Raw genomic sequence first — 57,671 nt, 5'->3', positions numbered from 1 at the left:
GCGCCGCAATTAAAGCTGGGCGTTGATAACTATTGGATGAAGCTCAAAGGAAACGGCTATCAGGATTTTACGAAAACCTACGGCATGACATTCGGCGGCACGTATCCGATGCAGATCGGCCTTGTGTACGACGCGGTGAAAAGCGGAAAAATGGACATTGTGCTTGCGTATTCAACCGATGGAAGAATCAAGTCCTATGGTCTCAAAATGCTAAAGGATGATAAACAATTTTTCCCGCCGTACGACTGCTCTCCGGTTGTTCCGGAAAAGGTGCTCAAAGAACATCCTGAGCTTGAAGGCATAATCAAGAAAATGCTCGGAAAAATCGACACAGCCACGATGCAGGAGCTTAACTATGAAGTCGACGGCAATCTCAAAGAACCGTCTGTCGTTGCCAAGGAATATTTAGAAAAACATCGCTATTTCGAATCGTGAAAGGGGGAAGAGGTCAATGAACGTGCTTGAACAGTTAATGACGTATTACGCGCAGAATGGCAGTTACGTCATGGATGAATTCGGCCGCCACTTTCTCATGTCGGCTTACGGCGTATTGTGTGCCGCTGTCGTCGGGGTTCCGGCCGGAATCCTCATCGCGCATTTTCGCCGTTTGTCAGCCTGGGTGTTTGCCGTAACAAACGTTATTCAAACAATCCCGGCGCTCGCTATGCTGGCCGTCTTAATGCTTGTTATGGGGCTCGGCGCAAATACCGTGATTCTATCATTATTTCTGTATTCCCTGCTGCCGATTATTCGAAACACGTACACAGGCATTATCAGTATTGAACATGCCTACTTAGAATCGGGAAAAGCAATGGGCATGACGAAATTCCAAGTACTCAGAATGGTTGAGCTCCCGCTCGCACTTTCTGTCATTATGGCGGGCCTTCGCACGGCTCTCGTCATTGCCATCGGAATTACAGCGATCGGCACATTTGTCGGTGCCGGAGGCCTTGGGGACATGATTGTCCGCGGCTCAAACGCAACAAACGGAACTGCGATTATTCTAGCCGGAGCGATACCAACTGCGGTGATGGCGGTAGGGGCGGATTTGCTCATGGCTTGGCTGGAGCGGGCATTAAGTCCGGTGAAGAAAAAAAGAACCGGGGCGAAACATGTTCAATCAGCTGCATAGAATAGAAAAAGAGGCTGGAGTCCAGCCTCTTTTTTCTATTTAAATCGTAAACTGACCCATCTTCTCATTAAGCTCATTGGCCAGCTGCTCAAGCTCTTCAGCATTTAGAAGCACTTGATCCATCGAATGGGCGGATTGCTCAGTTATTGAAAATGTTTCTTCAATGCCGGCGGCCGACTCTTCGGATACAGAAGCGATATTTTCAATCGATTGATTGATAGTAATCGATTGGTTTGTTAACTGCTTCAGGCCATCCGTTACTTCCTTAATGCTGTCTGCAACATGAGTGACGGATTGCTTGATATGCCGCATAGCCTGCCCGGTGTCTGTCAGGTTTTCCGTTCCTTTTTCGACTTCTGTAAAGCTGCTTTCCAAGTACGTAATGACAGTGTGGATCTCCTCCTGTGTCCCGCCTACAATCCGGGTAATATCCTGCACGGAATCAGAAACGCCGTCAGCCAGCTTTCTGACCTCCTCTGCCACAACGGCGAAGCCTTTGCCGCTTTCTCCTGCGCGGGCAGCTTCAATCGCGGCGTTAAGGGACAGCAAATTCGTTTGCTCGGCAATTCCGTTGATGACTTGAACGAGCTTGTTGATATCCTGAGAATGCTGTTCCAGTGATCTCACTTTATGCACGGCTTCTTCAACAATATGATGGATGGTTTTCATTTGCTGTAATGACGTAGCCATATTTTCGTTTCCGCTTACCGCGAGTTCGAGAACGTTTTGAGACGTATCGCTGATGGTGATGCCGTGATTATAGGCTTTATCAATGCTTTCAGTGAACTCATTCATCGATTCGGCAATCGTCACGGCGTCTTGGGCCTGCTGTTCAGAGCCCTCAGCCATTTCGTTCATCGTCTCGGTAATATGTTTGCTGCCGGATCTTGTTTCATTCGTTGCGGTTGCAAGCACCTGTGAAGAAGAAAGAACCCGGCTTGATATGTCTTTAGAATATCCGACAATATCTCTCAGATTCCCTACCATTTTTTGCAGCGCTTCATTCAGATCACCCAGCTCGTCTTTTGAGTTGAGCGGCTCCATATCGTTCGACAGATCGCCTTCGGCAATATGATTGGCAGATTCCTTCATGCGAATGATAGGCTTTACAATGTTTCGCGTGATATAAAGCCAGATGAAAATGCTGATGAGGATCGAAGCTGCCACAAGCAAAGCAGTGTAAATGAGCCCTTTATGATAGACGGCCTTCGTTTCTTTTACCGCTGTGTTGCTGCCTTCTTGATTTAAGTCAACAAGCTGAGTGATTGTTTTTTTCATATCCTCAAAGCTGGCCTCAGTCTGAACCAATAAACCTCTTGCTTTGTCCATGTCATTCGTGCGGCCGCTTTCGATAATTTGCGCATGAATATCCATATAGGTATTCACTTCAGTTTGAAGCTGCTCGAACAGTTTCTGCTCTTTATCAGTGGAGATCGTTTTTTCGTAGTTATCGAGCTTTTGGTTAATGTCTTCCATGATTTGATTCATTTCTTGATCAAGTGTATCCATTTTGCTTTTGTCTGTATAAATCAGAAAGTCCTTTTCTTTAGAAGACAGGTGCTCGGTTACATAATTAATTGAAGTGATTCCTTTGATGCCGTCAATCCATTTTGTGTTGATTTCATCTGTTTTTTGAATGATATGCTGCATATTAAGAACGCCTATTCCGCCTACAAGTAAATTGATCAGGATCAGTGTCAAAAATACCAGGCTGAATTTGCGGGAAATCGTCAGTCGCATATAGTGGTCTCCTTTAAAAACGTAATGTGTGGATGTACTATATATCGGCTGAGAAATCGTTTTTTCACCTGGGAAAAAATAAAAAACGGCTCTTTTCTCATCTTTGAGATCAGAGCCGTTTTAGCAATTAGTCAAGAAAGGAAGGGTCAATCCATTCAGTCGCCCATTTAGAAATTTCACCTAAAATGGGGGCCAGTGCCTTTCCTTTATCAGTCAATGAATATTCGATGCGAACCGGAGTTTCCGGGATGACATCCCGCTTCACTACTCCTTCAAGCTCAAGTTCTTTCAGCCGTTCTGACAGAACTCTGCCGCTTAGATTTGGAAGTGCTGCTTCAATTTCGCTAAATCGCTGAGACCCGTTCAAGAGCTGAAATACGATTAAAGCGACCCAGCGTTTACTTAAGATGTCGACTGCTTTTTCAAATCTAGGACACATTTCTGATTGGTTCATACTTTTCACCTCGTCTGTCACTATTATAACGCAAATAACGAGGGAGGGTATGCAAGCGTGATTGATAAAATATAGAAAGAGAAACAGGGGATTATGAGGAAGAGGCGCGTTTTTTTGCTTCTGAAGACAAAAAATCGAAGTATTTGCTGAGATTTTCAATATCCTGCTTTGAGAGATGTTCCCATTTTTGACTATTGAAAATCGGGAGGTGCTCCGCTCCGCGAGTGACAGCCGTCTGGTAAATTTCATAAACGGATTGATAGCTTTCAGATGCTTCGCGGATTTCTTCAGGAAAGGCCTGAATATGGCCTGCGGCGGCCATTAGGTTTTCGTACGGCACTTTCAGGACGGCTGCCAGTTTTTTAATCGTGGCGGGTTTTGGCGTCCCGCGTTTGCCGTTTTCAATTTTTGAAATGGTGGCCGAGCTGATGCCTGAGTATACCGCAAGCTGATTCACTGTCAGTTTGCGGGCGCGGCGCAGCTCCCGTAATTGCTGTCCGAACGGTGACATGGTCTATCGCCTCACATTTCCATCAAGAGTCAGTCATCAGCAGACCGTTTTTTGGCTTCGTCTGAAATAAACGAAAAATAATGATCCAGCATGAGCAAATCTTCTTTATTGAGATATTGCCACTTTTCGTTCTCAAGAAGCGCAAGGTTTTTCAGGTCATAGGCCTCCGCTTTTTCAAGCAGCTTGCACTTCGTTTCGTAAGGGGCCCTGGCTTCATGCACTTCTTCGATGTAACCAGCCTTGTACATAAGCCCCTCATAAGGAATTTTTAAGGCCTCTGCCAGTTTTTTGATGGTGGCAGGTTTGGGAACGCCCCGTTTTCCGTTTTCGATTCTGGAGATGCCGGCCGCGCTTACGCCTGAATAAGTCGCCAGCTGGTTGACTGTTAACTTTCTCTCTTCACGCAATGCCCGTAATTGTTCGCCAAAGCTTTCCATATATCTCACCCCGTCCCTCACTGTTACTCATATTTTAGTATGTTTATTGACTAAAGGGAATAGGTAGACTGGAAATGTATTGACAAAAGTTAACATAAGCCGTAATGTAAAAGTATAGAAAAAAGTTTTTCAGGAATGGAAGGTGAGGAAAGTGCCAGTAGAAAAGATACAGATTAGACGTGATTATGTCTTGCAGTATATGGTTAATAACGATTATTCCCTTAATCAGCTTGCGCTGGAAATCGGAGTCTCACCCGCCACACTGAGCCGCGTGCTGAATGGAGAAAGACGGCCGGGGCAGCTTGTGATCGGTAAAATGCTTCACTATTTTAATTTGAAATTTGAGGATCTTTTTTACTATGATTTTGTTGACAAAAGTCAATAAAATATAGAAAACGCAAGGAGATCCAAGCGTTTTCTATATTGAATGATGTGTCAGCACAAACCCTGTCACCAGCTCATTGCACGTTTTCCATTGTTTTGTCGGCAATTGATGTCCCTGATATTCCAATCTGAAAAATTCGGCATGTCTGCACGATCTTCGGTAATAGCCTGCGTTTGTAAAGGTCCAGTCCCGCAGGCCGCCATACATAAACAGCATTGGCATGTCTAGGCGGGGCAGCTGTTCAATGCAGTTGTAGCCAAGCGAATCCAGATAATACTGATGCCAATGGGCCAGGTCTGCTTTTTTCATATGGTCTGTTAATATGCTGCGAAGCTGTCTGTCTTTTGTGTGGCTGCCAGCGAGGATTTTCATGAGCAAACCGGGGTTTTTTTCAAGCAGATACATTCCCAGTTTGTGCAGCTTCTGGCCGATTACGTTATGAACAGCGGGGTAGGCGCCGGACAGAATAAGGTGTGACACTTTGTCCGGGCGGGTGAAGCCGATATGCTGCGCGATTAAGCCTCCGGCAGAATACCCGAATAACACAGCTTTATCAATGTGCAAAGCGTCCATGAATTGCGCGATCTCGTTTGCGTAATAGGAAATAGACGCTGGCTGATCGATATGATCACTATCACCGTGGCCGCTTAAATCGAGAAAAATCACCCTGAAATGCTTGGATAGAAGGCGCTGATAATAAAAAACCTTGCGTCCCATGCCCGGCGGGTGGATAAAAATGATAGGGATTCCCTGTCCATATTCTTCATAAAAAAGATGTTTCCTGCTGTCTATGCTGATAAGCGGCATCGCTTTTCTCCTTTGACCTTTTCATATGAATAGGGTAACCAAGATAAAACGTCTTATCCGGCCTTTTGGCGTCTGATACAGCGTGACATGCCAACCCTTTTCATGTAAAATAGAAGTAATGTAGCCAGTGAGTCTGGAGGTGTATGGGATGCACGCAGTTTTGATTACCTTGTTGGTTATCGTCAGCATTGCACTTATTATTGTCGTTTTGCTTCAATCCAGTAAAAGCGCCGGATTATCTGGTGCGATTTCAGGCGGAGCGGAGCAGCTCTTCGGGAAACAAAAAGCAAGAGGTCTTGATTTAATTTTGCACCGCATTACGGTAGTGCTGGCAGTCTTGTTTTTCGTGTTAACGATTGCGCTTGCTTATATCCTATAGGGCAATGTTTGTATAAGGTCTGATGTGAAGTCAGGCCTTTTTCACGTTTCTGGATGATATTCAAAACGTTTTTTTCTGATTAAACTGTGGAAAACTAAAATGATCGTGCAGATAGAAAGGGAGACATGAGCATGAAAGTTGTGACACCAAAACCATTTACATTTAAAGGCGGAGACAAAGCGGTGCTTTTGCTGCACGGCTTTACAGGCAATACAGCGGATGTAAGGATGCTGGGACGATATTTGAATGAACGCGGCTATACGTGCCACGCGCCTCAATATGAAGGACATGGCGTCCCGCCTGAAGAACTTGTACATACGGGGCCCGAAGACTGGTGGAAAAACGTAATGGATGGCTATGAATACTTAAAATCTGAAGGCTATGAGAGCATTGCTGCCTGCGGACTGTCGCTTGGCGGGGTTTTTTCGCTGAAATTGGGTTACACTGTACCCATAAAGGGAATTGTCCCAATGTGCGCACCGATGCATATTAAGAGTGAAGAGGTCATGTATCAAGGCGTTCTTTCATACGCTCGCAATTACAAAAAGTTTGAGGGGAAAAGCCCGGAGCAAATTGAAGAGGAAATGAAGGAATTCGAAAAAACGCCGATGAATACCCTCAAGGCGCTGCAAGACTTAATTGCTGATGTGCGGAATAATGTCGATATGATTTATTCACCGACATTTGTGGTGCAGGCCCGTCATGACCACATGATAAATACCGAAAGCGCCAATATTATTTACAACGAAGTGGAAACTGATGATAAACAGCTGAAATGGTACGAGGAATCAGGGCATGTCATTACACTCGACAAAGAACGTGATCTCGTCCATCAGGATGTGTATGAATTTTTAGAGAAGCTCGATTGGTAATCAACAGGAGGTCGGATAATGGAAAAAGAAGCATTTATGGAAAAGCTTCTCTCGTTTATGAAGGAAGAGGCGTACAAACCTCTGACCGTTCAGGAACTTGAGGAGATGTTAAATATTACGGAAGCCGAGGAGTTTAAAGAGCTCGTCAAAGCGTTAGTCGCCTTGGAAGAAAAAGGGCTTATCGTACGGACGAGAAGCGACCGCTACGGCATTCCGGAGAAGATGAACTTAATAAAAGGAAAGATTTCAGCCCATGCGAAAGGATTCGCCTTTTTGCTGCCTGAGGATACGTCGTTAAGTGATGTGTTTATTCCGCCTAATGAGCTAAATACGGCAATGAACGGCGATATCGTCATGGTGCGTCTGAATTCACAGTCAAGCGGCTCCAGGCAGGAAGGAACCGTCATACGGATTTTAGAAAGAGCGATTCAGCGGGTTGTCGGCACGTATACAGAAACGAGAAACTTCGGCTTTGTCATTCCGGACGACAAAAAAATCACGAGTGACATCTTCATTCCGAAAAATGGGAAAAATGGAGCTGCGGAAGGGCATAAGGTTGTTGTCAAGCTGACGAGCTATCCTGAAGGCCGCATGAACGCAGAGGGTGAGGTTGAAACCATTCTCGGCCACAAAAACGACCCGGGCATTGATATTTTATCGGTCATTCATAAGCACGGCCTGCCGGGAGAATTTCCAGCTGACGCGATGGAACAGGCATCAAGTACGCCTGACACGATTGATGAAAAAGATCTAAAAGACCGCCGTGATCTCCGTGACCAGGTGATTGTCACCATTGATGGTGCGGATGCGAAGGATTTGGATGATGCAGTTACCGTGACGAAACTTGATGATGGAAGCTACAAGCTTGGCGTTCACATAGCTGATGTCAGCCATTACGTAACCGAAAACTCGCCGATTGACAAAGAAGCGCTTGAAAGAGGGACAAGTGTGTATCTGGTTGACCGTGTCATCCCGATGATTCCGCACAGATTGTCAAACGGCATCTGCTCCTTAAATCCAAAGGTTGACCGCCTGACGCTTTCTTGTGAAATGACAATTAACAGTCAGGGACAGGTGACAGAGCACGAGATCTTCCAAAGTGTCATCAAAACAACGGAAAGAATGACATATTCAGATGTGAATAAAATTCTTGTTGACGATGATGAAGAGCTGAAGCAAAAATACGAGCCTCTTGTTCCGATGTTCAAAGACATGGAGCGCCTGGCTCAAATTCTTCGCGATAAGCGGATGGACCGCGGCGCCGTTGACTTTGATTTCAAAGAAGCAAAGGTGCTTGTTGATGACGAAGGAGCGGTTAAAGACGTTGTGATCAGAGAACGCTCTGTCGCCGAGAAGCTGATTGAAGAATTTATGCTTGTAGCAAACGAAACAGTGGCAGAGCATTTCCATTGGATGAACGTCCCGTTTATATACCGGATTCACGAAGAGCCGAATGCTGAAAAGCTGCAAAAGTTTTTAGAATTTGTGACGACATTTGGCTATGTGGTGAAAGGAACGGCGGGGAATATTCATCCGCGCGCGCTGCAAAGCATTCTGGACGCTGTGCGTGACAGACCAGAGGAAACGGTTATATCTACTGTTATGCTCCGTTCGATGAAACAGGCGAAATACGACCCGCAAAGCTTGGGGCATTTCGGTCTGTCAACGGAATTCTATACGCATTTCACATCGCCGATCCGCCGTTACCCGGACTTAATCGTTCACCGTCTGATCCGAACGTATTTGATCAACGGCAAAGTCGATGAAGCGACACAGGAAAAGTGGGCTGAACGCCTGCCGGATATCGCCGAACATACATCATCTATGGAGCGCCGTGCAGTTGACGCCGAGCGTGAGACGGATGATCTGAAAAAAGCGGAATACATGCTTGATAAAATCGGTGAAGAGTTTGACGGCATGATCAGCTCTGTGACAAACTTCGGAATGTTCGTCGAGCTGCCGAATACAATTGAAGGACTCGTCCATGTCAGCTTTATGACAGATGACTACTACCGCTTTGACGAACAGCATTTCGCAATGATTGGCGAGCGGACAGGCAACGTCTTCCGCATCGGGGATGAAATCACAGTCAAGGTTGTCGATGTCAATAAAGATGAGCGCAATATCGACTTTGAAATTGTCGGCATGAAGGGCACTCCGCGGCGTCCGAGAGAATTGGACAGCAGCCGGAGCAGAAAACGCGGAAAGCCTGCCAGAAAACGTGTTCAAAGCACCAATACGCCTGTTTCTCCAGCTCCGTCTGAGGAAAAAGGGGAGTGGTTCACTAAGCCGAAGAAGAAAAAGAAAAAACGCGGCTTCCAGAATGCTCCGAAACAGAAACGGAAAAAGAAGAAATAGCAGCTCAACCAGCAAATAGGGCCGCAGCGCTCTATTTGCTTTCTTTCGGAAACAGCTTTTCATTGTAGCGGTACGTGACATTTGGTAAAATAGAGCGTATCGCAAAAGGTGGACAGTTTTTCCTTAGAGAGAGGAGGTTCTGGCATGCCAAAAGGGTCAGGAAAAGTATTATCTCAAAATAAGAAAGCCAACCACGATTATTTTATAGAAGAAACCTATGAAACAGGCATCGTTCTGCAAGGAACCGAAATCAAATCGATTCGCGCCGGCCGCGTAAACCTTAAGGATTCCTTCGCCAAAATCGAACGGGGAGAAGTGTTTCTCCACAATATGCACGTCAGCCCATATGAGCAGGGAAACCGCTATAACCACGATCCGCTCCGGACAAGAAAGCTGTTAATGCACCGCAAGGAGATTAATAAGCTGATCGGGTTAACAAAGGAAAAAGGCTATTCTCTCGTTCCGCTGAAGCTGTATTTAAAAAACGGCTTTGCCAAAGTGCTTCTCGGCCTTGGAAAAGGGAAGAAGAACTATGACAAACGGGAAGATCTGAAGCGCAAGGACGCGAAGCGGGAAATCGAAAGAGCGTTCAGAGACAGTCAAAAAGGCTTCTAAAGGCATAGTGCTTGATTCGAAAATCAGGCCTGTGCTATACTGTGTTCACGATCAGATCACGACGCCATTCATTTGAAGGATTTGACAATTGAAAAGAGCCGTGATCATGTTATAATAAGACTATAGCCAGTTTGAGTGAGAGCTTGATATTTTCTCCCGTATTTCCCTTATACCAAGGGGACGTTACGGATTCGACAGGGATGGATCGAGCTTGAGCTGCGAGCCGAGAGGCGATCTCGTAAACACGCACTTAAATATAACTGGCAAAACTAACAGTTTTAACCAAAACGTAGCATTAGCTGCCTAATAAGCGCAGCGAGCTCTTCCTGACATTGCCTATGTGTCTGTGAAGAGCACATCCAAGTAGGCTACGCTTGCGTTCCCGTCTGAGAACGTAAGAAGAGATGAACAGACTAGCTCTCGGAAGGCCCGCCCGCAGGCAAGAAGATGAGTGAAACCATAAATATGCAGGCTACGCTCGTAGACGCTTAAGTAATCGATGTTTCTGGACGTGGGTTCGACTCCCACCGTCTCCATACATACTGACAATAAAGCAGAACCTCTTAAGAGGTTCTGCTTTATTTTTTCTCCAAACCACAGGCACCAAAAAGTGCGTACTTCCATTTCAATCCCAGCTGTTTCATACTGATTGCAGAGCAGATGTTTCACCAATCAGATTTCTGTCAATAAATAAGAGGAATCAAAAACGGAGGGATGAATAATGAAGCTGAATTTACAAGGAAAAACCGCATTGGTGACCGGTTCGACATCAGGGATCGGAAAAGCTATTGCCTCTTCATTAGCTGAAGAAGGTGCGGCAGTGATCATTAACGGACGCCGGGAAGAGAAAGTGAATCAGACGATAGATGAACTGAAAACACAACATGCTGAAGCGGTTCTTTATCCGGCCGCATTTGATTTGGGAACTGAAGAAGGCTGCAATAAGCTGTTTCAGGCATATCCAGAGGTTGATATTTTGGTCAACAATTTAGGGATTTTTGAACCGGCGGAGTACTTTGATATTCCCGATAATGAATGGTTTCGTTTTTTTGAAGTGAATATTATGAGCGGTGTAAGGCTGACACGCAGGTATTTGCATAACATGATAGAGAAAAAAGAAGGGCGTGTGATTTTCATTGCCAGTGAAGCGGCGATTATGCCGTCACAGGAAATGGCCCATTACAGTGCGACAAAAACGATGCAGCTGTCCATTTCCCGCAGTTTGGCGGAGCTGGCAACCGGCACGAATGTCACAGTCAACACCGTCATGCCGGGCTCTACCTTAACAGAGGGTGTGGAAACTATGCTGAACTCGCTGTATCCTGGTGAAAACCTGACTGTTCAAGAAGCTGAGGCACGTTTTATGAAAGAAAACCGGCCGACATCTATTATTCAAAGACTGATCCGTCCGGAAGAAATCGCCCACTTCGTTACATTTTTAAGCAGCCCGCTTTCCTCTGCGATCAATGGCGCGGCACTTCGGGCAGACGGCGGTTTGGTCCGCAGTGTCTTTTAAACCTCTCCCAACAGGAGAGGTTTTTTATATATTGTTGATTTCCATAAATTTCTGACGTATAATATTGGTACTGAAATAGTTTTCTTGGTACCGAAAGCGGGGGATTAATATGGATAAAAGAATTCTGGCGGAAACCTTCCGGCTGATCAAGCAGAAAGGATTTTCATTTACGATGAATGATTTGGCGGCAGCGCTGGGAACGAGCAAGCGGACGCTCTATGCATATTATTCATCTAAAGATCAGCTTGTTGAGGCGGTTGTCGAACAATTTATAGCTGAAATGAAGCAAATAGAAAGAGACATCTATGAAAATGAACGTTTAAATGTGCTCGAAAAGGTGAAACAAATGCTGATCAGCCTTCCGCAGGGGATGGAACTGCTGAACATGGGATTATTAAATGAACTAAAGAAATACCATTACGATGCGTGGCTTACATTAGACGCGTTTATTAAGGAAGAATGGGCGATTGTCCTAGCATTATTAAACGAGTGCAAACAGCAAAAGAGAATCAGAAACATCAATCCGGACCTGTTTGTTCACATGTATATAGGGAGCATCAATCAAGTGTATGACCCTGAATATCCGCTGAAACATCAGTTCACGACAGGAGAGGTGCTTGAATCAATTGTAGATGTTTTGTTTAACGGTATAACAGCTGATGAGGAGGCTGATGCGACATGAATTGGGTGTTTCTATGCTCGGCGATTTTGTTTGAGGTTGCGGGAACGGTCAGCATGAAGCTATCGTCCGGTTTTACAAAGCTTATTCCCAGTTTGCTGTTGATTTTCTTTTATGGAGGGAGTCTTTTCTTTCTGACGCTTACGCTTAAATCCATTGATGTATCTGTTGCTTATGCTGTATGGTCAGGGATGGGAATTGTCCTGATTACAGTCGTTGGTTTTTTGTTTTTTCAAGAACATGTGAGTGTCATGAAAGTCATTTCAATTGGATTGATTATTGCCGGTGTTGTGTCTTTAAACCTGATCGAGCATGCTGCGGTGTCTGAGCCGGTACATAAAAGCGGGCAGTACAAATGAGATATATGAAGCTGTTTTTTCTCGTGACTGATATCGGTTTTATCTTGTACTGGCTGTCAGCCGGATTTTCGCTCATACCGGAAAGCTGGGCTTTTAAACATCATGACCATCCGTTTATGATCGCTTGGAACTGGTCTTTTTTTCCGCTGGATATCCTGATTTCTGTCACAGGGTTGTACAGCTTGTACCTACAGCGGGTGAATCGTGCTGACTGGAAGCTGATGGCGCTGATTTCTCTTGTGCTGACCTGTTGTTCAGGTCTGCAGGCGCTATCATTCTGGACATTCAGCAGTGACTTTGATCTTGTGTGGTGGCTGTTTAATGGGTATCTATTGATTTATCCTTTATTTTTTATTCACCTGCTCTTGAAGGAAGGCAGAAGGACAAAACAGTCCTGACAGGTGCCGCTTTTATAATAAACTGATGTAATGAAGCAGAGACGGTATAAGTCTCTGTTTTTTTATCGGGCGCACCAATTGAGAAGCTAACCGCGTTTTTGGGCATACTAAAGCGAAGAAACGGGAAAAGTTCTACACATTCATTGAAAAGGATTTTGTCAAATGAACAAAACTGCTGCGAACAATCAAAGAATCATGCCTATCGTGAAGGATGCCTTTCGCATTCATGCAAATCCATTTCCTTGGAAAAAGGCTATCGGATCAGGTTTCGCTTCAGGGTTTCCTGTGCTGGTCGGTGCATTGGCAGGTCACACGGATTACGGATTAACTGCAAGTATCGGAGGCTTTGTTTATTTATATGCGGGCGGTGAATCGTACAAAAAGCGCGCCTTGAAGCTGCTCTTGGTTTCTATTGGGATCGCCCTCTCATTTGGTTTAGGGACGCTTTTGTCCGGGATGCTTTGGATGATGGCGGCTGTTTTGGGGCTGATCGGTGCAGCGGCGATGTTTATTTTTAGCGCGCTCGGCATTCAAGGCCCTGCGCCGATGTTTTTTGTCCTTGCCTTTTTAGTCAGTTCCGGGCTGCCGGCCGATCCTTCACAAGCGCTGTTCAGAGCGGGACTGACGTTTCTCGGCGGCATTTTCGCCATGGGTATCGCTTTAATCGGCTGGTTATGGAACAAACATGGACCGGAGGGAGCGGTGCTGCAAAAAACATATCATCAGCTGGCTGCATGTCTTTCAGCCGTCGGAACGCCAGGTTTTCATAACGCACAGCATCAGACGGTGCTCATGCTTAGAACAGCCCGCCAAACGGTTCTTGGGAAAGGGAACAGACGGAAAAAATCGCGGCATGATGAACGATTTTTTCGCCTCCTTGAGAAAGCTGACGACATATTTATTGCCATTATTCATTTTTCAGCTGAAACGCCGGACAGAGAGACCGCGCAGATTGAAAAGGCACTTCGCCAAACCGGAGATATGCTTGCGAATGCACGGGTTTTCAATACGTTTCAGATTAATGAAAATGAATCTGAGCCTAGGCGGAAGCTGTTTGAAGAAATCAATGAGGTTTTGTATATCGCTTCAGGACGTTTTGATAAGCAGCTTGACGGGGAACCAAGCCGCCTGCCATCCTCTTTTTACTTTTTGAGAAATGCCTTTGACTGGAAGTCTCCAGTTTTGATTAGAGCGTTAAAGTACGGAATTGTTCTGTTTGCCGCCGATATGTTTGCCCTCGCATTCGGCTTTGCACGCTCCTATTGGATTCCGCTTTCGGCAGCAGCGGTCATGCTTGGCACTACTGTTGTTTTTACGCTTCACAGGGCTATTCAGCGTTCGGCCGGAACGGTGATCGGTGTTATACTGGCAGGCGCAATCCTGTTTTTTAAGCCGGGCGGTGTTTATATTGCGTTTTGTATTGCAGCGCTGCAATGTCTTCTTGAGATGCTGATCGTCCGCAATTATGCGCTGGCTGTTCCCTTTTTAACCGCAAATGCGCTTGTTATCACAGAAAGTATGCATGGCGGGGCGGGCGCCGGTTATTTTATGAAAGCGAGGCTGACTGATGTAGCTGTCGGCAGCGTGATCGGGCTGTTGGGAACAATACTTTTGTGGCGGCGGTTTTCAACGAAGCGACTGCCTGAACTGATGGGGAACGTCATCCGGCTGGAAGGGCAGTTTATGGAGAAACTGTTAACCGGGCAGAATGCCGACGAACACAAGTTAAGGGTGAGTCTTGTCAGGCTTCGGGATGCGTATGACAAGGCCCTTGGAGAGTTTCCTCATGCGAATGCGGAGGCGCTCTGGCCTGCCATTTCCGGTGCTCAGCACTTAGGGTACTATTTGCTCTCGGCGCAAGCTCACCGCCGTCCGCCTGCTCCGTTTTCTGATGAAGAGATCAACCAGCTGCGGGCGTTTTTTGAACGGGCTGAGCAATCCTTTATCATGAAAAGGATGCCTGCGGATATTCAAGTGCCGCATGTCCCTCATTATCCTCGAATCAGTAAAGAATTGTCTGCGCTGTATTCCGGCTTGAGAACAGCTTTTGAAAAGTAAGCTGTTTGGGAAAGTTAAATAATCTTTAATTCGAGATGTTTTACTTGAAAGTAAATTTCTTTGTCTCTATAATAAAGTCTAAGAGAGACAGAATAATCATTATGCATCTGTATGATAATAATTGATGTGTGATTTTTAAAAACGAAAGGGCTGGTAAAAATGGCAAAAGTATTATATATCACTGCTCATCCGCATGACGAAGCAACTTCGTACAGTATGGCAACAGGTAAAGCATTTATCGAATCTTACAAAGAAGCGAATCCAAATGATGAAGTTGTACATATCGATTTGTACAAAGAAAACATCCCGCATATTGACGCAGATGTATTTAGCGGATGGGGAAAGCTTCAGTCAGGTACAGGCTTTGAAGAGCTTTCTGAAAGCGAAAAAGCGAAAGTAGGCCGTTTGGGAGAGCTTAGCGATCAATTTGCATCAGCTGATAAGTACGTATTTGTTACTCCTTTATGGAACTTCTCATTCCCGCCAGTGATGAAAGCGTATCTCGATTCTGTTGCTGTTGCAGGAAAATCATTCAAATACACAGAACAAGGCCCTATTGGCTTGTTGACTGATAAAAAAGCAATTCATATCCAAGCGCGCGGCGGCTACTATTCAGAAGGCCCTGCGGCTGAGATGGAAATGGGGCACCGCTACATCGGCATCATGATGAACTTCTTCGGGGTACCATCATTCGATGGCATTTTCGTAGAGGGACATAATGCGGAGCCTGATAAAGCACAGCAAATCAAAGAAGACGCGATTGCGCGTGCGAAAGAAGCAGGAAAAACATTCTAATGAAAAAGCCTCCCCTTATTTGGGGAGGCTTTTGTTTTAGTGCTCCAGCATAATGGTTCGTTTCTCTTTACTGCTTTCCATCGCGGCTTCAATGATGCGGATGACATTAATACCTTCCTCAGCAGTGACTGGCAACGCAGCACCTTCCCATATGCTTTCCGCTATTTTACGGTAATAAGTAAGGTAGGAGCCATTTACTGATGGAATCGTTTCTGTTTTTTTGCCGGAGCCACGAATGGTTGTAAGCTGTCCGTAAAACTCCGGATCATCTGCACCCCAGCTGTCATCCTCTGGTTTTCTTCCCGCTCTGAGTGCGTCTTCCTGTCCGTCAATTCCGTATTTGATAAAGCTGGAATCTTTTCCATGGATTTGATAACGAGGTCCGTTTGCCGGAACGATTGATCCTCCGTATAGAATGGCTTGAAGCTTGCCATAATCCAGGGTTAAATGAAAATAGTCAACCGTTTCGGCATTTTCCCGCTGGGCCATCACGTTTGCAGTCACGGCTTTAGGCATCCCAAACAAATGCAGGGTTTGGTCTATGATGTGGGAGCCGAGATCATACAGCGTACCAGTGGCAATGCCTTCTTTTTCCCGCCACCGCGCTTGAACTTCAGGTCTGTAGCGGTCATAGGAAACTTGATATGTATTGATATCTTCAAGGGATCCCTCAGAGATCAGCTTTTTAATCGTTAAAAAATCGTTATCCCAGCGTCGGTTATGATATACGCTTAATAATACGCCTTTTTCATCGGCAGCCCTTTTTAATGTTTCCCCCTCTTCGGCCGTTGCTGTCATTGGTTTTTCCATCACAACATGTTTTCCGGCCTGTATGCATGCCATAGCATGCTCGTAATGAAGGCCGCTCGGGGTGGTGACAATGACAAGCTCAATGGCAGGGTCATTTGTGATTTCCTCAAGCTCATGTACAACCTCAGCATCTGGAAAATCCCGTTTCACTTCTTCTGTCCGAGATGTCATGATTTTGCTGATTTGATATTCATCCAGAACATCCAGCAGCGGCCCGTGAAAAACAGAACCGGACAATCCGTATCCTAATATTCCAACCTTGATCGTATCCACTTTTCTTCTCCCCTTTAAAAGCGTTATCAACAGAAGTATATACCCTCCTGATCAAATGGTAAAACCTAACTGATTCATTTTTTGGATCGGCATGCTTAGACAACCGTTTGGACAATCAGTATAATGGGAATTAATATCATTAAACAGAGGTGTACGCATGGAAAAGCATAACGAACATAAAACATTAAACCATAAAAGCTCGAAAGAAAAGGATCAGATTACAAACCGGCTTAAGCGGATTGAGGGTCAAGTCAGAGGCATTCAAAACATGGTGGAAAACGACAGATATTGTGTAGATATTCTTGTGCAAATTTCAGCTGTTCAGGCGGCAATGAAAAATGTGGCGCTTCATTTGCTTGAGGATCATGCCCATCATTGTGTAGCAGATGCCATCAAAAGCGGAGACGGGGAACAGGCCATTTCTGAGCTTTTGGACGTATTTAAAAAGTTCACAAAATCATAAAGCGTTTTTTATTGTTATACCCTACGGGGGTATGGTAGGATAAAAATACAAAGAATAAACAGGAGGAATTGATATGGAACAAAAAACATTGCAAGTTGAAGGAATGTCCTGTCAGCACTGTGTCAAAGCAGTAGAAACAAGCGTAGGAGAACTGGACGGCGTCAGTGCCGTTCATGTCAATCTGGAAGCGGGTAAAGTCGATGTTTCGTTTGATGCTGACAAAGTATCAGTCAAAGATATTGCGGATGCGATAGAAGATCAGGGCTATGACGTAGCTGAGTGATTCAAGGTATCGCGCCTTTAGGGAGGCGCGATATTTCTTTCATTTTTATATACCCCCCAGGTGTATATAAAGGAGTGAGTATGTTGAGTGAACAAAAGGAAATCGCGATGCAGGTCTCTGGTATGACCTGTGCGGCATGTGCTGCCAGAATTGAAAAAGGACTGAAGCGGATGCCCGGTGTCACGGATGCAAATGTTAATCTGGCGACGGAAACATCAAATGTAATCTACGATCCTGCTGAAACAGGGACTGCAGCGATTCAAGAAAAAATAGAAAAGCTGGGCTATCACGTCGTTACAGAAAAAGCTGAATTCGATATTGAAGGCATGACCTGTGCGGCTTGCGCCAATCGGATAGAAAAACGGCTTAACAAAATAGAAGGCGTCGCAAACGCTCCAGTAAACTTCGCTTTAGAAACGGTTACGGTCGAGTACAATCCGAAAGAAGCGTCTGTCGGCGATTTAAAAGAAGCGGTAGATAAGCTTGGATATAAGCTAAAGTTGAAGGGTGAACAGGACAGTGAGGCTGCTGCTGCTAAAAAGAAAGAAGAACGGAAGCAAACGGCGAGACTGATTTTTTCAGCTGTCCTGTCATTTCCATTGCTTTGGGCGATGGTGAGCCATTTTACATTTACATCATTCATTTGGGTACCGGATATATTTCTCAATCCGTGGATGCAATTTGCGCTGGCGACACCAGTCCAGTTTCTGATCGGCTGGCCGTTTTATGTGGGTGCGTATAAGGCGCTCAGAAATAAAAGCGCCAATATGGATGTATTGGTCGCCCTCGGTACGACGGCTGCTTACGCTTATAGTCTTTATCTTACTTTTCAAAGCCTTGGCTCTCACGGGCATACAGACGGCCTTTACTATGAAACAAGCGCGATTTTGCTGACGCTGATTTTATTAGGCAAGTTGTTTGAAACAAAAGCAAAAGGCCGTTCCTCTGATGCGATTAAAAAGCTGATGAAGCTTCAAGCGAAAACAGCTACTGTTGTAAGAGACGGACAGGAGCAAATCATCCCGATCGACGAAGTGCTTGTTAATGACATTGTTTACGTCAAACCTGGCGAACGAATTCCTGTCGACGGAGAAGTGGTTGAAGGCCGTTCAGCGGTTGACGAATCGATGATTACAGGAGAAAGTCTTCCTGTTGACAAAAATCCTGGTGACAGCGTGACAGGTTCAACCGTTAACGCAAACGGTTTCCTGAAAATTAAAGCTGTCAACGTCGGAAAGGATACTGCGCTTTCTCATATCATCAAAATTGTTGAGGAAGCACAAGGGTCAAAAGCGCCGATCCAGCGTCTCGCTGACCAGATTTCAGGCATTTTTGTGCCCATTGTATTGGGGATTGCCGTTCTCACTTTTCTCATTTGGTACCTTTGGGCGGCTCCTGGCGATTTTGCCGAAGCGATCAGCAAGTTCATTGCGGTTCTTGTCATTGCCTGCCCTTGCGCCCTCGGTCTTGCCACTCCGACGAGCATAATGGCTGGATCTGGACGCGCTGCTGAATTCGGGATTTTATTTAAAGGCGGCGAGCATTTAGAAAAAACACATCGTCTCGATACCATTGTTCTTGATAAAACCGGAACCGTGACAAACGGGAAGCCGCGTCTGACGGATGCCATTCCATTCGGCCGTTTTGAAGAAAAAGATTTGCTTCAATTTGCAGCGGCAGCCGAAACGGGATCAGAGCATCCGCTTGGCGAAGCGATTATTGCTGGCGTGAAAGATAAAGGGCTTGAGATACCGAAGCTTACCCGCTTTGAAGCAAAAGTCGGCGCAGGCATTTTGGCTGAAGCCGGAGGAAAAAGCATTCTCGTCGGCACAAGAAAATTAATGGAGAGCGAACAGGTTGAGCATGGGGCTCTTCTCGCCAAAATGGAAGAGCTAGAGGCCGAAGGGAAAACAGTTATGCTTGTATCCATTGATGGAGAAGCAGCGGGGCTAGTAGCGGTTGCAGATACGATTAAGGATACGTCACGGAAGGCTGTTGCCCGTCTGAAAGAGTTGGGCCTTGATGTCATCATGATGACAGGAGACAATCGCAGAACCGCAGAAGCTATCGCGAAGGAAGCGGGAATTACGAATATCATTGCGGAAGTCCTTCCAGAACAAAAGGCAGCAGAAATTGCCCGCCTACAAAAAGAGGGCCGCCAGACGGCAATGGTAGGCGACGGAATTAACGATGCGCCGGCGCTTGCCACAGCTGACATCGGCATGGCGATTGGAACTGGCACGGACATTGCCATGGAAACAGCAGACATTACACTGATTCGCGGCGATCTGAACAGTATTGCCGACGCAATCCGCATGAGCAGATTGACAATGAAAAACATTAAACAAAATTTATTCTGGGCGCTTGGCTATAACAGCCTCGGCATCCCAATCGCAGCACTTGGATTTTTAGCACCGTGGATAGCAGGAGCAGCAATGGCATTCAGCTCCGTTTCCGTTGTTCTGAATGCTCTTCGTCTGCAAAAAGTAAAATGAAAAACCGGCTATATGCCGGTTTTTGTTTTTCATTGACACTTTCTTGGAAAACAACATATAATAGGTGTAACTTATATATGAGTATATGCTCATATATATTAAAATGAATGCAATACTCATTGATACGCTTTGAAAAGGGAACCCTAAATCGGAAGGTAAGGTGAGACTAGTGAAACAGGAATACGTTCTGGACGGTTTGGATTGCAGCAATTGTGCCCAAAAAATCGAAAATGGAGTCAAAGGCATAAAAGGCATTGACGGATGCGCGGTAAATTTTGCGGCAAGCACCTTAACTGTCTCAGCCGATGGGAAAGAAGAGCAATGGGTCACGAATAAAGTAGAGAAAAAAGTGAAATCAATTGATCCGCATGTAACGGTTCGCCAAAAGCATATAAAGAAATCAGCTGATGATGGCTATCGTAATCGAATGGTCAATATGCTGATCAGAATGGCGGCGGCTGTCATTCTCGGCGCAGCGGCATATTTGGTTCATTCGGGAACCATTGAACTTTTCCTTTTCCTCGCTGCTTATTTGATCATCGGCGGTGACATTATGATCCGCGCAGTCAAAAACATCATCCGCGGTCAGGTGTTTGATGAGCATTTCTTAATGGCTCTTGCTACAATCGGCGCCTTTCTGATTCAGCAATACCCTGAGGGCGTCGCCGTTATGCTGTTTTATCAAATCGGTGAGCTTTTTCAAGGTGCCGCGGTCAGCCGTTCCAGAAAATCAATTAGTGCGTTAATGGACATACGGCCTGATTACGCCAATCTCAAAACAAAGAACGGCATCGAACAGGTTTCCCCGGAGGATGTTCAGACAGGAGACATCATTGTGGTTAATCCGGGAGAAAGCATACCCCTGGACGGTAAGGTCGTGCAAGGGTCAGCGATGGTTGATACATCTGCTTTAACAGGTGAGTCCGTTCCGAGAAAAGCTGCGGAAGGACAAGATGTAATGTCAGGCTTTATCAATCAAAACGGCGTTCTGCATATTGAAGTCACAAAGGGCTATCAGGAATCAGCAGTATCAAAAATATTAGACTTGGTTCAGAATGCGAGCAGCCGTAAAGCCCGGACAGAAAACTTTATCACGAAGTTTGCCAAGTATTATACACCTGCTGTTGTGATCATCGCGGTATTGCTGGCCTTTGTTCCGCCGCTTGTTCTTTCTGGCGCCGCGCTTTCCGATTGGGTGTACCGCGCGCTTATCTTTTTAGTGATTTCTTGTCCTTGTGCGCTTGTTGTCTCCATTCCGCTCGGTTTCTTCGGCGGAATCGGAGCGTCCTCAAAGGCCGGAGTGCTTGTAAAGGGAAGCAATTATTTAGAAGCCTTGAATCAAGTCAAATACGCGGTGTTTGATAAAACGGGAACACTAACAAAAGGCAGCTTTGAAGTGACAGAAATCAAACCCGCGGAAGGTTTTACAAAGGATAGATTACTTGAAGCGGCGGCATACGCTGAGCTTCATTCACAGCATCCAATTGCTGAATCTGTGCGTAAAGCTTACGGGAAAATGCTTTCCTCCGATGAGATTGAGTCATACGAAGAAATCTCCGGTCACGGCATTTTTGCAAAGGTAAATGGAACTGAGATCCTTGCCGGGAATAAAAAGCTCATGGAAAGAGAACAAATTGAGGATGTCCCGGATGAAAATGCTGGAACAATCGTACACGTTGCTGTTGATCACCGCTATGCCGGAGCAATCATCATAGCGGATGAGATAAAGGAAGACGCAGCACAGGCGGTTGCTGATCTGAAGTCGCTTGGGATCAAACAGACAGCTATGCTGACGGGTGATTCGAAACAAACGGGAGAAGCCGTCGGAAAACAGCTTGGGATTGGTGAGGTATATGCAGAGCTGCTGCCGCAAGATAAAGTCGCGCAGGTCGAGGCATTAGAAGCTAAGCTTTTGCCTAATGAAAAACTCATTTTTGTCGGTGACGGTATCAATGATACACCAGTGCTTGCCCGCGCAGATATAGGGATCGCGATGGGAGGCCTTGGCTCAGATGCCGCGGTAGAAGCCGCAGACATCGTGCTAATGACAGATCAGCCGTCAAAAATTGCGGAAGCGATTCGGATTGCGAAACGGACACGGCGTATCGTGTGGCAAAACATCGGATTTGCTTTAGGTGTGAAAGCGATCTTTCTCATTCTTGGTGCATTTGGAATTGCGACCATGTGGGAAGCGGTTTTCTCAGATGTCGGCGTTACACTGCTTGCTGTGGCGAACGCCATGCGCGTCATGCGTCTCAAAAACAAATAAATTGTCGGAGAGAATTCATTTTTTCGGGGTTTTCTTATCGGCGCTTGTCTTGTTAAAATAAAGAAGTGGGTCAATTGCGATCCGCTTCTTTTTTAATTTTAAAACGATGAGGTGTCGGAGTGAAAAAGAAACAGCAGTCTTCTGCGAAATTCGCGGTCATCCTTACGGTTGTGGTTGTTGTATTGCTAGCAGCCATTGTCATCATTAATAACAAAACGGAACAAGGCAATGATGCGGTTTCCGGACAGCCGTCTATCAAAGGGCAGCCTGTGCTTGGCAAGGACGATGCACCGGTAACTGTAGTAGAATTCGGAGATTACAAATGTCCGTCTTGCAAGGTGTTTAACAGTGACATCTTTCCAAAAATACAAAAAGACTTTATTGATAAGGGCGATGTGAAATTTTCTTTCGTGAACGTCATGTTCCATGGAAAAGGTTCAAGGTTAGCGGCTCTTGCATCTGAAGAAGTATGGAAGGAAGACCCTGACTCTTTCTGGGATTTCCATGAAAAGCTGTTCGAAAAACAGCCGGATACGGAACAGGAATGGGTAACCCCAGGCCTCCTTGGTGATCTTGCAAAAAGCACCACAAAGATAAAACCTGAGACGCTCAAGGAAAATCTTGATAAGGAAACATTCGCTTCTCAAGTGGAAAAGGATTCTGACCTTAATCAAAAAATGAACATACAGGCAACACCGACGATTTATGTCAATGATAAAGTGATCAAAAATTTTGCGGATTATGATGAAATCAAAGAGACAATAGAAAAAGAGCTGAAAGGGAAGTAACAATATGAAAAATAGAATCGTATTTTTATATGCTTCCTGGGTTGTGGCTCTTATCGCTATGCTGGGCAGCCTGTATTTCAGTGAAATCAGAAAGTTTATTCCATGTGAACTGTGCTGGTACCAGCGTATCCTCATGTATCCGCTCGTCCTGATTTTAGGCATCGCCACCTTTCAAGGGGACACACGAGTGAAAAAATATGTGCTCCCGATGGCGATTATTGGGGCATTCATTTCGATCATGCATTACTTAGAGCAAAAAGTGCCCGGCTTTAGCGGCATTAAGCCATGTGTCAGCGGCGTGCCGTGCTCGGGCCAATATATTAACTGGTTTGGTTTTATTACGATTCCATTCCTGGCCCTGATTGCTTTTATCCTGATTATCATTTTTATGTGCCTGCTGAAAGGCGAAAAATCTGAATAACAAAAAAAGCGCCCGCGTATGCCGGGCGCTTTTTTAATTTCGCAAACTCATGTCCATCAGCAATAGCCGTATTCCCTCTAAATTTATCTTTTTTTCTCATAAAAATGTTATTGATTTTACGCTTGAGCGATTATAAAATCTAGAGGTCGTCAGAAAATTTAACAAACATAAAAGGGAGTCATCAGAATGGCTTGGGAGCTGCTCAGTGTGATTGGCATCATTGCGTTTGCAGTCAGCGGCGCAATTGTTGCGATGGAAGAGGAATATGATATTTTAGGAGTTTATATATTAGGGATTGTCACCGCTTTTGGAGGAGGAGCGATCCGCAATTTGCTGATCGGTGTTCCGGTGTCAGCGCTATGGGAGCAGGGAGCGTACTTTCAAATCGCGCTTTTATCTATTACAATTGTGTTTCTGTTTCCGAAGCTGCTGCTGAAGCATTGGAATAAGTGGGGCAATTTATCAGATGCGATCGGCCTCGCTGCCTTTGCTATCCAAGGCGCACTGTATGCCGTCAAAATGGGCCATCCGCTTAGTGCCGTGATCGTGGCTGCGGTGCTGACGGGAAGCGGGGGCGGGATCATCCGCGACCTTCTTGCCGGGCGCAAACCGCTTGTGCTGAAGGCAGAAATTTATGCAGTCTGGGCGGCTCTCGGCGGTTTAATCGTCGGCTTGGGCTGGCTGGGGAACTCGTTCGGCTTATACGTTCTGTTTTTCGTGCTCGTTGTTTGCCGGGTTTGTTCCTATATGTTTAATTGGAAGCTGCCAAACCGTTCTTTTCGCTTAGATAGTCAGTAAAATAAAAGAAACCTCTCCATGACGGAGAGGTTTCTTTTATGGTAGCCTGCCGGGATCAAATAAAAAGTCCTTTTCGAATGCTGACCGCGCAGAGCAAAGCTATTTGAAATTAATAGGTAGCCCAAAAGGTATAGCTGATGGTTTTTTTAGTTCCTGTGTTAGTGAATTTGAATCTGTATTTTGTTTTGTAGCTTTTAGAAGCTTGTTTGTAACTTAAATTTGTAGAGCCTTTTTTCGTTGCGTAAAAAGTTTTAACATTTTTCCAGCCTTTATTTGTCTTTTGTTGCAGAGTTGCTGTAATTTTCCCGCTGCCTGATCCATTTGATGTCATGTTGGCCCAAGTTCCTCGTCCTGGATAATAAATATGAAAAGTTGGCGAGTAAGTATAGTTTTTAAATGAGCCCGAATGGTAATGAGTACTCCATATTTGACCTTTTTTAACCCAATCTTTAGCTTCCGCTTTGTTGTTTACTAGGTCAATTGACGTAAAACTTGTTACGGCTACGACGAATGCCAGCAACAACATAGATAGCTTTTTCTTCACTGAGTATTTCCTCCTAACTAATTCTGGTTCTTTCTTCATGTTCATATCATAAACCGAGAGAAATAATGTAACATCGTCCTATTCTCCCAAATGAAAAACTTTAATTTGTTGAAATGTGTCGAAAATGGGTGAAAAATGACTATTTTACTGCGACTATAGATACGATAGCAGAGATGTAGTTGCTTTATGGAAGATGACAATAACAGCCAGTTTAGTCATTCTTCACGTTAGATGAACAGACAAATACGGTAAAGCTCTGCGGTGTTTTTAAAATGAAAAAGATATATTATATCGAAGATTGAAAGGAATAAGGAATCGATACTGATGAAAGAGAAGATTCGCAACCTAAGAAAAGCACGTCCAACAGTGATCAATGTGAAATCATAAGAGAAAAAACCCAAACCTTGATTGGTATTGGGTGAATGTGCTATTATAAATTGTATTTGCCAGTTTACATCATATATTTAATATATGTATCCAATTATATTTTACAGTATTTCATCTATGTTTGTCAACTATTTTCTGGAGGTGCCGTTCATGAATCAGCAGGATAAGGAATGGAAGGAAGAGCAGTCGAGAATAGATGAGGTGCTGAAGGAGCTCGAAAAAAAAGAGCGGTTTCTGGAAACGTCTGCGGGCGGGTTGAAGCATGATATCATCGGATTAAGAAAAAGCTTTTGGGAGGATGTTAAGGTTAATTTTGATGATGCCCATGAAGCGATTGAAACGATGGCAAGCATTAAGCAGCAGGCAGAGCTGCTGTCTGATCGGGAACAGAATCATCGGCGCATGGATCAGCAGCTCAAACGAATTCATCGATTGAAAAAATCGCCTTATTTCGGCCGGATTGATTTTATTGAAAACGGCGAGGCGGAGGCAGAGCGAATTTATATCGGTTTAGCTTCCTGTTTGGATGAGAAGGAGGAACACTTTCTAATCTATGACTGGAGGGCGCCGATATCAAGTTTGTACTACAATTATTCTCCAGGAAAAGCGGAGTACGAGGTGCCCGGTGAAACGATAGAAGGGGAAATGGTGCTGAAACGCCAGTTTATGATCAAAAACGGCGATCTCAAGGCGATGTTTAATACCGATATGACGATTGGCGATGAAATGCTGCAAGAGGTATTAAGCCATCACTCCGATACCCAAATGAAAAACATCGTGTCTACGATTCAGAAAGAACAAAATCAGATTATCCGTAATGAAAAAAGCAAGATCCTGATCGTGCAGGGAGCGGCTGGCAGCGGGAAAACATCGGCTGCGCTTCAGCGTGTCGCTTATTTGTTATACAGGCACCGCGGCGTCATTGATGCCGGACAAATCGTTTTGTTTTCTCCCAACTTCTTATTTAACAGCTATGTCTCCTCTGTTTTGCCGGAGTTAGGAGAAGAGAATATGGAGCAGGCGACGTTTCAGGAATATATCGAGCATCGTCTTGGCCGCAAGTTCAAATGTGAAAGCCCCTTTGATCAGCTCGAATATTGCCTGACCGAAACAAAGGGAGGCGATTTTCCAACAAGGCTTGCGGGAATCATATGGAAGGCGGGTTTATCCTTTCAGCAATTCATTAATGAATACGTCACACGGCTTTCCTCTGAAGGGATGATTTTTAAAAATATTATATTCCGCGGACAAAAGCTGATCACAAAGGAGCAAATTCAATCCTATTTTTACTCATTGGATCAAAATCACTCCATTCCGAATCGGATGGAGCAAACCGCGAAGTGGCTGCTGAGTGAGCTTAACAAGCTTGAGAAAAAGGAACGGCGAAAGGATTGGGTTGTTCATGAAGCTGAGCTGCTTGACAAAGAGGACTACCTGGACGTGTACAAAAAACTGCAGGAAAGGAAACGGTTCAGCGAGAGTACGTTTAACGATTATCAAAGAGAGCAGCAGCTGCTTGCCGCCATCATTGTGAAAAAAGCTTTCAAACCGCTCAAGCAGGCGGTCAGACTCCTTGCATTTCTTGATGTTACACAGCTGTATTTGCAATTGTTTTCTGGCTGGGGAGGAAAATTTCAGCATGAGAAGATGGATGCGATAGGTCAGCTGACCCGTTCGGCATTTACGGATAATAAATTGCTCTATGAGGACGCGGCACCGTTTCTTTATATGCAGGATCTGATTGAGAGCAGAAAGAAAAATACGAAGATCAAACATCTATTTATTGACGAAGCACAGGACTATTCACCGTTTCAGATGGCTTACATGAGAAGCATTTTTCCGGCTGCCAGCATGACAGTGCTCGGTGATATCAATCAGTCCATCTACGCGCATACCATACACGGGGATCAGCGTATGGATGCGTGCTTTGAGGATGAGCCTGCTGAGTATGTTCGTTTAAAGAGAACATACAGATCAACAAGGCAGATTGTCGAGTTTACCAAAGCGATGCTTCAAGATGGAGCGGATATTGAGCCGTTTAATAGAAGCGGGGAAATGCCGCTCGTTGTCAAAACTGAAGGACATGAGAGCCTTTGCCAAAAGCTCGCGCAAGAAATTGGACGGCTCAAGAAAAAAGGGCACGAAACAATAGCCGTCATCTGCAAGACTGCGCAGCAATGCATACAGGCGCACGCCCACATGAGTGAATATACAGATGTTCGCCTGATTCATAAAGAAAATCAACCATTCCAAAAGGGTGTTTGCGTGATTCCGGTGTATTTAGCAAAGGGAATTGAATTTGACGCAGTGCTTGTCTATGATGCATCTGAAGAACACTATCATACAGAGCACGACCGCAGGCTTTTATATACTGCGTGCACCCGTGCGATGCACATGCTGGCGGTATTTTATACAGGTGAAGCCAGTCCGTTTGTAACCGCTGTGCCGCCTCGCTTATATCAGATTGCTGAATGAAGAGAAGGGAGTCCTTCTCTTTTTTCTATTTACATGAAGCATAGCCGTTTTATCATTAGGATTCTTAATAGTTATCATCATGTAAATATATTTTACTTAAGCCTAGTATTCCGGTAAAGTTCAATTAGATGCAATTTTCGATCAGTTTATAACTTTGTGAGGTGGATACGTTGCAACTTCAGGTAATGAACAGTCCGTTTAATCAGGAGCAGGCAGAGCTCCTTAACCGCCTTCTGCCGACCTTGACCGAATCCCAGAAAATCTGGCTGAGCGGATATTTATCCGCTCAATCTGTTTCCGCCCAAGAAGCTGCGGGTGCGCCGGCGGCAGCTGTGTCTGCGGAAGCGGCGGCACCAGCCGTTTCAAAAGAAGTGACCGTTCTTTATGGTTCACAGACGGGAAACGCACAGGGGCTTGCAGAAAATGCCGGCAAGCAGCTTGAACAGAGCGGTTTTCAAGTGACCGTCTCATCCATGAGCGATTTTAAGCCGAATCAGCTGAAGAAGGTAAACAATCTTTTAATCGTCGTCAGTACGCATGGAGAAGGTGAGCCGCCTGATAACGCGCTTTCGTTTCACGAATTTCTGCACGGAAGACGGGCGCCTAAGCTTGAAGACCTGCGCTTTTCTGTTTTGGCGCTTGGTGACAGTTCGTACGAATTTTTCTGCCAGACAGGGAAAGAATTTGATCAGCGCTTAGAAGAACTCGGCGGAAAACGGATTTCTCCGCGCGTTGATTGCGATCTTGACTATGATGAACCGGCAGCCGAATGGCTTGAGGGTGTATTGAAGGGATTAAATGAAGCTGGGGGCGGAACCGCCGCACCTGCGCCGGCGGCTGCGTCTCAAACCGGTGAGTCTTCGTATTCCAGAACAAACCCGTTTCGGGCTGAAGTGTTAGAAAATTTAAATTTAAACGGCAGAGGATCAAATAAAGAAACACGCCATGTGGAGCTGTCTCTTGAAGGATCAGGCCTGACTTACGAGCCTGGTGACAGCCTCGGCGTCTATCCAGAAAATGATCCGGAACTTGTCGAGCTGCTCCTTAAGGAAATGAATTGGGACCCGGAAGAAATTGTGACGCTTAATAAGCAAGGTGATGTCCGTCCGCTGAAAGAAGCGCTGATTTCTCACTATGAGATTACCGTTCTCACAAAACCGCTTCTTGAACAGGCAGCCCAGCTGACAGGGAACGATGAGCTTAGAGAGCTTTTAGCCCCGGGAAATGAGGAGAATGTAAAAGCCTATATTGAAGGGCGCGATTTGCTTGATCTCGTCCGTGACTATGGCCCATTTAGTGTATCTGCGCAGGAGTTTGTCTCGATTTTGCGAAAAATGCCTGCCCGCCTTTATTCGATTGCAAGCAGTTTATCCGCAAATCCGGATGAAGTGCATTTAACAATCGGCGCAGTCCGCTACGATGCGCACGGCCGTGAACGAAAAGGCGTCTGCTCGATTTTGTGCGCGGAACGTCTGCAGCCAGGAGACACACTGCCGGTTTATGTACAGCACAATCAAAACTTTAAGCTTCCAAAAGACCCTGAAACACCGATTATCATGGTGGGCCCTGGGACAGGCGTCGCACCTTTCCGTTCCTTTATGCAGGAGCGTGAGGAGACGGGAGCGGAAGGAAAGGCATGGATGTTCTTTGGCGATCAGCACTTTGTCACGGATTTCCTTTACCAGACAGAGTGGCAGAATTGGCTCAAAGACGGTGTGCTGACAAAAATGGATGTGGCGTTCTCACGTGATACGGAAGAAAAAGTATATGTGCAGCACCGCATGCTTGAACATAGCGCAGAATTGTTTGAATGGCTTCAAGAAGGAGCGGCTGTTTACATTTGCGGAGATGAAAAGCATATGGCGCATGACGTCCATAACACATTACTTGAAATTATCGAAAAAGAAGGCAATATGAGCCGCGAAGAATCGGAGGCTTATCTTGCCGATATGCAGCAGCAAAAACGCTATCAGCGTGATGTATATTGATTTGACTTGAAAGGAGTTTTTCAACATGGTGACCAAAATTCTAAAAGCACCGGACGGCTCTCCAAGTGATGTTGAACGCATTAAAAAAGAAAGTGATTATTTGCGCGGCACGCTGAAAGAAGTGATGCTCGATCGAATCAGTGCCGGAATTCCGGATGATGACAACCGCCTGATGAAACATCACGGCAGTTATTTGCAGGATGACCGCGACCTCCGAAATGAACGCCAAAAGCAGAAGCTTGAGCCCGCATATCAGTTCATGCTGCGCGTGCGTATGCCAGGGGGCGTCTCGACGCCTGAACAATGGCTTGTCATGGATGACCTGTCCCAGAAATACGGGAACGGCACATTAAAATTGACGACACGTGAAACATTCCAAATGCACGGAATTCTGAAATGGAACATGAAGAAAACCATTCAGACGATCCACTCAGCACTTTTGGATACGATCGCAGCCTGCGGAGACGTAAACCGTAACGTCATGTGTGCATCAAACCCTTATCAATCTGAAATCCACTCAGAGGTATACGAGTGGTCTAAAAAATTAAGTGATGATCTGCTGCCGCGGACGAGAGCATATCATGAAATTTGGCTTGATGAGGAAAGAGTTGCCGGCACGCCGGAGGAAGAAGTCGAGCCAATGTACGGACCGCTCTATCTGCCGCGGAAGTTTAAAATCGGTATTGCCGTTCCGCCGTCTAATGATATTGACGTCTTTTCACAAGATCTGGGATTCATTGCGATTGTCGAGGATGGCAAGCTGATCGGTTTTAACGTGGCAATCGGCGGCGGTATGGGAATGACGCATGGCGATACTGCGACATATCCGCAATTAGCCAAGGTGATCGGTTTCTGCCGGCCTGAGCAAATGTATGACGTTGCTGAAAAAACGATTACGATTCAGCGTGATTACGGCAACCGTTCTGTCCGTAAAAATGCGCGGTTCAAATACACAGTTGACCGCCTCGGTTTAGAAAACGTAAAAGAAGAATTGGAAAACCGTCTCGGCTGGAGCCTGGAAGAAGCGAAGCCGTATCATTTCGATCATAACGGCGACCGCTATGGCTGGGTGGAAGGCATCGAGGATAAATGGCATTTCACGCTGTTTGTCGAAGGCGGCCGTATAACGGATTACGATGATTATAAGCTGATGACTGGCTTGCGGGAAATCGCCAAAGTTCATACAGGTGAGTTCCGGCTGACAGCCAATCAGAACTTAATGATTGCGAACGTTTCAAGCGATAAAAAAGAAGAAATCAGTGCTTTAATTGAACAGTACGGACTAACTGACGGCAAGCACTATTCAGCGCTTCGCCGCAGCTCGATGGCGTGCGTCGCTCTTCCGACCTGCGGATTGGCAATGGCTGAAGCAGAACGTTATTTGCCGACCCTGTTAGATAAGATTGAAGAGATTATTGACGAAAACGGCCTTCGTGATCAGGAAATCACCATTCGCATGACAGGATGCCCGAACGGCTGTGCACGTCATGCACTCGGTGAGATCGGATTTATCGGAAAGGCGCCGGGCAAATATAATATGTATCTTGGCGCTGCGTTTGACGGAAGCCGTTTAAGCAAAATGTACCGTGAAAACATCGGTGAAGCAGACATTTTAAGCGAACTGCGCATCCTTCTTTCCCGCTATGCGAAAGAACGCGAGGAAGGCGAGCATTTCGGTGACTTTGTCATTCGCGCGGGCATTATTAAAGCAACAACTGACGGTACGAATTTTCATGATTGAGAAAGAAAGACGAGAGACAGGGAGTAGCTTCCTGTCTCTTTTTTCTATAATTTGCTCTTCTGCAAAAAAGTTCACTGTGAGCATATCATGAGAAAAAATACCCTAAAAAGGGTACTATAAAAGAAGACAAGTGTGGAGAGAACTCCTGCGAAACCACATAGCGGATGCAAGGCCACCCTAGCTCAAGGGCTTTTAGACAAACAGATTTTTTGGCTCATCATGCCGACACACAACAGACGAAGGAGGTCATGCATTTGGACATATTTTTAGTTGTGCTCGTATTATTAACGATTATTGCGATTTCTAATATCGTGAACCGGTTTATTCCGTTTATTCCGGTGCCGCTGATTCAAGTGGCTCTTGGGATTCTTGCCGCCTCATTTCCACAGGGACTTCATTTTGAATTAAACACCGAATTGTTTTTTGTTCTTTTTATCGCGCCTCTGCTATTTAATGATGGAAAGAGGACACCGCGGGCAGAGCTTTGGAATTTAAGGGCTCCGATTTTATTGCTTGCACTCGGCCTTGTATTTGCGACTGTGATTGTAGGCGGCTACACGATTCACTGGATGATTCCTGCTATTCCGCTGGCAGCGGCCTTTGGACTTGCGGCCATTCTTTCACCGACTGATGTCGTCGCTGTCAGCGCATTATCAGGAAGAGTGAAAATGCCAAAAGGAATTCTTCGCCTGCTGGAAGGTGAGGGGCTGATGAATGACGCATCAGGTCTGGTGGCCTTTAAGTTTGCGATTGCAGCGGCAGTGACTGGTGCATTTTCATTAGCACAAGCGGCTGTCAGCTTTGTCTTTATTTCTCTCGGAGGCTTGCTGTGCGGGGTTGTCATTTCATTTTTGATTATTCGTTTTCGCCTATTTCTGCGCCGCCTTGGCATGCAGGATGTCACGATGCATATGCTGATTCAAATTCTGACGCCGTTTGTGATTTATTTGGCAGCTGAAGAAATCGGCGTTTCCGGCATTTTAGCTGTTGTGGCTGGCGGTATTACCCATGCGGTTGAACAGGATCGTCTGGAATCAACGATGATCAAGCTGCAAATTGTCTCCTCAAGTACGTGGAACATTATTTTATTTATTTTGAACGGCCTGGTCTTCGTTATTCTCGGCACGCAAATCCCTGATGTTATTTCTGTTATCTTTAACGACACTGCCATCAGCAACATGAAGGTGATCGGCTATATCCTAGTCATCACATTTACGTTAATGCTCCTGAGATTCCTGTGGGTGCTGTTCTTCTGGAACGGCAAATGGTTCTTTAATAAAGATCAGAACATCTATAAACCGGGTCTTCGTTCGACGCTGTTAATTTCGATTTCCGGTGTGCGTGGAGCAGTAACGCTTGCAGGTTCTTTTTCCATTCCGTATTTCCTGGAGGACGGCACGCCGTTTCCGGAAAGAAATCTGATTCTCTTTTTAGCAGCCGGCGTCATTTTATGCACGCTTGTCATTGCTACCGTTGTGCTGCCGATTCTGACTGAAAAAGAAGAAGAGGACGAGGAACGAAACAAGAAGCTGCTGACGGCGAGACGCAAATTGATCAAAACAGCCCTTCAAACGATTAAAGAGGACATGAATGAGACAAACAAAACGGCCTCTCTTGCGGTGATAGCTGAATACAATGAGAAAATGAAAAATCTTCGTTTTCAGCAGTATACATCGTCTAATCGCATCAAAAAGCACGAGCGTAAAGTCCGTGCCCAAGGGGTTAAGGCAGAGCAAGAGGCGCTGATGAAAATGCTGGAGCGGGGAGACATCCCGGAAGAAACAGCAAATGTGCTGCAAGAACGATTTAACGAGTTGGAAATTTTGTATGCGAACCCGTTTAAAGTCGGATTATCAAAAACAAGGCTCAAGAGGCTGATGTATTGGATTTTCTTCGGTGAACATAAAAAGCCGGAGATGTCGATTTTAAATGAAGCGGGATTGATACGGGCAACAAGAGTGAAAACGGCAAAAGCAGCGATAGAATATCTGGAAAAACACAAGACGGAAGAGCATAAAGAAGTGTTTTTATCTGTCATTACATTCTATAAACAGTTAATTTTCAGGCTGGAGCACAGCCATCATGAGCTGAAATCAAGCGCCCATTTTGAAAATCAGAAGCTGGAAGTGAAGCTGAAGGCTGTACAGGCGATCAGAAATGAAATTCAAACGCTCTTTGAGGAGAGGGAAATTTCCCGGGACATTTCCCATGAGCTTCGCCAATACATTAATGATGTCGAAGCCGCCATGCTTGAAGGCGGCGAATAAATGCAGCAAAAAAGCTGGCGTTAGAGCGCCAGCTTTTTTTATATTAAGGGCGATGAAATGCGACAGTGCTGCCATCCCGGTCGAACCAGCCTCTGAAGGCCCAGTTGATCCAGCCGCCATCGCCTTTGTTTGTAAAGGTTCCGTCTTCAAATACCCAAATGCCATACGTAATGCCGTCGTAAACGGCTGAGCCGTAAAATTGCACACCGTTCAAATGATCTTCATATTCCTGGCTTAAATTAAAGACCATGACGTTATATTTTTGGCCGGACGCGTAGAAGGAAGACTCCATGAGGTTTTTCACAAAGCCATCCCTATTCTGTGCGGATTTGATGGCATCAGCGATCTGGTTGGCAATTCCAAGTACATCCAGGTTGACGTTTAAACCTACATCAGCGGCAGTTGTTCCAGCAGTAGTTGTCTGCGACATCTTCGGAGCAGGATTTTCTTCAGCGGAAGCAAAGGACAAAGGGGCAATTGTCAAAGCGGCACCAAGAGCAAGTGTCATTGGGATACGAATACGTTTCAAGTTGTTTCCTCCTTTGTTTTCATTTGGTTACACTACACGCATACCCTGCTCAATGTATTTGTAATCTCAATATTGTTAAAATAGGAAAAAAATAGTGTTTGAATTTGCCTGTGCTGTGAAAAAAGAAGCAAAAAGAAGGTCTTAAGCGTATTATTGGTATCGGCTGAGAGGAATGTGAGATAATATAGACGCTTACATTTCAGTGAAAGGGTGGAGGTTCAAGTGCCAACAAGTTTAAAAGATACTGTAAAGTTACATAACGGAGTTGAAATGCCTTGGTTCGGTCTGGGCGTTTTTAAAGTAGAAAATGGTAATGAAGCGACTGAATCAGTGAAAGCGGCAATTAAAAATGGCTATCGCAGTATTGATACAGCAGCGATCTACAAAAATGAAGAAGGCGTTGGCATCGGGATTAAAGAATCAGGTGTGGCAAGAGAAGAGCTCTTCATCACATCAAAAGTGTGGAATGAAGATCAAGGCTATGAAACAACTCTTGCTGCCTTTGAAAAGAGTCTGGAAAGACTGCAGCTTGATTACTTAGATTTATATTTAATCCATTGGCCTGGCAAAGATAAATATAAAGATACATGGCGCGCGCTTGAAAAGCTGTACAAAGACGGCAAAATTCGCGCGATCGGCGTCAGCAACTTCCAAGTTCATCATTTAGAAGAGCTGTTGAAAGATGCTGAAATCAAACCGATGGTGAACCAAGTTGAATTTCACCCTCGCTTGACGCAAAAAGAATTAAGAGATTACTGCAAAGCGCAAGGCATTCAGCTGGAAGCGTGGTCTCCGCTCATGCAGGGACAGCTTTTGGATAACGAAGTGCTGACACAGATTGCTGAAAAACACAATAAATCTGTGGCTCAAGTGATTTTGCGCTGGGATCTGCAGCATGAAGTTGTAACCATTCCAAAATCCATTAAAGAACACCGTATCATCGAAAACGCTGATATTTTTGATTTCGAATTGTCTCAAGAAGACATGGACAAAATTGACGCATTAAATAAAGATGAGCGTGTCGGCCCAAATCCTGATGAGCTTCTGTTTTAATCAAAAAACTCCCCGTTACGGGGAGTTTTTTAGTGCGTTTTTTTCTGTTGAATGAAAAACAGCATCAAAAAGGAAATGACAACAATACAGACGACCCACGCCCAAGCCAGAGTATTGTTGCCGGAATCCAATGCGACATATATCGCCGTCGGCAGTGTTTGCGTAACACCGGAGATGTTTCCTGCAAACATGAGTGTTGCGCCAAATTCTCCGAGCGCCCGCGCAAGGCAGAGGATGCTTCCGGTCAGTAACGAAGGATAGGCAAGCGGGACGGAGATATGGATAAACACTTTCCATCTGCTAGCGCCGTCTACCATTGCCGCACCTTGTATATCGGGATCAATGTCAGCAAATCCGGTTTTGGCTGATTGATACATAAGCGGAAAGGCTACAACAGCCGAGGCGATCACAGCGGCCCACCAGGTGAAAATGACAGGCTGCTGGAAAATCCACTCGATGGCTTGTCCGATGAAGCTGTGCTTTCCGAAAATGACGATCAGAATAAAACCGACAACAGTAGGCGGAAGAACGAGCGGAAGCATAAAACATGTTTCGAGTGCCGTTTTTCCGAAAAATGATGCCCGTGACATCCATGCTCCAGCAAGTGTTCCGAGAATAATGACAGCAATTCCGGCAACTGCCGCCACCTGAAAGGAAAGCACAACGGGTGTGAAAAATTCTGAAGCGCTTATGCTACTTGGCAGTAAAGCCATATTTCTCAAATACTTTCATTGCTTCATCAGATTGCAGGTATTCGTAAAATTCCTTCGCTTCCTTACGGTGTTTTGTATCTTTTACGATTCCTAACGGATAGACAATTGGGCTGTGTGTATCTGCTTTTGCCTCGTCAATAATGTTGACCTTTTTCGAGACGAGGGCATCTGTTTTATAAACAACACCTGCGTCTACATTGCCGGTTTCAACATAAGAAAGAACTTGGCGAACGTCTTTTCCATACACAATTTTATCCTTCACTTTGTCCCATAAAGACAGCTTTGTCAGTGATTCTTTCCCATAAGCTCCTGCCGGTACGGATTCCGGAGTGCCAAGAGCGATTTTTTCTGATTCAGCCAGATTGCTGAAGCTTGTCACAGGTGAATCTCCGTTTTTCGGTACGACCAGCACAATTTCATTACCGACTAATTCAGTGCTGTCTTTTTTTGCGATATCTCCATCATCCACCAGCTTTTTAAATTTATCCTCAGCAGCTGAGAAGAACAGATCGGCTCCTGCTCCTTGAGAAATCTGTTTTTGCAAGGCGCCGGATGAGCCATAGTTATCTTGGATGGTAATATTTTGATGCTCTTTTTCATAATTTTTTTGGATTTCCTCAAGTGCATCCTGCGCGCTGGCGGCAGCTGAGATGGTTAACGTTACTTTTTTCTCGCTGTCCGTTGAAGACTGGTTTGAAGAACAGCCTGCTGCAAGCAGAAAAGCAGTTAAGGCTGCGATGAAAATAGAATACTTCTTAAACATGATTGCACCCCTTATCATTAGATATAACTAATTATAACTGATTATGTTTGGTTTATGTGGGTTTTTTTACATTCGGCGAAAAGGTATAATAAAATAGGAGAGTGATGATGATGAATGAAACCTCTTCCTATACGATAGAAGAAGTTGCAGGTCTGCTGAAGGTATCAAAGCTGACCGTTTATGACTTGATTAAAAAAGGCGTGCTGCCTGCTTACCGTGTCGGAAGGCAGATGCGTGTGGATGAAGAAGATTTAAAGCAATATAAAACGAATATGAGAATGTCTCAGCCCATCGCTGCAAAAGAAGCGCCGAAACAGGTGCAGGAGGCTGAGCCGGACGGCAGACCAAATGTCATGATCAGCGGACAGGACATTTCGATGGATATCCTCAGCAAGCATTTGGAGAATGCCATTCAGGAGACGCCGCTCCGTAAATACAAAGGAAGCTTAAACAGCCTGATTGATATGTATCAAGGCAAGTGTGACATTGTCAGCCTCCATTTGTACGATGCAGAAACGGGCCAGTATAACGCGCCTTATGTAAAACGGATTTTGACAGGTGAACCGTTTTGTCTCATCAATGTCGTTCTCCGCAAAGCAGGACTGTATGTGCAAAAAGGGAATCCGAAAAACATTCAAGGCTGGAAAGACTTGAAAAGAGCCGATATCCGGATCATCAACAGGGAAAAGGGTTCTGGCGCAAGGGTGCTCCTTGATGAACAGCTTGGCTTGCTTGGTGTGAATCCGGCTGATGTAGTGGGATATGGCGATATCGTGACTGATCATTACGCTGTCGCTTCACAAGTTTCAAGCGGACAGGCTGACGCGGGAATCGGGGCGCAGCACGCGGCACATATGGGCAGTGTTGATTTTATCCCGCTCATCGACGAACAATATGATATTGTCGTTTTGAAAAAACATGAGCAGCTGCTTAAGGCCGTGAAGGAGATTTTGAATTCTGAGGAATACAAGGCGAATTTGTCTCAATTAAACGGCTATGAAACGAAGCTGACTGGCAAGGTGATATTGGAAACGTAAAAAATCCCTCTTGATAGAGGGATTTTTTTCATTCGGAAAACCTGAGCAGGTCACCATTTAAAATTTTATCAGAGAAAGACAGTTCTTCGTTTACTTTCTCCTTATAAGGGAGGCACGCATCCTGATCTTCCAGCACTTCACCTGTTTTTTGGCTATAGCACGTGTTCTTTGTGTATATATAATCGTTCGTAATAAAGCTGCCGTTTCGCAGAACGGCGAATGGGGTGCGGTCGCCCGACAGCAAATCATTGCCGAATTGGATATCGCCTTTTGTCTCAACGCCGAGCAAATGCATCAGCGTCGGCCTGACGTCGACCTGTCCCCCGGCATCAGGGATGGTTTCCGGCTTTTGATCGGTGATTCCCGGGATATGTATGATAAACGGCACCCGCTGGAGCTGAACGTTGTCATACGGTGTGATTTCGTCTTTCCCTAAAAACTCAGCCATTGCCTCGTTATGGGCTTCAGAAATGCCGTAATGATCTCCCATAAATACGATCATCGAATTTTCGTATAAGCCTTCGTCCTTCAGTTTTTTGATAAAATGCTTCAATGCTTCATCCTCATAGCGAACCGTGGTCACATAGCGGTTTAACAGATCACTGCTTGAATCGAATTCATCTATCAGCTGATCCTTTTCATCAATCTCAAACGGAAAATGATTCGTTAACGTGATAAAACTGCTGTAGAACGGCTGTGGCAGGCTTTTCAGCTTTTCGGCGGACTGCTCTAAAAATTCTTTGTCTTTTAAGCCCCAGCTTGTCGATGTCCCGGGAGTGACATGAAAATCATCAACATCAAAAAAGCGGTCAATGCCAAATGTATCGTACATGACATCTCTGTTCCAAAATGTTTTATGGTTAGCGTGAAAGACGGCTGAATAATAATCGTGCTGTTTCAGCGATTTATACATCGTATGAAATTGATGGTCGCTTTTCGTGAAAAAGACGGCGCCGCTAAGGGAAGGATACAGTGAGTTAGCGACGATAAATTCTGAATCTGATGTTTTTCCTTGTTCTGTTTGCTGATAGAAATGATCAAAGGAATAGCTTTTTTTAATGAGATCATTCATAAAAGGGGTAATTTCTTTTCCATTTACTTTTTCATTCAGAACAAAGCTTTGGGTCGATTCAAGTGTTACAAAGATAACATTGCGCCCCTTTGCAAGGCCGAATTTGCTTTGATCAGGCTTGCTGTAATCAGCCTCTGTGTAGTTTTTAATGGCAGTTATACTGTCTTCATCGGCAAAAGCTTTCGCGCTGATATTAACAGTCTGAGAAATTGTATCGTAAATATGGAACTGAAACAGACCGATGCTTTTGACGAGCATTTCCCGGTCAAAAGAATGTGCCAAAAGCTTCGGCTGCTGTACTTCTGCAAGTGCCAGTGTGCATAAAAGCATGCCGCAGGAAGCTGCATAGTACCGTTTGATCGTGCGGGGAGCGGCTTTTGTCTGTGGGTGTTTGGTTTTTCTGGCGAACAGCAGCAGAAAAACCAAATCCACAAACAGGGCGATAAACAGAGGATGGAACAGTTCTTTTACACTGCTGCCCATATCGCTCATGTTGCTGGCCTGAAATAAAACCGGAATGGTAATAAAATCGATATAAAAGCCGTAAAAAATCGTATTAGAGATCAAGATAACAGTCAGAACCAAATTGGCAATCAGCAAAAAGGCCCGCTGCTTGTTTTCTTTTAGAAGCAGGCCGATCCCGAATAAAGGAAGAATAAAGCTGAGCGGGTTGACCAGCAGCATTAGCTCCTCCAACAGAGTATCGATTTGCAAATCAAAGCCGAGTTTATATATCACATACGTTTTGATCCACATAAATAAGATCGAAAAAAATAAAAACCGCTGATTGTGAAAAAAGGTTCCTTTCATCAATATGACTCCTCACGTGTTCTTGATCATCTGCATGAAATGCTTCTTAAGTAAAACCTACTAAAAACAGCCGGTTCAGACAAGTCTCAGCACTCATGTTTAAAACATGCGGCCATGAAACAGCATATAAAAGTAGTAACATGAAGCAAGGGTCAGGCCGGCTAGCACGAGCTGCTCAGAAAAACTGCCTGTCTTCATATATAATGGAAGCCGAACGCGGATCGTGGAAGGGAATAATAATTTGATTCCGTTCACCGTCCAAGCGTCAAGAATCAAGTGGCTCGCCATTCCGATCATCAGGCCGGCTGATATGTTTTTATCTGGAATGTATGTAGAAGTGATAAAAAACATGATGAGCATAAACAGCAGGCTGTGTGTAAAGGTGCGATGGCCAAAAACGGAGCTGACCACTTTCGATAAAATAGGAAATTTTCTCCCGATTTTGCTTTGTGTGTGGCAGATATCGGGTATTAATGCTCCAACCGCGCCTGACGCAGCCATAAGCACTGGATCAAATCCATAATAATAAGCCGCTGCCGTACAAGAAGCGATGCCTCCCATGATGTGTGTTTTTCCTGTCATTTGCCGCTTCTCCTTTTATCTTTTGCAAAAAATCTCTGAATTACAAATATATCAAGAGAATGTATGTTTGATCAACAGGACTTTGGACGATAAAAAATATCCCGCATAATTTTTCAGGAAAGAGGCATCTTAAACATGTACCTATTTTTTAAAAGAGGTGATACGAATGGGTTTCTTTAATAAAGATAAAGGAAAACGTTCCGAAAAAGAAAAAAACGTAATCCAAGGAGCTCTTGAAGATGCTGGTTCAGCTCTAAAAGATGATCCGCTTCAAGAAGCTGTGCAAAAAAAGAAAAATAATCGATAACCACATGCGGATAGGGCTTGGCTCTATCCGTATTTTCCATCTGTTCCCTTTGACAGATCATCCTTTCTTTGATAACCTTCTGGGAGTAACTGAATAATTAAATCCTCACTCTTTCTCAGTGAGGTAGAGGTTGCGCGGATGATGAGTCACACATGCTAGGCTGACAGGGGCTGTTAAACATGTGTAAAAGGCATCAGCGCCGAAGTGTGGAGAAAGCCGATCCTTCTCTATGCTGGGACTGTATCTGAATAAGTGCAGGACTGCCGCGTGCTTTTTCGCGGAGGGCTATCCGGAGATCAAGGGTGTGTGTTTCTTTAAGCATGGACTTTTGTTCAGGCTTTTTTTGCGTTTATATGATCTCGGGGTCTGGTCCGTACAAAGAATCATGGAGGTACTGGAATGGAACAGACAAAAAAATGGGGTTTTTGGTTATTAACGGCGTTTGTCGTTGGAAATATGGTTGGATCAGGAATTTTCTCCTTGCCGAGCTCGCTTGCTTCAATTGCGAGTCCGTTTGGAGCTACGTCCGCCTGGCTTTTGACAGGTGCCGGCGTGCTGATGATTGCACTTGTGTTCGGACACTTGTCCATTCGCAAGCCTGAACTGACAGCGGGACCGCAAAGTTATGCAAGAGCGCTGTTTTCTGACCCGAAAAAAGGCAACGCTGCCGGTTTCACAATGGTGTGGGGCTACTGGGTGGCGAGCTGGATCAGCAACGTGGCGATCATCACAAGTCTCGCCGGTTACTTGACTTCGTTCTTCCCGATCTTGGTTGATAAACGTGAGATGTTTTCGATCGGCGGGCAAGAGGTGACACTCGGCCAATTACTGACGTTTGCCGTATGTACGATCTTGTTATGGGGAACGCACGCGATTCTTGTTGCCAGCATTAACGGCGCAAGTAAATTAAACTTTGTCACAACGCTTTCTAAAGTATTAGGTTTTGTCTTCTTTATCGTTGCCGGTTTGTTTGTGTTTCAAACGACATTATTCGGTCATTTTTATTTCCCGGTTCAAGGAGAAAACGGCACAAGCATTGGAATTGGCGGCCAGGTTCATAACGCCGCGATTTCTACACTGTGGGCGTTTGTCGGAATTGAATCCGCGGTGATCCTGTCCGGCCGTGCGCGCTCTCAGCGTGATGTGAAACGTGCGACAATTACCGGCTTGCTGATTGCCTTGAGCATATATATTATTGTGACTTTAATTACGATGGGTGTTCTGCCGCATGATAAGCTTGTCGGCTCTGAAAAACCATTTGTTGATGTACTCTATGCGATTGTTGGAAACGCGGGAAGCGTGATTATGGCGCTTTTGGCTATCCTTTGTTTATTCGGAACGATGCTCGGCTGGATTTTGCTTGGCTCTGAGGTGCCATACCAAGCCGCTAAAGCAGGAGATTTCCCGGCATTTTTTGCAAAAACGAATAAAAAGGGAAGTCCGGTCATTGCACTCATTATTACAAACGTCATGTCACAGGTCTTCATTTTCTCGGTTATTTCCCGGACAATAAGTGACGCATTTACATTTTTAACGACAGCGGCTACACTCGCATATTTAATTCCGTATCTGGTATCTGCAATCTACAGCTTGAAGGTAGTCATCAAAGGTGAAACGTATGACCAGCTGAAAGGCTCCCGTGTAAGAGACGGATTGATCGCGATACTGGCGTGTGCATACTCCGTGTTTGTTATCGTAACAGGCACAGCAGATTTAACGACATTTATACTCGGCATCGGTTTATTCTTTGTCGGCTTAATCGTTTATCCATTTGTGAGTAAAAAGTTCCAGAAAGAAAAACAAGCATAATGAAAAGACACCTGATTTGCTCAGGTGTCTTTTTTATAAAATCACAATTTCTCCTGTTAGGAATCCGTTCGTTAAATATGCAAAAAACGTTTTTCAGTCTCTCCAGCATAAAAAAACTGATCGTGATGAGGATGCAGCTTAATATGAATGGCTCAAAGAAAATATCCGATATGATTCAAATTGAGCCGTTCCTTATAAATAAGCAAAAGAGCCGCGGGCAGGCGGCTCTTTTGTTTATTTAGTCAAGCTTTCCGTAATAAACTCCAGTTGTCCTTCTAATGAAATCGGGTCTGTGAAATAGAATCCGATCGGATCCATCTTGTATACATGGCCATTTTTAACGGCATTCAGGTTCTTCCAAATGGAGCTTTCAAAAACGCCGCCATCATCACCGCCTGATTGCCATGAGCCCGCGAAAATGTAATCTCCGGCGAAGTCAGGGAGCTTCTCTAATGAAATACTTGTATAACCTGGCCCCTGGTCAATGGCTTTTTCTTTTGTCAGCTTTGTAGCCTGCAGGCCGAGGTCTTTGTAAATGATGCTTCCGCCTCTTCCAAAGTCTTTACCAAATACGTAAATGTCTTTTCCGTTCGTTTGCATAATGGAAATGGTTTTGTCACCGACCGCTTTTTTGATTTTTGTTTTAGCGGCCGCAACTTTTTTATCCCACTTGGCCAGCCATTTTTCAGCTTTATCTTCAGTTCCCGTCATTTTTGCAAATTCTTTCAGCTGTTCGATGTTGTCGAGCTTATCGTATTTTACTGCGACAGTCGGCGCAATTTTTTCAAGCTTTTTAATATCAGCGCCCTGTGTTGTCCAGACGATAATCAGGTCAGGGTTCAAATCAATGACCTTTTCAACCGAAGTGCCGTCTCCGATGTTTTCGACGCCGTCGGTTTTTCCTTTGTAGTAAGGGTTTTTAAATACATTCTCAGGCGCACCGACAACGTTGATGCCGAGTGTTTTGAAGTAGCCGTAATAGCCGTCTGCCATGACAACCACCCGTTTAGGATGCTTCGGGATTTTTACATTTCCGTTTTCAGCCTTGTATGTAAAGGTTTCTGCGCCTTTTGAATCAGAGGCAGAACCTTTGCTTTCTGAGTTATTCCCGCAGGCTGCCAGCGCTGCAATCAATAACAGGGCAAAAAACGCGGCTCCGAGTTTCTTGTATATATGGGTCATATCTCATACCTTCTTTCTAAAAGATAGATGAAAAAGAGAATCATTATCATCTGTGATTATACCACTGCAAGTGCCGGTTGACACGATATTTTTGCAAATGCATTTTCATTTTTGTTCAAAACACTCTATTAAATCAGCTGAAAAAAGTGATATACTGAAACAGCAATTGATAATCATTATCAGTAACAGAAAGGAAGTACGGCAGTTGAGTCAACATAAAAATATACGGACTGCATCAGAAGAAATCCAATGGACGTCAAGGACATATGGCGCGGTCATCGTCCTTATCGCAGGTCTATGCCTGCTTTGCCTTGGCGCATTTTTATCCATATCCCTAGGTGCAGCGGATATTCATTTGCGCACTGTATGGGAGGCCATTTTTCATTATCAGCCGACAAAGACATCTCACCAAATTATACATGATCTTCGACTGCCGAGAACGGCGGCTGCCGCGCTTGTAGGCGCATTGTTGGCAGTGTCGGGAGCAATCATGCAGGGGATGACGAGAAACCCTTTGGCAGAGCCTTCGATTATGGGTGTGACATCAGGCTCTGCGTTTGCGGTTTCGATTGCGTTTGCCTTTTTTCCCGGACTTTCTGCAATGGGGCTTGTGCTATGGTCCTTTGCGGGAGCGGGGATGGGGGCATCGACGGTAATGGGCATAGGCATGTTTTCAAGGGGCGGACTTACGCCTGTAAAGCTTGCTCTGGCGGGTACGGCAGTTACTTATTTCTTTACCGGCATTTCAACTGCCATTGCAATCCGCTTTGATGTCGCTCAGGATATCAGCTTTTGGTACGCAGGCGGGGTAGCGGGTGTGAAATGGTCGGGGGTCCAGCTTTTGCTTATTGCAGGGGCTGTCGGTTTAACGCTCGCGTTTTTCATCGCCCGGTCTGTTACAGTGTTAAGTCTCGGTGACGATCTGGCAAAAGGGCTTGGACAATATACATCAGCGGTGAAACTGGTTGGCATGCTTATTGTAGTAATTCTGACCGGAGCTGCGGTTTCCATTGCCGGCACCATTGCATTTATCGGGCTGATCATTCCGCATATTACCCGTTTTTTGGTCGGTGTGGATTATCGGTGGATCATTCCTTGCTCGGCGGTGCTCGGTGCTGTTTTGCTTGTTTTTGCTGACATAGCGGCCAGACTCGTAAATGCGCCCTTTGAAACGCCTGTCGGCGCGCTGACTTCTCTGATCGGCGTTCCCTTTTTCTTTTATTTGGCACGTCGTGAAAGGAGAGGGCTGTAATGAAAATAAAAACAAACAAACCGCTTATTGTAATGGCTGTGACCTTTTTGCTTATCGTGGTGGTCTTTTTTATCAGTCTCAATTTGGGCGTTATCAAAATTGCACCGCTTAAAACGCTTCAGGTCTTTTTCGGCCAAGGAACGGCGCGTGATGAACTTGTCTTATTTGAGTTCAGGCTGCCTCGGATCATCCTTTCTTTGCTTGTTGGAGCAGGGATCTCCGTAGCTGGAGCCATTTTGCAAAGCGTGTCTCAAAATGAACTTGCCGAGCCTGGTATTCTCGGAATTAACGCCGGCGGTTCACTTGCTGTAGTGCTTTTTATATACTTTTTTCAAGGGTCAGCTTCAGATCTCAGCTTTTTCGGAACATTTATGCTGCCATTCAGTGCTTTGGCAGGAGCAATCCTCGCTGCGTTTCTCATTTATATTCTGGCATGGAAAAAAGGCGTGACACCGATTCGGCTGATTTTAGTCGGCATAGGGGTGAATGCCGGATTCAACGCCCTGTTGCTGATTTTTCAGCTCAAGATGGACCCTCATGATTTTATGCAAGCCGCGGTTTGGATATCCGGCTCAATATGGGGGGCGAACTGGAATATGATCTGGGCGATTCTCCCTTGGATTGTGATCTTGCTTCTGTTTACTTTATATAAGGCACGCTATTTGAACATTATGCAGCTCGGAGACCAATTGGCGACCGGACTGGGCACCGCTGTTGAAAAGGAAAGACGGATTCTTCTTCTGGCAGCGGTCACTCTTGCCGCTTCATGCGTGGCAGCTGCGGGGGGCATTGCGTTTCTCGGATTGATCGCGCCGCATGTGGCTAGAAGGCTGACCGGTCCACGTCACCAGACGCTGATACCGGTCTCCGCCTTCATCGGCTCATTCCTGTTTTTGCTTGCTGATACGCTGGCGAGAAATGTATTGGCACCATCAGAAATTCCGGTCGGACTTGTCATTTCCGTGCTAGGTGCGCCTTACTTTATTTATTTATTGATGAAAGCGAATTAGAGGAGGGGGCCGAATATGAATTCATTATCAACGGAACAGCTTGGAATCGGTTATGGCGACAGGGTGATTGTAGAGGATTTAAATATATCGATTCCTAAAGGGAAAATTACCACCTTAATTGGCCCGAACGGCTGCGGGAAATCAACGATTTTAAAAACAATGTCCAGAATTATGCGTTCACATGCAGGTGCCGTCTATTTAAACGGCAAAGCGATTCATAAAATGTCTACAAAGGACATTGCAAAAGATATGGCGATTCTTCCACAGACACCTGAAGCGCCGAGCGGCCTAACAGTGCACGAATTGGTGTCGTACGGCAGGTTTCCGCATCAATCAGGATTCGGCAGATTAAATGACGAAGACCGCCGGATTATCAAATGGGCGCTTGAAGAAACAGGCCTGGCTGAATATGCTGAACGGCCGATTGAGGCATTGTCAGGCGGACAGCGTCAACGCGTGTGGATTGCCATGGCGCTTGCGCAAGGGACGGAACTGCTTCTGCTGGATGAACCTACAACGTATCTTGATCTTGCACATCAGCTTGAAATTCTGCAGCTGCTTGACAGACTCAACAAAGAGCAAGGGCGGACGATTTTAATGGTCATTCATGACCTTAACCATGCAGCTCGTTTTTCTCATTATATGATCGCGCTCAAAAAAGGCACGGTCATCAAGGAAGGAACTGCACTGGAGGTCATGACACCGGACATTTTGAAGCAGGTATTTCAGATTGATGCCGAAATCGTGACTGATCCCCGTACAAATAAACCTGTATGCTTGACATATGACTTGATTAAAAATGAAAAAGAGCTAGTTACTGTATGAAAAAATCCCGGTTTGAAGCCGGGATTTTTTTTATTCGGCTTTGAAAATACAATTTTTCTATTTGATTCCGTCATTTCAATAAAAGGATTGCAAGTCTTTTTGAATTAATAGATAATATTGGTTAGAATGTTTCGAAAATATTACATAGTTTACAGAAAGAGGAGATCGTTGTGTCCAAGAAGAAAAAATGGCTTATTGGCGGTGCGATATGTGCCGGTGTGCTTGTATTGGCTGGGATCGGCGCTGGCGGTTTTTACTTTTTTACTCACATGAACCAAGTTGCCGTATCATCGGAGCCCTATGCTGAATCGGTCGCGGTATACATGGGAGGAGATTCAGAATCAGGCCAAACGTTTTCTGGAAAGGTTGAACCTGAGAAACAGCAGAAAGTATACATAGATTCAGAAAAAGGCAGCATTAAAAAAACATACGTCAAAGAAGGCGATCAGGTTAAAAAGGGCGATAAGCTTTTTGAGTATGAGGGCGAGGATCATTCTGATGAAGTGGAGCAAGCCAATTTGCAAATTGAAATGACAAATCTGCAAATCAACCGTTTGCAAAAATCAATAACGGAAACGGAAAAGAAGCTGAAAGTTGCAGGGAAAGAAGAGAAAACCCAGCTTCAAGATGAACTTGACCAAGCCAATTTCGATTTGAAAACAAGCCAGCTTGAACTGAAGCAGCATCAAAAAGAACTGGCTGGCCTGACGAAAAACAAAGGTTCCAATGTCATTACAAGCAAGCATGACGGAATCGTTCAAAGCGTCAATCAGGATATCGCTGACGGTGCAACAGGCGACCAGGCAGCAGGCCCGTATATCCAGATTGTTTCGACAGGCAAATATCTGGTCAAAAGCCAAATCAATGAGCTGTTAATGGACACGATCAAAAAAGGCAGCAAAGTCAGGGTCACGCTGAAAACAGGCGGTGAGGGCGAGTGGAAAGGAAAGGTCACCTCGATCGGCAAGCTTCCAGCGGGAGCAGGCGAGGGTGAAGAATCAGAAAGCTTTGCTGATGAAGAAATGAATCCCCAGTCCTCTAACTATCCTTTCACCATTTTATTAGACAGCCATAAAGGTCTTGAAGTCGGCTATCATGTCAATATCGAAGTGATGAGTGATAATGCTGATGCGGATACGATCAAGCTGCCGTCCGACATGGTCATTCAGGATGACGGCGAACCGTATGTGTGGAAAGCTGATGAGAATCAGAAAGCGGTTAAGCAGCCTGTTGAAATCGGAGAGACTGATGAAAATGACATGGTGGAAATTAAGAGCGGCCTGACGCCGGAAGATTATGTGATCTATCCTGATCCCGCGGTCAAGGAAGGAAAGCAGGTTACAGTCAATGCTGACACTGAATAATATTTCGAAGTCGTACAAGCTGGGAAAAGAAGAAGTTCCAATCTTGAAACATATCAATCTGACTGTTCAGGCGGGGGAGTTTTTAGCTATTATGGGGCCTTCCGGTTCTGGAAAGTCAACGCTAATGAATATTATCGGCTGTTTGGACAGGCCAACCTCAGGAACCTATACGCTTGACCAGATCGATATATTGAAAGGGAAAGACGGGGCTTTAGCTGAAATTCGCAATGAATCAATCGGGTTTGTGTTTCAAACTTTTCATTTGCTGCCGCGTCTCACCGCGCTGCAAAATGTCGAGCTGCCGATGATCTACAATAAAGTGAAGAAAAAAGAGAGAAGGCAACGGGCATATGAAGCGCTGGAAAAGGTCGGATTAAAAGACAGGGTCTCCTACAAACCGCCTAAGCTGTCCGGCGGCCAAAAGCAGCGGGTGGCGATAGCGAGGGCCCTTGTCAATCAGCCGAGGTTTATTTTAGCTGATGAACCGACCGGGGCGCTTGATACCAAATCAAGTGAACAAATTTTGTCACTGTTTTCTGAACTGCATCGGGAAGGTAAGACCATTATTATGATAACCCACGACCCGGACGTCGCCAAAAAAGCTGACAGAACCGTTTTTATCAGAGACGGAGAGCTGGTATTAGATGAGAGAGGGGATATCAGCCATGCTTGAACATATTCGAATCTCCTTTCAATCCATTTTCTCTCATAAATTAAGATCGATTCTGACAATGCTCGGCGTGATTATCGGCATAGCGGCAATCATCGCGATTGTTTCAATGCTGAAGGGCCAAAGTGAGCAATTAAAGCAAAGTATGATCGGCATGGGAAACAACGCGATCAACGTTGTCTACCAGCCGTCTGGCGGAGAAGAGGAGAGCGGCGGCCCTCAGGTGTCGTATGCGTCCGCGCCGCCTGTAGCGGAAGAAACAGTAAAGGCGATCAAATCAGATCCGATGGTTAAAGGATTATCCTTATATTACTTGTCAGAAGGCGCGAGCGTTTTTCATTTAACAAACGTTTCGTATCCCCAAGTGTATGGAGTGGACGATGATTACTTCGACATGTTTCCAATCCGAATAACCGAAGGGAGAAAGCTGACGGAAAACGATTTAAACAGCACACACCAAGTAGTGATGATCAATGAAGCTGTCAGAGATGAACTGTTTCCAGACGGAGAAGCTCTGCATAAAAGCATTGAGATGAATGGGGTGCCGTTTAAGGTCGTGGGTGTTTTTAAAGAAAAAAATCAACAGGAAAGCATGTTTGAAGGCGACTATGCGAACCCGGTTTTGTACGTGCCGAAAAAAGTGTGGCCGCTTATTGAAGGGTTTGACGCGCCGACGCAGATTGCCGTGCAGGCTGATTCTTCTGAGCATATCCAAGAAGCGGGTGTAATGGCTGCAGATCTTTTAAATCAGGGACTGTCAGAAGCTGAGCTGGAAAAAGCAGAGTACAGTGTAATGGATCTTCAGGAGATCGCGCAGGAAGTGGAGTCCTTTAATCAGTCATTTGCATTGCTGCTTGGCGGAATCGCCAGTATTTCACTTTTGGTGGGCGGTATCGGCGTCATGAACATTATGCTCGTTTCCGTAACGGAGCGCACGAGGGAAATCGGGATTAAGAAAGCGCTCGGTGCTAAGCGGCGTGTGATTTTATTTCAATTTTTAACCGAGGCTGTCGTGCTGACAAGCATTGGCGGAATACTCGGTGTGCTGGCGGGCTTCGGCATCGCCAAGCTGCTGACGGTCATTTTTCCTATGCCTTTTATCGTCTCCATTCCAGCTGTTGTCGGAGCACTCATCTTTTCAATGGCAGTCGGCATTATCTTCGGCTTGCTTCCGTCTATCAAGGCTTCGAAGCTTCAGCCTGTAGACGCGCTTCGCTATGAATAAAAAGAACGCATCCAATTGGAATGCGTTCTTTTTTTAGCTGGGAAGAGCCGAGTTGCATTTGTCTAAAATCAAAAAAACGGCTGCGACAATCATTTCTTCTGTGGTGGACAGCCAGATGTCGCTGATCAATTGGTCTGTTGTATGAGCAGTCATCCACAAAAACAGCAGCTGTACGATGCCGGCAAGGAGAATGAATAGACGTTTTCCTGTCTTGAAAAATGTAAAGCTATGTATCATCAGCCTTTCAAATGGTTCAAAGCATAATCCGAGAACAAGGAATACCACGGCAAAAAGCAGGACATGAGCTGCTGAGCGGTAGCTCGTTCCCGCTAAAGAAAACAATATATAGATGACAGCAAAATAGGTCAACACCACTGCTGCTGCTGCCAGCAAGTACTTTATGGAGAGCCGCAATAAGCGTTTTGAAGGGTTTTGATGTTTCACTGGTTCAGCTCCTTATGAAGGCTTGCAGAGAACGAGTGCTCTCTGCAAGCCGCAAGTCTTTTATTTACTGCATTTCTTTTTCACTACTGGGTGCTTTTCTTTTGAAAGCACATCAGTAAAGTCTTTGCCCAAGTCAAGGTGCGCTTGAACAAATGTTTCAGGAAGCATGGCAAGCCATTGGTTTAAAGATACATCAGCATAATGGTCGTCTTTGAAGATTTCTAAAAAGACAAGCGGTTCATCCCCGATGTTTTCAACGTAATGACCCATTGCAAATGGTACATATCCGACATCACCGGCTTGGTAATTAAACGTTCTGGCATGGCCGTCAGATGCAAAAACGGTCATTCTAGCTTTACCGGAGATGTAGTATTGCCATTCGTGGGTATTCGGGTGCCAGTGCAGTTCTCTCATGGCGCCGGGTTCTACTGTTACGAGCGCTGATGCGATGGTTTTAGACACTTTGAAGTTTGTCGAATCTGCAATGTATACTTTTCCTCCCTCAGATTCGATCGGCTCTTGTTCAAGAAGGCGGTAAGTAAATGGATAAGGCACTTCGCCATTCGGCCCTTCCACAATATCATCTTTTAAACTGCCAGGAAGTTGGTTTTCAAATATATATTTTTCTTTGCCAGGCAAATTGGAAATCTCTTCTTTTGTCACGCCGAAGTTCGCAGCAATGACTTCTTTTGGAGTGTGGGCAAGCCAATCTGTCAGCTGGAACGTGCTGTTTTCAGAGAATGATCCATCGTCAAACACGAGCAGGAACTCAGCTCCCTCATCCAGCGCTTGGATGGAGTGCGGAAGGCCTGACGGGAAGTACCAAAGGTCTCCTTCACCTACATCGTCAATAAAGCTGCGCCCTTTTTCATCTACAATTGTGACTCTTGCACTTCCGTAAATCATATAAGCCCATTCAGCTTCTTTATGCCAGTGAAGCTCGCGAATCGCGCCTGGCTTCAGCCGCATATTTACGGATGCAAGGTTTTCTGAAATCGGCAATTCACGTACTGTCACTTCACGGGCATATCCGCCTTTTTCTAATCGGTTATGAGTATCAGAGAACGAAAACTTCATATTGCTGACGGTGCCATGATCGGTTTCAGGCGGAACGAGCATATCAGGGTTTTGCCGGTCTCTTTCAATATTGCGCGGGATTTTTACCGTTGCTCCTTTGTCTCCTCTAATTGGCTGCGGAATGTCATTTTGTTTTTTCATGAAATGTTTCCTCCTTACATTTAAATGTGATAGCAGAAAGAGAAGGTGAAAGGCCTTTCGTTTTCCCTTCTGTTTTGTTAAGTGAAAAAAACCAGTGAAAAGTCAACTTCGATTGAAAAATTATTTTTTTGCATGATCTTTCAGTTCTGTCATTAGTTCTATTAGTTGATCAAACTTCTTTTCGAATCGGGTCAGCAGATACATTGCAATCAGCGCGGGAAACCCCAAATTGCCGATCTGTTTTACGACTTCCTCTATAAAAACCTGATCCATAGGAAAATACCTCCCTTCTTTTTCTGCAGTCATGTATGTAAGTGAAGGAAAACCGATAAAACGTAAACTGCTGCAATGTATTTTGGAAGACACTAGGCGGAAAGTAGTAGTTTACTTTTTTTTGCTTTCCTTCATTTAATTTAGTAGGGAGGCGGTTTGATGGACTATCAAAGTCTTTTACGGTCAAAATGTAAGGAGATAATGAAGCATCCCATCGTGAAGCATTTTTTGAGCAATCCTCAGCATTACCGTTTGTTCAAAAACGTAATGGAAAGCCCTAACGAAAAAGATGCAAAATCATTGGACGAGCTATTTAAGCAATTTTATAAAGAAATCCGTATCGTCAAGTATATGAATTCAATGATTCGCATCTTTTCTATTGATTTTGATAAGCGGGTTCGCAAAAATCAAAAACGGTATCCGCTGACGGTAGATCATCCGGAGGCGGGAGATCGGCTTCCTTCCGAAACAGGAAGCGATGCATTTGAAGAATTTTTAGACAGGCAGGATGATTTGAGCCAGCATGTTCAGGATTATCAGCTCTACCAAGCGATTCAGAATCTGACTGACAAACAAAAAAGTGTGCTGACGAAAGTGTATCTTCACGGTGCCACGATGCAGGAGATTGCAGATTCATTAGGGGAGTCCCGACAAAACATCTCCAACATTCATAAAAAGGGGCTAGAGAATATCAGAAAGCAGCTAGCGGCGCAAAAAAAGGGGGAAAAGTAAGCTGTGGACGGCCAGTTTGAACAAAAAAAGAAACAAAAAGACGAGACTTATGACATTGAGCACCTGATTGCATGCTTTTCACCGATGATCAGAAAAAAGCTCAGCAATACGTCCTATCAAGAAAGAGAAGATTTAGAGCAAGAGCTGAAGATCAAAATGTTTGAAAAGGCTGATATGCTTTTGTGTCAGGATGTACCGGGGTTTTGGGAGTTTATTTTGTACATGGTAGATGAGAACTCATAATATTTTCATATGAAAAAACATCAAAAGGGAGCGCTTGTTTGCTCCTTTTTTGCTGTTTTGATTTGCCAAGCTCCAATGTATTCAAAAATGTACCATAAATAAACGATATAATGATAAGATGAAAAAAACAGTGACAGAAAGGAACATAAAAGTGGAAAATGCGTCAATTTTAATCGTAGACGATGAGAAAGCGATTGTGGACATGATCAAACGCGTTCTCGAAAAAGAAGGTTATCGAAATATACTGGATGCGGCAAGCGCAGAAGAAGCGATTCCCGTTGTGAAGGCCAATAAGGTTGACTTGATTGTGCTGGATGTCATGATGGGCGGAATGTCCGGTTTTGAAGCCTGCACATTGATCAGAGAGTATTCAGACGCTCCGATTTTTTTCCTGACGGCAAGATCATCCGACGCGGACAAATTATCAGGCTTTGCGGTTGGAGCTGATGACTATATCACAAAACCATTTAATCCGCTGGAATTAGCGGCGCGGATCAGAGCGCATCTCAAGCGTACATATCAATCAAAAGAAACAAGTTCAAATCAAACCTACACATATGATTATTTTACTTTTTCTCCGCAAAATGCCGAGCTGATCGTAGGCGGGGAAGCCGTTGCCTGTTCAGCCCAGCTTCTGCAGCTTTTGCAGTATTTTTGTGAACACCCTAACGTGGTGCTTTCCAAAGATCAAATATATGAAAAAGTATGGGGCTATCCTTCCTACGGTGACAACAACACCGTCATGGTTCATATTCGCAAGCTTAGGGAGAAGATTGAGCGCGATCCGAGCAATCCGGAGTATATTGTAACCGTTCGAGGTCTCGGCTATCGTTTTATCCCAAATCCTGAAGGCAAGCGGTCATGAGGTTAAGATGGAAGTTTTTGTTTCACTTTTTCGGCCAGATGCTGATTGTGATCCTGCTGCTTACGGTTATGCTTGTTGCGTCGTTTTTCTATTTAGACGCTCGTTTTAGCGATGCGGAATCCAATTCAGGGCTGACGAAGGCAACGACCGACACACTTGAGGCATATCTCGATGTAAACGAAGACGGGACATGGGAAGTGGATAATTTCCTGAAGAAATCTGTTGATAAACAGCACGGCTGGATGCAAATCATTGATTCGGAAGGAAACACTGATTATTCCTACGGCGTGCCAAAAGACGTGCCGGGCACCTATACCAAGAAAGAGCTTTTGTCTATTTATAAAACCAAAAAGCTTCATAACTATAAACTGAATTATTGGGCCATCAATATAGAAGATAAGTCGTATCTTCTATTGTCCGGCTGGAAATCAAAAAGTGAACAGCTCCTGACTTCCGTTGAAAAGCGCGAACAAAAGATAGACTCACTAGCGCACTATAAGTCTAGTACCATCGACTATATTAAACGGAAAAAAGGCGCCATTTACCTGTTAGACAGCAATGGAAAGATTCTCGACAGCATCAACAGCACAAAAAGCGAAAGAAAAACGATGAACCAGCTGGAGCTGCTTAAATACAGCTCTAAGCCTTGGAACTATAAGCGGGAAATTTCCGTTAAGATCCTCAATAAAGACAGATGGATGGTCGCTACGGTGCCAAACCCAGTCTATGTAACCGATCAGGAGTTTAACAAATCATTCCTGAAGGTTGTATTAAAAGCGATGTTTCTCGTGATGGCCGTTTTGTTCATGTATATCATTTGGATGACCGTTTGGTATATGTTCCGATTCGGGCTGCCGATTTTTCACACGATTAGATGGCTGGTCAATCTGTCAAAAGGGAAGCTTGAGGAACCCAGAAACCGGGAAGGCCGTCCTGTCAGCAAAAATAAAAAGGGAAAAATCAAACAGCCGTACCGCTTCTTCGGTGAGATATTTGAATCAATGGATCAGCTGACTGAAACGCTGAGAAGGGATAAAAGAAACAGAGAAAAAATCCAGGCGACAAGGGAAGAATGGATTGCCGGTTTGTCACATGACTTAAAAACACCGCTCAGCAGCATTTACGGCTACAGCATGATGCTCGAGTCGAAGCAGTATGACTGGTCGCCGGAAGAAGTGAAAGAAATGGGGCAGGTTGTCAGAGAAAAATCTGAATACATGTCCAAGCTGATTGAAGACTTAAATTTAACGTATCGCCTGAAAAATGATGCTCTTCCTATTGAGAGAAATCTCACTAGCCTTATCCCGTTTTTTAAAAATGTCATTGAGGATTTTAAGAAAAATCCGTTTTCTGAAGGCTATGATATCTCGTTTGTATCCAAAGAAGAGCATATTGAATTTGCCCTTGATGAAGCGTGGTTCAGGCGCATATTAGAAAACCTCCTTGGGAATGCCGTGAAGCACAACGACAAAGGAACAGAGATTCAAGTCATTCTGGAGCAAACAAAAAATCATATTTCTTTAAAGGTGAAGGACAATGGGAAAGGAATGGATGAAGAAACGATTACCCATTTGTTTAACCGTTACTACAGAGGGACGAACACAAAAGATTCAACTGCCGGAACGGGTCTCGGGCTCGCGATTGCCAAGGAGCTTGTCCATCTCCATAACGGAACGATCCATGTGAACAGCAGAATGAACATTGGAACGGTCATTACCATCCTTTTTAAAAAACATTAAACATCAAGTGGTTTGGACACCTCTTTGCCGGGAATAACAATATATAGACTGAAGCTAAAGAGGTGTAACACATGGATGCAGTATTGGAAGCAGACACTCGGGCAGTGATTGGAGAAGGCCCGTTATGGGATGAAGAAAACGGCCGCTTATATTGGGTTGATATCCTGGGGAGCGAGCTCCATATCTTTGACCCTGAAGAAAAAATCAACCGATCAATCAAATTCAAATCCTTTGTGACGGCGCTTGCGAAATATTCAAAGGATGAACTGATTATGACGATGAAGGACGGGTTTTACCTGTATCATCTTCGGGATGACAGCTTGGAAAAAATTAAACAGCCGAAGGACATGCATGAGAGCCTGAGATTTAATGATGCTAAATGTGACCCGTACGGAAGGCTTTGGGCGGGGACGACGAGCATGGAAGGCGAGCAAAAACAGGCGTCGCTGTACCGTTTGAATCTAGACGGCAGTCTTGTCAAAATCAAGGATCAAGTCTCCACCTCAAACGGTTTGGATTGGGACCGCGAGCGGAATTTGATGTATTACATCGACACGCCGACGCAGGAGATTGTGCGTTACAGCTATGATCCTCAAAGCGGAGATGTTTCGAATCCAGAACCTGTCTATCGTTTTGATCAGTCAGACGGATTACCGGACGGCATGACAATTGACCAAAATGGCATGCTGTGGGTGGCGCTGTTTGGCGGCAGCCGCGTTGTTCACATTGACCCGTTTCAGAAAAAAGAAATCAATTCAATCAGCGTGCCGGCTAAATATGTCACGTGCTGCGCGTTCGGCGGCAGAGACTTAAAAACCCTTTACATTACAACGGCAACAGAACAAATGACAGAAAAAGAGAGATACGAGCAGCCTCACGCTGGAGGGTTGTTTTCAGCACAACTGGAAACAGGCGGATATCAGCCGGTACCATTTGCTGGAGACGTATAAAAAAAACGCATCCGAAACACGGATGCGTTTTTTTATACTACAGAGAACGGATAATGCCGCCTTCCACACGCTGTGCCGTGCCGTTAATGGCGGATGCGGCGTCAGACGCGAGGAATACGATTGTGTTAGCGACTTCTTCTGCTGTCGCGTATCGCTGAATAAGTGAGGTTGGCTCATTGACCTTGAAATAGTCTTTGATAAATGTGTCTGTATCCTGGCCGGCTGCTTGTGCGGCACCTTCCATATAGGATGCCACGCCCTCTGTCCAAGTAGGTCCCGGGAGCACTGAGTTAACCGTCACATTTGTGCCTTTTGTCATTTCAGCCATTCCTCTTGAAAGGCTGATCAGCGCCGTTTTTGTCATTGAGTATGGAATCATCGTTGGCAGCGGTTTGACGCCTGCTTCACTTGCAATATTTAAAATGCGGCCGCTGTTTTTGGCAAGCATTTTTGGAAGGAAGTGACGGCTTGTCCGAACGGCGCTCATCACGTTCACTTCGAAATATTGATTCCACTCTTCATCTGTCACATCTGCAAAGTCTTTTACCTCGAAGAAACCAAGGTTGTTGACAAGGATATCGATATCACCGATTTCATTTACTTTTTCGATAAAAGCCGCTGCTTCATCTGTTTTTGACAAATCGGCAGCAGCACCGTGCACTGTTCCATAGCCAGAAAGCTCTTCAATGGTGCGATCGACAGTCTCCTGTTTGCGTCCGTTGACAATGACTGCCGCACCCTCTTGCAGAAAGCTTTTTGCGGCGGCTTTCCCGATACCGGACGTCGAGCCGGTGATTAAGACGAGTTTGTCTTTTAGCTGTAAATCCATAAGAATCATTCCTTTTGATTGATGTGGTATTAAGTATACAAGATCAAATTTAGTGTTTACGAGGATTTTGCTCCCATACACAATACGGGGAAAAGTCATTCAGGACACATATACAAGCCTGTCAGTCATATAGTATAATTACTCCGAAAAAAGGATACGAATGTCAAATAGGTGCCGGTCCGTGAACAACAGCCGGCTTAAAAGGGAAACCGGTAAAAGCCGGTGCGGTCCCGCCACTGTAATTGGCCAAGCGCCAAGAGCCAGGATACCTGCCTGTTTGATCAGCACGAATTCTGCGAGGACAGATGATGTGTAAACAATAGGCTTTTTTGTGTTGTTTACAGCATCTTTACCGTCGTAGAGATGCTTTTTTAGTTCGTTTAGGAGGAAAAGATTATGAAAAAACGAGCCGGGATATGGACTGCGCTCCTGTTGGCTGCTGTTATGCTGGCAGGCTGCGGCAATCCTGCGGATCAGAAGGATTCAAAGGCAAAACAAAAAACAGAAGCGTTTCCTGTCACCATTGATGATGCGTCAAACCAAGATGTAACCATCAAAAAAGAGCCAAAAAAGATTGTTTCATTAATGCCGAGCAACACAGAAATTACATACGCACTCGGCCTTGGTGACAAAGTGGTCGGTGTCACCACAAACGATACCTATCCAAAGGAAGTCAAA

57 protein-coding genes, 1 other RNA gene and 2 riboswitches (2 of these 60 cut by a window edge) are annotated in these 57,671 nt (G+C 45.0%); of the genes, 41 read left to right on the top strand and 17 right to left on the bottom strand.

Translation table 11 applies throughout. The features are described from left to right. Both opuBC and opuBD read left to right on the top strand, forming a co-directional pair. A protein-coding gene (gene opuBC, locus MHI44_RS07660) for a choline ABC transporter substrate-binding lipoprotein OpuBC (RefSeq protein ID WP_131228115.1) crosses the window boundary here: on the top strand, window positions 1-435 show its end. 486 nt of this gene lie to the left of the window's left edge; the window shows 435 of its 921 coding nt (coding positions 487-921); the start codon falls outside the window, past its left edge; the stop codon is at window positions 433-435. A gap of 16 nt (window positions 436-451) precedes the next feature. Further along, on the top strand, window positions 452-1,132 hold the full coding sequence (gene opuBD / locus MHI44_RS07655; RefSeq protein WP_014480907.1) for a choline ABC transporter permease OpuBD: 681 nt from the start codon (window positions 452-454) through the stop codon (window positions 1,130-1,132). A 39-nt stretch (window positions 1,133-1,171) separates the two neighbouring features. Here the strand turns inward: opuBD and MHI44_RS07650 are convergent, their stop codons facing one another. The 4 genes from MHI44_RS07650 to rghR all read right to left on the bottom strand — a co-directional run bounded on the left by MHI44_RS07650 (window position 1,172) and on the right by rghR (window position 4,274). Continuing rightward, window positions 1,172-2,872 carry a methyl-accepting chemotaxis protein gene (locus tag MHI44_RS07650; protein WP_160243207.1) on the bottom strand — a complete coding sequence of 567 codons (1,701 nt, stop codon included), beginning with the start codon at window positions 2,870-2,872 and terminating at the stop codon, window positions 1,172-1,174. A 127-nt stretch (window positions 2,873-2,999) separates the two neighbouring features. Further along, window positions 3,000-3,326, bottom strand: coding sequence for a catDE operon transcriptional regulator CatR (catR, locus tag MHI44_RS07645; RefSeq protein WP_003242888.1), 327 nt, complete (start codon window positions 3,324-3,326; stop codon window positions 3,000-3,002). A gap of 91 nt (window positions 3,327-3,417) precedes the next feature. Continuing rightward, the gene (locus MHI44_RS07640; protein ID WP_014480905.1) at window positions 3,418-3,837 is read right to left on the bottom strand and encodes a helix-turn-helix transcriptional regulator; all 420 of its coding nucleotides are present in this window, start codon (window positions 3,835-3,837) and stop codon (window positions 3,418-3,420) included. A 29-nt stretch (window positions 3,838-3,866) separates the two neighbouring features. After that, window positions 3,867-4,274, bottom strand: coding sequence for a transcriptional repressor RghR (gene rghR, locus MHI44_RS07635; RefSeq protein ID WP_003220034.1), 408 nt, complete (start codon window positions 4,272-4,274; stop codon window positions 3,867-3,869). A 151-nt stretch (window positions 4,275-4,425) separates the two neighbouring features. Between rghR and MHI44_RS07630 the strand changes: the two genes are divergently transcribed. Continuing rightward, a complete protein-coding gene (locus tag MHI44_RS07630; RefSeq protein ID WP_009968172.1) occupies window positions 4,426-4,659 on the top strand; it encodes a helix-turn-helix transcriptional regulator in 234 nt (77 codons plus the stop codon). A gap of 33 nt (window positions 4,660-4,692) precedes the next feature. Here MHI44_RS07630 and MHI44_RS07625 read toward each other — a convergent pair whose 3' ends face one another. Then, window positions 4,693-5,466, bottom strand: coding sequence for an alpha/beta hydrolase (locus MHI44_RS07625; protein ID WP_339203260.1), 774 nt, complete (start codon window positions 5,464-5,466; stop codon window positions 4,693-4,695). A 148-nt stretch (window positions 5,467-5,614) separates the two neighbouring features. Between MHI44_RS07625 and secG the strand changes: the two genes are divergently transcribed. The 11 genes from secG to azoRB all read left to right on the top strand — a co-directional run bounded on the left by secG (window position 5,615) and on the right by azoRB (window position 15,495). Then, window positions 5,615-5,845, top strand: coding sequence for a preprotein translocase subunit SecG (secG, locus tag MHI44_RS07620; protein ID WP_003220028.1), 231 nt, complete (start codon window positions 5,615-5,617; stop codon window positions 5,843-5,845). Between the two features lie 131 nt (window positions 5,846-5,976). After that, complete coding sequence (locus MHI44_RS07615) at window positions 5,977-6,717, top strand: carboxylesterase (protein ID WP_003242610.1); 741 nt, start codon at window positions 5,977-5,979, stop codon at window positions 6,715-6,717. An 18-nt stretch (window positions 6,718-6,735) separates the two neighbouring features. Next, complete coding sequence (gene rnr / locus MHI44_RS07610; protein WP_003228386.1) at window positions 6,736-9,075, top strand: ribonuclease R; 2,340 nt, start codon at window positions 6,736-6,738, stop codon at window positions 9,073-9,075. A 144-nt stretch (window positions 9,076-9,219) separates the two neighbouring features. Further along, a complete protein-coding gene (gene smpB / locus MHI44_RS07605; RefSeq protein ID WP_003220025.1) occupies window positions 9,220-9,690 on the top strand; it encodes an SsrA-binding protein in 471 nt (156 codons plus the stop codon). A gap of 176 nt (window positions 9,691-9,866) precedes the next feature. After that, window positions 9,867-10,229: a transfer-messenger RNA gene (ssrA, locus tag MHI44_RS07600) on the top strand. Window positions 10,230-10,411: 182 nt separating this feature from the next. Further along, on the top strand, window positions 10,412-11,206 hold the full coding sequence (locus MHI44_RS07595) for an SDR family oxidoreductase (RefSeq protein ID WP_015251225.1): 795 nt from the start codon (window positions 10,412-10,414) through the stop codon (window positions 11,204-11,206). Between the two features lie 109 nt (window positions 11,207-11,315). Beyond that, entirely contained in the window at window positions 11,316-11,888 is a 573-nt protein-coding gene (locus MHI44_RS07590) for a TetR/AcrR family transcriptional regulator (protein WP_339203258.1), read from the top strand. Beyond that, complete coding sequence (locus tag MHI44_RS07585; protein WP_017695156.1) at window positions 11,885-12,244, top strand: multidrug efflux SMR transporter; 360 nt, start codon at window positions 11,885-11,887, stop codon at window positions 12,242-12,244. Before MHI44_RS07590 ends, MHI44_RS07585 begins: the two co-directional genes overlap by 4 nt. Beyond that, window positions 12,241-12,642: a YvaD family protein gene (locus MHI44_RS07580; RefSeq protein ID WP_003242541.1), complete on the top strand. Its 402-nt coding sequence runs from the start codon at window positions 12,241-12,243 to the stop codon at window positions 12,640-12,642. Before MHI44_RS07585 ends, MHI44_RS07580 begins: the two co-directional genes overlap by 4 nt. Before the next feature lie 162 nt (window positions 12,643-12,804). After that, the gene (locus tag MHI44_RS07575; RefSeq protein WP_339203256.1) at window positions 12,805-14,700 is read left to right on the top strand and encodes an FUSC family protein; all 1,896 of its coding nucleotides are present in this window, start codon (window positions 12,805-12,807) and stop codon (window positions 14,698-14,700) included. A 159-nt stretch (window positions 14,701-14,859) separates the two neighbouring features. Continuing rightward, window positions 14,860-15,495 (top strand): FMN-dependent NADH-azoreductase AzoRB, encoded by a 636-nt coding sequence (gene azoRB / locus MHI44_RS07570; RefSeq protein WP_003235159.1) that lies wholly within the window; start codon window positions 14,860-14,862, stop codon window positions 15,493-15,495. Window positions 15,496-15,531: 36 nt separating this feature from the next. Here the strand turns inward: azoRB and iolW are convergent, their stop codons facing one another. Beyond that, window positions 15,532-16,608 (bottom strand): scyllo-inositol 2-dehydrogenase, encoded by a 1,077-nt coding sequence (iolW, locus tag MHI44_RS07565; protein ID WP_339203254.1) that lies wholly within the window; start codon window positions 16,606-16,608, stop codon window positions 15,532-15,534. Between the two features lie 127 nt (window positions 16,609-16,735). On the opposite strand from iolW, the gene csoR reads away from it, so the two are divergent. The 7 genes from csoR (at window position 16,736) to MHI44_RS07530 (ending at window position 24,095) form a co-directional block, all read left to right on the top strand. Then, on the top strand, window positions 16,736-17,041 hold the full coding sequence (gene csoR / locus MHI44_RS07560) for a copper-sensing transcriptional repressor CsoR (RefSeq protein WP_003228404.1): 306 nt from the start codon (window positions 16,736-16,738) through the stop codon (window positions 17,039-17,041). Between the two features lie 73 nt (window positions 17,042-17,114). Continuing rightward, entirely contained in the window at window positions 17,115-17,324 is a 210-nt protein-coding gene (copZ, locus tag MHI44_RS07555) for a copper chaperone CopZ (protein WP_003228406.1), read from the top strand. A gap of 83 nt (window positions 17,325-17,407) precedes the next feature. After that, complete coding sequence (gene copA, locus MHI44_RS07550) at window positions 17,408-19,819, top strand: copper-exporting P-type ATPase CopA (protein WP_041850539.1); 2,412 nt, start codon at window positions 17,408-17,410, stop codon at window positions 19,817-19,819. A gap of 160 nt (window positions 19,820-19,979) precedes the next feature. Beyond that, window positions 19,980-22,088 (top strand): heavy metal translocating P-type ATPase, encoded by a 2,109-nt coding sequence (locus MHI44_RS07545; protein ID WP_125121138.1) that lies wholly within the window; start codon window positions 19,980-19,982, stop codon window positions 22,086-22,088. A gap of 119 nt (window positions 22,089-22,207) precedes the next feature. Next, on the top strand, window positions 22,208-22,876 hold the full coding sequence (gene bdbD / locus MHI44_RS07540; protein WP_003228414.1) for a disulfide bond formation protein BdbD: 669 nt from the start codon (window positions 22,208-22,210) through the stop codon (window positions 22,874-22,876). 4 nt (window positions 22,877-22,880) lie between these two features. Then, window positions 22,881-23,297: a disulfide oxidoreductase gene (locus MHI44_RS07535; RefSeq protein ID WP_003228417.1), complete on the top strand. Its 417-nt coding sequence runs from the start codon at window positions 22,881-22,883 to the stop codon at window positions 23,295-23,297. Between the two features lie 186 nt (window positions 23,298-23,483). Further along, complete coding sequence (locus MHI44_RS07530; protein WP_003228419.1) at window positions 23,484-24,095, top strand: trimeric intracellular cation channel family protein; 612 nt, start codon at window positions 23,484-23,486, stop codon at window positions 24,093-24,095. A gap of 109 nt (window positions 24,096-24,204) precedes the next feature. On the opposite strand, the gene MHI44_RS07525 is transcribed toward MHI44_RS07530, so the two are convergent. Continuing rightward, window positions 24,205-24,639 (bottom strand): hypothetical protein, encoded by a 435-nt coding sequence (locus tag MHI44_RS07525; RefSeq protein WP_042974768.1) that lies wholly within the window; start codon window positions 24,637-24,639, stop codon window positions 24,205-24,207. A 537-nt stretch (window positions 24,640-25,176) separates the two neighbouring features. On the opposite strand from MHI44_RS07525, the gene helD reads away from it, so the two are divergent. From helD to MHI44_RS07505, 4 genes are all read left to right on the top strand, one after another. After that, window positions 25,177-27,501: a DNA helicase IV gene (helD, locus tag MHI44_RS07520; RefSeq protein WP_339203251.1), complete on the top strand. Its 2,325-nt coding sequence runs from the start codon at window positions 25,177-25,179 to the stop codon at window positions 27,499-27,501. A gap of 170 nt (window positions 27,502-27,671) precedes the next feature. Next, a complete protein-coding gene (locus tag MHI44_RS07515; RefSeq protein WP_256682973.1) occupies window positions 27,672-29,489 on the top strand; it encodes an assimilatory sulfite reductase (NADPH) flavoprotein subunit in 1,818 nt (605 codons plus the stop codon). A 25-nt stretch (window positions 29,490-29,514) separates the two neighbouring features. Beyond that, window positions 29,515-31,230 carry an assimilatory sulfite reductase (NADPH) hemoprotein subunit gene (gene cysI, locus MHI44_RS07510; protein WP_003243849.1) on the top strand — a complete coding sequence of 572 codons (1,716 nt, stop codon included), beginning with the start codon at window positions 29,515-29,517 and terminating at the stop codon, window positions 31,228-31,230. Window positions 31,231-31,484: 254 nt separating this feature from the next. Continuing rightward, window positions 31,485-33,497, top strand: coding sequence for a Na+/H+ antiporter (locus tag MHI44_RS07505; protein ID WP_015714699.1), 2,013 nt, complete (start codon window positions 31,485-31,487; stop codon window positions 33,495-33,497). A 43-nt stretch (window positions 33,498-33,540) separates the two neighbouring features. On the opposite strand, the gene yvgO is transcribed toward MHI44_RS07505, so the two are convergent. Then, a complete protein-coding gene (gene yvgO / locus MHI44_RS07500; RefSeq protein ID WP_003243913.1) occupies window positions 33,541-34,026 on the bottom strand; it encodes a stress response protein YvgO in 486 nt (161 codons plus the stop codon). A 222-nt stretch (window positions 34,027-34,248) separates the two neighbouring features. On the opposite strand from yvgO, the gene pgoN reads away from it, so the two are divergent. Continuing rightward, window positions 34,249-35,079, top strand: coding sequence for a glyoxal/methylglyoxal reductase (gene pgoN, locus MHI44_RS07495; RefSeq protein ID WP_015483687.1), 831 nt, complete (start codon window positions 34,249-34,251; stop codon window positions 35,077-35,079). Window positions 35,080-35,108: 29 nt separating this feature from the next. Here pgoN and modB read toward each other — a convergent pair whose 3' ends face one another. Further along, a complete protein-coding gene (gene modB, locus MHI44_RS07490) occupies window positions 35,109-35,801 on the bottom strand; it encodes a molybdate ABC transporter permease subunit (RefSeq protein WP_339203249.1) in 693 nt (230 codons plus the stop codon). Continuing rightward, window positions 35,773-36,555 carry a molybdate ABC transporter substrate-binding protein gene (modA, locus tag MHI44_RS07485; protein ID WP_339203247.1) on the bottom strand — a complete coding sequence of 261 codons (783 nt, stop codon included), beginning with the start codon at window positions 36,553-36,555 and terminating at the stop codon, window positions 35,773-35,775. Before modA ends, modB begins: the two co-directional genes overlap by 29 nt. Before the next feature lie 110 nt (window positions 36,556-36,665). Between modA and MHI44_RS07480 the strand changes: the two genes are divergently transcribed. Then, window positions 36,666-37,592, top strand: coding sequence for a substrate-binding domain-containing protein (locus MHI44_RS07480; RefSeq protein WP_043858963.1), 927 nt, complete (start codon window positions 36,666-36,668; stop codon window positions 37,590-37,592). Window positions 37,593-37,620: 28 nt separating this feature from the next. Here the strand turns inward: MHI44_RS07480 and MHI44_RS07475 are convergent, their stop codons facing one another. Then, window positions 37,621-39,474 (bottom strand): LTA synthase family protein, encoded by a 1,854-nt coding sequence (locus MHI44_RS07475; RefSeq protein WP_339203245.1) that lies wholly within the window; start codon window positions 39,472-39,474, stop codon window positions 37,621-37,623. Between the two features lie 99 nt (window positions 39,475-39,573). Then, window positions 39,574-40,056 carry a metal-dependent hydrolase gene (locus MHI44_RS07470; RefSeq protein WP_003228444.1) on the bottom strand — a complete coding sequence of 161 codons (483 nt, stop codon included), beginning with the start codon at window positions 40,054-40,056 and terminating at the stop codon, window positions 39,574-39,576. Between the two features lie 166 nt (window positions 40,057-40,222). Here MHI44_RS07470 and sspJ point away from each other — a divergent pair, with 166 nt between their 5' ends. Together sspJ and MHI44_RS07460 are read left to right on the top strand one after the other, a co-directional pair. Continuing rightward, window positions 40,223-40,363, top strand: coding sequence for a small acid-soluble spore protein SspJ (sspJ, locus tag MHI44_RS07465; RefSeq protein WP_003221612.1), 141 nt, complete (start codon window positions 40,223-40,225; stop codon window positions 40,361-40,363). Between the two features lie 116 nt (window positions 40,364-40,479). Beyond that, window positions 40,480-40,659: riboswitch (Lysine riboswitch) on the top strand. A gap of 103 nt (window positions 40,660-40,762) precedes the next feature. Then, complete coding sequence (locus MHI44_RS07460) at window positions 40,763-42,172, top strand: amino acid permease (RefSeq protein ID WP_021480593.1); 1,410 nt, start codon at window positions 40,763-40,765, stop codon at window positions 42,170-42,172. A gap of 234 nt (window positions 42,173-42,406) precedes the next feature. Here the strand turns inward: MHI44_RS07460 and MHI44_RS07455 are convergent, their stop codons facing one another. Further along, a complete protein-coding gene (locus MHI44_RS07455) occupies window positions 42,407-43,354 on the bottom strand; it encodes an iron-hydroxamate ABC transporter substrate-binding protein (RefSeq protein WP_339203243.1) in 948 nt (315 codons plus the stop codon). A gap of 205 nt (window positions 43,355-43,559) precedes the next feature. Here MHI44_RS07455 and MHI44_RS07450 point away from each other — a divergent pair, with 205 nt between their 5' ends. The 6 genes from MHI44_RS07450 (at window position 43,560) to MHI44_RS07425 (ending at window position 49,700) form a co-directional block, all read left to right on the top strand. Then, complete coding sequence (locus MHI44_RS07450) at window positions 43,560-44,606, top strand: iron ABC transporter permease (protein ID WP_339203241.1); 1,047 nt, start codon at window positions 43,560-43,562, stop codon at window positions 44,604-44,606. Continuing rightward, the gene (locus MHI44_RS07445; RefSeq protein ID WP_085185792.1) at window positions 44,606-45,616 is read left to right on the top strand and encodes an iron ABC transporter permease; all 1,011 of its coding nucleotides are present in this window, start codon (window positions 44,606-44,608) and stop codon (window positions 45,614-45,616) included. Before MHI44_RS07450 ends, MHI44_RS07445 begins: the two co-directional genes overlap by 1 nt. 15 nt (window positions 45,617-45,631) lie before the next feature. After that, window positions 45,632-46,441 carry an ABC transporter ATP-binding protein gene (locus tag MHI44_RS07440; protein ID WP_339203239.1) on the top strand — a complete coding sequence of 270 codons (810 nt, stop codon included), beginning with the start codon at window positions 45,632-45,634 and terminating at the stop codon, window positions 46,439-46,441. Between the two features lie 170 nt (window positions 46,442-46,611). After that, window positions 46,612-47,805 carry an efflux RND transporter periplasmic adaptor subunit gene (locus tag MHI44_RS07435; RefSeq protein ID WP_015251242.1) on the top strand — a complete coding sequence of 398 codons (1,194 nt, stop codon included), beginning with the start codon at window positions 46,612-46,614 and terminating at the stop codon, window positions 47,803-47,805. Next, window positions 47,789-48,478, top strand: coding sequence for an ABC transporter ATP-binding protein (locus tag MHI44_RS07430; RefSeq protein WP_014480848.1), 690 nt, complete (start codon window positions 47,789-47,791; stop codon window positions 48,476-48,478). Before MHI44_RS07435 ends, MHI44_RS07430 begins: the two co-directional genes overlap by 17 nt. Continuing rightward, entirely contained in the window at window positions 48,471-49,700 is a 1,230-nt protein-coding gene (locus tag MHI44_RS07425; RefSeq protein WP_003244568.1) for an ABC transporter permease, read from the top strand. The genes MHI44_RS07430 and MHI44_RS07425 overlap by 8 nt, the downstream gene beginning before the upstream one ends. Before the next feature lie 33 nt (window positions 49,701-49,733). On the opposite strand, the gene rsiO is transcribed toward MHI44_RS07425, so the two are convergent. The 3 genes from rsiO to MHI44_RS07410 all read right to left on the bottom strand — a co-directional run bounded on the left by rsiO (window position 49,734) and on the right by MHI44_RS07410 (window position 51,635). Continuing rightward, entirely contained in the window at window positions 49,734-50,144 is a 411-nt protein-coding gene (rsiO, locus tag MHI44_RS07420; RefSeq protein ID WP_003243579.1) for an acid stress-sensitive anti sigma factor RsiO, read from the bottom strand. Window positions 50,145-50,204: 60 nt separating this feature from the next. Then, window positions 50,205-51,362 carry an oxalate decarboxylase gene (gene oxdC / locus MHI44_RS07415; RefSeq protein WP_033884879.1) on the bottom strand — a complete coding sequence of 386 codons (1,158 nt, stop codon included), beginning with the start codon at window positions 51,360-51,362 and terminating at the stop codon, window positions 50,205-50,207. A gap of 120 nt (window positions 51,363-51,482) precedes the next feature. Further along, complete coding sequence (locus tag MHI44_RS07410) at window positions 51,483-51,635, bottom strand: YvrJ family protein (protein ID WP_003244090.1); 153 nt, start codon at window positions 51,633-51,635, stop codon at window positions 51,483-51,485. 201 nt (window positions 51,636-51,836) lie between these two features. Here MHI44_RS07410 and sigO point away from each other — a divergent pair, with 201 nt between their 5' ends. From sigO to MHI44_RS07385, 5 genes are all read left to right on the top strand, one after another. Further along, window positions 51,837-52,367, top strand: coding sequence for an RNA polymerase sigma factor SigO (gene sigO, locus MHI44_RS07405; RefSeq protein WP_003228469.1), 531 nt, complete (start codon window positions 51,837-51,839; stop codon window positions 52,365-52,367). A 3-nt stretch (window positions 52,368-52,370) separates the two neighbouring features. Next, window positions 52,371-52,610 carry a sigma-O factor regulator RsoA gene (gene rsoA, locus MHI44_RS07400; RefSeq protein ID WP_003228484.1) on the top strand — a complete coding sequence of 80 codons (240 nt, stop codon included), beginning with the start codon at window positions 52,371-52,373 and terminating at the stop codon, window positions 52,608-52,610. 151 nt (window positions 52,611-52,761) lie between these two features. Then, window positions 52,762-53,475, top strand: coding sequence for a two-component system response regulator YvrH (yvrH, locus tag MHI44_RS07395; RefSeq protein ID WP_003243545.1), 714 nt, complete (start codon window positions 52,762-52,764; stop codon window positions 53,473-53,475). Beyond that, window positions 53,472-55,214 (top strand): two-component system sensor histidine kinase YvrG, encoded by a 1,743-nt coding sequence (yvrG, locus tag MHI44_RS07390; protein WP_122894696.1) that lies wholly within the window; start codon window positions 53,472-53,474, stop codon window positions 55,212-55,214. The genes yvrH and yvrG overlap by 4 nt, the downstream gene beginning before the upstream one ends. Window positions 55,215-55,285: 71 nt before the next feature. Next, window positions 55,286-56,164 (top strand): SMP-30/gluconolactonase/LRE family protein, encoded by an 879-nt coding sequence (locus tag MHI44_RS07385; RefSeq protein WP_003228493.1) that lies wholly within the window; start codon window positions 55,286-55,288, stop codon window positions 56,162-56,164. A gap of 37 nt (window positions 56,165-56,201) precedes the next feature. Here MHI44_RS07385 and MHI44_RS07380 read toward each other — a convergent pair whose 3' ends face one another. Further along, window positions 56,202-56,993, bottom strand: coding sequence for an SDR family oxidoreductase (locus MHI44_RS07380; RefSeq protein WP_015384617.1), 792 nt, complete (start codon window positions 56,991-56,993; stop codon window positions 56,202-56,204). Between the two features lie 152 nt (window positions 56,994-57,145). Continuing rightward, window positions 57,146-57,285, top strand: a riboswitch (cobalamin riboswitch). A gap of 104 nt (window positions 57,286-57,389) precedes the next feature. Between MHI44_RS07380 and MHI44_RS07375 the strand changes: the two genes are divergently transcribed. Beyond that, window positions 57,390-57,671: the 5' portion of an ABC transporter substrate-binding protein gene (locus MHI44_RS07375; RefSeq protein WP_339203236.1), read on the top strand. The gene runs 663 nt beyond the window's last position; the window shows 282 of its 945 coding nt (coding positions 1-282); the start codon lies at window positions 57,390-57,392; its stop codon lies beyond the right edge, outside the window.

Origin of the sequence: Bacillus sp. FSL K6-1366, from assembly GCF_037976695.1 — a bacterium.
GTDB lineage: Bacteria > Bacillota > Bacilli > Bacillales > Bacillaceae > Bacillus > Bacillus subtilis.
Note: the sequence above shows the minus strand (reverse complement) of the source record. Positions and strands in the feature narration are given on the sequence as shown.

Coding starts and splice junctions, on each gene's coding strand:
- opuBD (WP_014480907.1), top strand. CDS start 452: ATGAACGTGCTTGAACAGTTAATGACGTATTACGCGCAGAATGGCAGT.
- MHI44_RS07650 (WP_160243207.1), bottom strand. CDS start 2,872: ATGCGACTGACGATTTCCCGCAAATTCAGCCTGGTATTTTTGACACTG.
- catR (WP_003242888.1), bottom strand. CDS start 3,326: ATGAACCAATCAGAAATGTGTCCTAGATTTGAAAAAGCAGTCGACATC.
- MHI44_RS07640 (WP_014480905.1), bottom strand. CDS start 3,837: ATGTCACCGTTCGGACAGCAATTACGGGAGCTGCGCCGCGCCCGCAAA.
- rghR (WP_003220034.1), bottom strand. CDS start 4,274: ATGGAAAGCTTTGGCGAACAATTACGGGCATTGCGTGAAGAGAGAAAG.
- MHI44_RS07625 (WP_339203260.1), bottom strand. CDS start 5,466: ATGCCGCTTATCAGCATAGACAGCAGGAAACATCTTTTTTATGAAGAA.
- secG (WP_003220028.1), top strand. CDS start 5,615: ATGCACGCAGTTTTGATTACCTTGTTGGTTATCGTCAGCATTGCACTT.
- MHI44_RS07615 (WP_003242610.1), top strand. CDS start 5,977: ATGAAAGTTGTGACACCAAAACCATTTACATTTAAAGGCGGAGACAAA.
- rnr (WP_003228386.1), top strand. CDS start 6,736: ATGGAAAAAGAAGCATTTATGGAAAAGCTTCTCTCGTTTATGAAGGAA.
- smpB (WP_003220025.1), top strand. CDS start 9,220: ATGCCAAAAGGGTCAGGAAAAGTATTATCTCAAAATAAGAAAGCCAAC.
- MHI44_RS07595 (WP_015251225.1), top strand. CDS start 10,412: ATGAAGCTGAATTTACAAGGAAAAACCGCATTGGTGACCGGTTCGACA.
- MHI44_RS07590 (WP_339203258.1), top strand. CDS start 11,316: ATGGATAAAAGAATTCTGGCGGAAACCTTCCGGCTGATCAAGCAGAAA.
- MHI44_RS07585 (WP_017695156.1), top strand. CDS start 11,885: ATGAATTGGGTGTTTCTATGCTCGGCGATTTTGTTTGAGGTTGCGGGA.
- MHI44_RS07580 (WP_003242541.1), top strand. CDS start 12,241: ATGAGATATATGAAGCTGTTTTTTCTCGTGACTGATATCGGTTTTATC.
- MHI44_RS07575 (WP_339203256.1), top strand. CDS start 12,805: ATGAACAAAACTGCTGCGAACAATCAAAGAATCATGCCTATCGTGAAG.
- azoRB (WP_003235159.1), top strand. CDS start 14,860: ATGGCAAAAGTATTATATATCACTGCTCATCCGCATGACGAAGCAACT.
- csoR (WP_003228404.1), top strand. CDS start 16,736: ATGGAAAAGCATAACGAACATAAAACATTAAACCATAAAAGCTCGAAA.
- copZ (WP_003228406.1), top strand. CDS start 17,115: ATGGAACAAAAAACATTGCAAGTTGAAGGAATGTCCTGTCAGCACTGT.
- MHI44_RS07535 (WP_003228417.1), top strand. CDS start 22,881: ATGAAAAATAGAATCGTATTTTTATATGCTTCCTGGGTTGTGGCTCTT.
- MHI44_RS07530 (WP_003228419.1), top strand. CDS start 23,484: ATGGCTTGGGAGCTGCTCAGTGTGATTGGCATCATTGCGTTTGCAGTC.
- helD (WP_339203251.1), top strand. CDS start 25,177: ATGAATCAGCAGGATAAGGAATGGAAGGAAGAGCAGTCGAGAATAGAT.
- cysI (WP_003243849.1), top strand. CDS start 29,515: ATGGTGACCAAAATTCTAAAAGCACCGGACGGCTCTCCAAGTGATGTT.
- modA (WP_339203247.1), bottom strand. CDS start 36,555: ATGTTTAAGAAGTATTCTATTTTCATCGCAGCCTTAACTGCTTTTCTG.
- MHI44_RS07480 (WP_043858963.1), top strand. CDS start 36,666: ATGAATGAAACCTCTTCCTATACGATAGAAGAAGTTGCAGGTCTGCTG.
- MHI44_RS07475 (WP_339203245.1), bottom strand. CDS start 39,474: ATGAAAGGAACCTTTTTTCACAATCAGCGGTTTTTATTTTTTTCGATC.
- MHI44_RS07470 (WP_003228444.1), bottom strand. CDS start 40,056: ATGACAGGAAAAACACACATCATGGGAGGCATCGCTTCTTGTACGGCA.
- sspJ (WP_003221612.1), top strand. CDS start 40,223: ATGGGTTTCTTTAATAAAGATAAAGGAAAACGTTCCGAAAAAGAAAAA.
- MHI44_RS07460 (WP_021480593.1), top strand. CDS start 40,763: ATGGAACAGACAAAAAAATGGGGTTTTTGGTTATTAACGGCGTTTGTC.
- MHI44_RS07455 (WP_339203243.1), bottom strand. CDS start 43,354: ATGACCCATATATACAAGAAACTCGGAGCCGCGTTTTTTGCCCTGTTA.
- MHI44_RS07445 (WP_085185792.1), top strand. CDS start 44,606: ATGAAAATAAAAACAAACAAACCGCTTATTGTAATGGCTGTGACCTTT.
- MHI44_RS07440 (WP_339203239.1), top strand. CDS start 45,632: ATGAATTCATTATCAACGGAACAGCTTGGAATCGGTTATGGCGACAGG.
- MHI44_RS07430 (WP_014480848.1), top strand. CDS start 47,789: ATGCTGACACTGAATAATATTTCGAAGTCGTACAAGCTGGGAAAAGAA.
- MHI44_RS07425 (WP_003244568.1), top strand. CDS start 48,471: ATGCTTGAACATATTCGAATCTCCTTTCAATCCATTTTCTCTCATAAA.
- oxdC (WP_033884879.1), bottom strand. CDS start 51,362: ATGAAAAAACAAAATGACATTCCGCAGCCAATTAGAGGAGACAAAGGA.
- MHI44_RS07410 (WP_003244090.1), bottom strand. CDS start 51,635: ATGGATCAGGTTTTTATAGAGGAAGTCGTAAAACAGATCGGCAATTTG.
- sigO (WP_003228469.1), top strand. CDS start 51,837: ATGAAGCATCCCATCGTGAAGCATTTTTTGAGCAATCCTCAGCATTAC.
- yvrG (WP_122894696.1), top strand. CDS start 53,472: ATGAGGTTAAGATGGAAGTTTTTGTTTCACTTTTTCGGCCAGATGCTG.
- MHI44_RS07385 (WP_003228493.1), top strand. CDS start 55,286: ATGGATGCAGTATTGGAAGCAGACACTCGGGCAGTGATTGGAGAAGGC.
- MHI44_RS07380 (WP_015384617.1), bottom strand. CDS start 56,993: ATGGATTTACAGCTAAAAGACAAACTCGTCTTAATCACCGGCTCGACG.